The organism is Streptomyces sp. NPDC048825 (genome assembly GCF_043198355.1).
Classification (GTDB): Bacteria; Actinomycetota; Actinomycetes; order Streptomycetales; family Streptomycetaceae; genus Streptomyces; species Streptomyces xiangluensis.
Map to the genome: position 1 here is coordinate 398151 of NZ_JBICUR010000004.1, position 56595 is coordinate 454745.

General features: G+C 68.9%; 54 protein-coding genes and 1 pseudogene (1 of these 55 cut by a window edge). 32 read left to right on the forward strand and 23 right to left on the reverse strand.

Annotated elements, in window-relative coordinates; all coding sequences use genetic code 11:
• A protein-coding gene (locus ACGFNK_RS13250; protein ID WP_393415566.1) for a hypothetical protein crosses the window boundary here: on the forward strand, positions 1 to 126 show its 3' end. 1041 nt of this gene lie to the left of the window's left edge; only the last 126 of its 1167 coding nucleotides appear in the window; the start codon falls outside the window, past its left edge; the stop codon is at positions 124 to 126.
• On the opposite strand, the gene ACGFNK_RS13255 is transcribed toward ACGFNK_RS13250, so the two are convergent.
• From ACGFNK_RS13255 to ACGFNK_RS13270, 4 genes are all read right to left on the reverse strand, one after another.
• Positions 60 to 1319, reverse strand: coding sequence for an MFS transporter (locus ACGFNK_RS13255; protein WP_393415275.1), 1260 nt, complete (start codon positions 1317 to 1319; stop codon positions 60 to 62). The genes ACGFNK_RS13250 and ACGFNK_RS13255 overlap by 67 nt on opposite strands.
• Positions 1320 to 1373: 54 nt before the next feature.
• Positions 1374 to 1970, reverse strand: a complete 597-nt coding sequence (locus ACGFNK_RS13260) for a GNAT family N-acetyltransferase (RefSeq protein WP_393415278.1) — start codon at positions 1968 to 1970, stop codon at positions 1374 to 1376.
• Between the two features lie 12 nt (positions 1971 to 1982).
• Positions 1983 to 2600 (reverse strand): dihydrofolate reductase family protein, encoded by a 618-nt coding sequence (locus tag ACGFNK_RS13265; protein ID WP_393415281.1) that lies wholly within the window; start codon positions 2598 to 2600, stop codon positions 1983 to 1985.
• A 103-nt stretch (positions 2601 to 2703) separates the two neighbouring features.
• The gene (locus ACGFNK_RS13270) at positions 2704 to 3213 is read right to left on the reverse strand and encodes a DinB family protein (protein ID WP_393415284.1); all 510 of its coding nucleotides are present in this window, start codon (positions 3211 to 3213) and stop codon (positions 2704 to 2706) included.
• Between the two features lie 16 nt (positions 3214 to 3229).
• Between ACGFNK_RS13270 and ACGFNK_RS13275 the strand changes: the two are divergent.
• Positions 3230 to 3406 (forward strand): annotated as a pseudogene (locus ACGFNK_RS13275) (NUDIX hydrolase); the annotation flags it as partial.
• A gap of 118 nt (positions 3407 to 3524) precedes the next feature.
• On the opposite strand, the gene ACGFNK_RS13280 reads toward ACGFNK_RS13275, so the two are convergent.
• Positions 3525 to 4166, reverse strand: coding sequence for a TetR/AcrR family transcriptional regulator (locus ACGFNK_RS13280; protein ID WP_393415287.1), 642 nt, complete (start codon positions 4164 to 4166; stop codon positions 3525 to 3527).
• Positions 4167 to 4318: 152 nt separating this feature from the next.
• Between ACGFNK_RS13280 and ACGFNK_RS13285 the strand changes: the two genes are divergently transcribed.
• From ACGFNK_RS13285 to ACGFNK_RS13305, 5 genes are all read left to right on the forward strand, one after another.
• Positions 4319 to 5230: an SDR family oxidoreductase gene (locus ACGFNK_RS13285; protein WP_393415290.1), complete on the forward strand. Its 912-nt coding sequence runs from the start codon at positions 4319 to 4321 to the stop codon at positions 5228 to 5230.
• A gap of 4 nt (positions 5231 to 5234) precedes the next feature.
• Positions 5235 to 6371 carry a hypothetical protein gene (locus ACGFNK_RS13290; RefSeq protein ID WP_393415293.1) on the forward strand — a complete coding sequence of 379 codons (1137 nt, stop codon included), beginning with the start codon at positions 5235 to 5237 and terminating at the stop codon, positions 6369 to 6371.
• On the forward strand, positions 6368 to 7291 hold the full coding sequence (locus ACGFNK_RS13295; RefSeq protein ID WP_393415296.1) for an alpha/beta fold hydrolase: 924 nt from the start codon (positions 6368 to 6370) through the stop codon (positions 7289 to 7291). The genes ACGFNK_RS13290 and ACGFNK_RS13295 overlap by 4 nt, the downstream gene beginning before the upstream one ends.
• Before the next feature lie 82 nt (positions 7292 to 7373).
• On the forward strand, positions 7374 to 8285 hold the full coding sequence (locus ACGFNK_RS13300; protein ID WP_393415299.1) for a metal-dependent hydrolase: 912 nt from the start codon (positions 7374 to 7376) through the stop codon (positions 8283 to 8285).
• Between the two features lie 23 nt (positions 8286 to 8308).
• A complete protein-coding gene (locus ACGFNK_RS13305; RefSeq protein WP_393415302.1) occupies positions 8309 to 9412 on the forward strand; it encodes a PDR/VanB family oxidoreductase in 1104 nt (367 codons plus the stop codon).
• A gap of 136 nt (positions 9413 to 9548) precedes the next feature.
• On the opposite strand, the gene ACGFNK_RS13310 is transcribed toward ACGFNK_RS13305, so the two are convergent.
• Positions 9549 to 10517, reverse strand: coding sequence for an NAD(P)-dependent alcohol dehydrogenase (locus ACGFNK_RS13310; protein ID WP_393415305.1), 969 nt, complete (start codon positions 10515 to 10517; stop codon positions 9549 to 9551).
• A 206-nt stretch (positions 10518 to 10723) separates the two neighbouring features.
• Between ACGFNK_RS13310 and ACGFNK_RS13315 the strand changes: the two genes are divergently transcribed.
• The 16 genes from ACGFNK_RS13315 to ACGFNK_RS13390 all read left to right on the forward strand — a co-directional run bounded on the left by ACGFNK_RS13315 (position 10724) and on the right by ACGFNK_RS13390 (position 29192).
• Complete coding sequence (locus tag ACGFNK_RS13315; protein WP_393415308.1) at positions 10724 to 11323, forward strand: TIGR03086 family metal-binding protein; 600 nt, start codon at positions 10724 to 10726, stop codon at positions 11321 to 11323.
• Between the two features lie 260 nt (positions 11324 to 11583).
• The gene (locus tag ACGFNK_RS13320) at positions 11584 to 12240 is read left to right on the forward strand and encodes a GntR family transcriptional regulator (RefSeq protein ID WP_393415311.1); all 657 of its coding nucleotides are present in this window, start codon (positions 11584 to 11586) and stop codon (positions 12238 to 12240) included.
• Entirely contained in the window at positions 12237 to 13148 is a 912-nt protein-coding gene (locus ACGFNK_RS13325) for a dihydrodipicolinate synthase family protein (protein ID WP_393415314.1), read from the forward strand. Before ACGFNK_RS13320 ends, ACGFNK_RS13325 begins: the two co-directional genes overlap by 4 nt.
• Entirely contained in the window at positions 13145 to 14905 is a 1761-nt protein-coding gene (araD, locus tag ACGFNK_RS13330) for an L-arabinonate dehydratase (protein ID WP_393415317.1), read from the forward strand. The genes ACGFNK_RS13325 and araD overlap by 4 nt, the downstream gene beginning before the upstream one ends.
• 132 nt (positions 14906 to 15037) lie before the next feature.
• Positions 15038 to 15973 (forward strand): carbohydrate ABC transporter permease, encoded by a 936-nt coding sequence (locus ACGFNK_RS13335; RefSeq protein ID WP_393415320.1) that lies wholly within the window; start codon positions 15038 to 15040, stop codon positions 15971 to 15973.
• 17 nt (positions 15974 to 15990) lie between these two features.
• Positions 15991 to 16866 (forward strand): carbohydrate ABC transporter permease, encoded by an 876-nt coding sequence (locus tag ACGFNK_RS13340; protein ID WP_386346411.1) that lies wholly within the window; start codon positions 15991 to 15993, stop codon positions 16864 to 16866.
• Positions 16863 to 18158 (forward strand): polysaccharide lyase family 1 protein, encoded by a 1296-nt coding sequence (locus tag ACGFNK_RS13345; RefSeq protein ID WP_393415323.1) that lies wholly within the window; start codon positions 16863 to 16865, stop codon positions 18156 to 18158. The genes ACGFNK_RS13340 and ACGFNK_RS13345 overlap by 4 nt, the downstream gene beginning before the upstream one ends.
• Positions 18155 to 19330 carry a Gfo/Idh/MocA family protein gene (locus ACGFNK_RS13350; protein WP_393415326.1) on the forward strand — a complete coding sequence of 392 codons (1176 nt, stop codon included), beginning with the start codon at positions 18155 to 18157 and terminating at the stop codon, positions 19328 to 19330. Before ACGFNK_RS13345 ends, ACGFNK_RS13350 begins: the two co-directional genes overlap by 4 nt.
• Entirely contained in the window at positions 19327 to 20169 is an 843-nt protein-coding gene (locus ACGFNK_RS13355) for a PmoA family protein (protein WP_393415329.1), read from the forward strand. Before ACGFNK_RS13350 ends, ACGFNK_RS13355 begins: the two co-directional genes overlap by 4 nt.
• Positions 20166 to 21752: a family 43 glycosylhydrolase gene (locus ACGFNK_RS13360; RefSeq protein WP_393415332.1), complete on the forward strand. Its 1587-nt coding sequence runs from the start codon at positions 20166 to 20168 to the stop codon at positions 21750 to 21752. Before ACGFNK_RS13355 ends, ACGFNK_RS13360 begins: the two co-directional genes overlap by 4 nt.
• A 34-nt stretch (positions 21753 to 21786) precedes the next feature.
• Entirely contained in the window at positions 21787 to 22866 is a 1080-nt protein-coding gene (locus tag ACGFNK_RS13365; RefSeq protein WP_393415335.1) for a polysaccharide lyase family 1 protein, read from the forward strand.
• Between the two features lie 134 nt (positions 22867 to 23000).
• On the forward strand, positions 23001 to 24362 hold the full coding sequence (locus ACGFNK_RS13370) for an ABC transporter substrate-binding protein (protein WP_393415338.1): 1362 nt from the start codon (positions 23001 to 23003) through the stop codon (positions 24360 to 24362).
• A 119-nt stretch (positions 24363 to 24481) separates the two neighbouring features.
• Complete coding sequence (locus ACGFNK_RS13375) at positions 24482 to 25282, forward strand: rhamnogalacturonan acetylesterase (RefSeq protein ID WP_393415341.1); 801 nt, start codon at positions 24482 to 24484, stop codon at positions 25280 to 25282.
• Positions 25283 to 25437: 155 nt separating this feature from the next.
• The gene (locus tag ACGFNK_RS13380; RefSeq protein WP_393415344.1) at positions 25438 to 26742 is read left to right on the forward strand and encodes a polysaccharide lyase family 1 protein; all 1305 of its coding nucleotides are present in this window, start codon (positions 25438 to 25440) and stop codon (positions 26740 to 26742) included.
• A gap of 103 nt (positions 26743 to 26845) precedes the next feature.
• Entirely contained in the window at positions 26846 to 27973 is a 1128-nt protein-coding gene (locus tag ACGFNK_RS13385; RefSeq protein ID WP_393415347.1) for a pectinesterase family protein, read from the forward strand.
• Positions 27957 to 29192 (forward strand): dienelactone hydrolase family protein, encoded by a 1236-nt coding sequence (locus tag ACGFNK_RS13390; RefSeq protein WP_393415350.1) that lies wholly within the window; start codon positions 27957 to 27959, stop codon positions 29190 to 29192. The genes ACGFNK_RS13385 and ACGFNK_RS13390 overlap by 17 nt, the downstream gene beginning before the upstream one ends.
• A 99-nt stretch (positions 29193 to 29291) precedes the next feature.
• Here ACGFNK_RS13390 and ACGFNK_RS13395 read toward each other — a convergent pair whose 3' ends face one another.
• On the reverse strand, positions 29292 to 31544 hold the full coding sequence (locus tag ACGFNK_RS13395; RefSeq protein ID WP_393415353.1) for a family 43 glycosylhydrolase: 2253 nt from the start codon (positions 31542 to 31544) through the stop codon (positions 29292 to 29294).
• A gap of 228 nt (positions 31545 to 31772) precedes the next feature.
• Between ACGFNK_RS13395 and ACGFNK_RS13400 the strand changes: the two genes are divergently transcribed.
• Positions 31773 to 32930, forward strand: coding sequence for a right-handed parallel beta-helix repeat-containing protein (locus ACGFNK_RS13400; RefSeq protein WP_393415356.1), 1158 nt, complete (start codon positions 31773 to 31775; stop codon positions 32928 to 32930).
• A gap of 106 nt (positions 32931 to 33036) precedes the next feature.
• On the opposite strand, the gene ACGFNK_RS13405 is transcribed toward ACGFNK_RS13400, so the two are convergent.
• The 4 genes from ACGFNK_RS13405 to ACGFNK_RS13420 form a co-directional block, all read right to left on the reverse strand.
• Positions 33037 to 34719, reverse strand: a complete 1683-nt coding sequence (locus tag ACGFNK_RS13405) for a rhamnogalacturonan lyase B N-terminal domain-containing protein (protein ID WP_393415359.1) — start codon at positions 34717 to 34719, stop codon at positions 33037 to 33039.
• 30 nt (positions 34720 to 34749) lie between these two features.
• Positions 34750 to 35577 carry a pectate lyase gene (locus ACGFNK_RS13410; RefSeq protein WP_393415362.1) on the reverse strand — a complete coding sequence of 276 codons (828 nt, stop codon included), beginning with the start codon at positions 35575 to 35577 and terminating at the stop codon, positions 34750 to 34752.
• A 170-nt stretch (positions 35578 to 35747) separates the two neighbouring features.
• Entirely contained in the window at positions 35748 to 36605 is an 858-nt protein-coding gene (locus ACGFNK_RS13415) for a hypothetical protein (RefSeq protein WP_393415366.1), read from the reverse strand.
• Positions 36602 to 37168: a SigE family RNA polymerase sigma factor gene (locus ACGFNK_RS13420; RefSeq protein ID WP_393415369.1), complete on the reverse strand. Its 567-nt coding sequence runs from the start codon at positions 37166 to 37168 to the stop codon at positions 36602 to 36604. Before ACGFNK_RS13420 ends, ACGFNK_RS13415 begins: the two co-directional genes overlap by 4 nt.
• Before the next feature lie 287 nt (positions 37169 to 37455).
• Here ACGFNK_RS13420 and ACGFNK_RS13425 point away from each other — a divergent pair, with 287 nt between their 5' ends.
• On the forward strand, positions 37456 to 38904 hold the full coding sequence (locus ACGFNK_RS13425; protein WP_393415372.1) for an NCS2 family permease: 1449 nt from the start codon (positions 37456 to 37458) through the stop codon (positions 38902 to 38904).
• Between the two features lie 67 nt (positions 38905 to 38971).
• Here the strand turns inward: ACGFNK_RS13425 and ACGFNK_RS13430 are convergent, their stop codons facing one another.
• The 3 genes from ACGFNK_RS13430 to ACGFNK_RS13440 all read right to left on the reverse strand — a co-directional run bounded on the left by ACGFNK_RS13430 (position 38972) and on the right by ACGFNK_RS13440 (position 41766).
• A complete protein-coding gene (locus ACGFNK_RS13430) occupies positions 38972 to 40426 on the reverse strand; it encodes a peptidoglycan D,D-transpeptidase FtsI family protein (RefSeq protein WP_393415375.1) in 1455 nt (484 codons plus the stop codon).
• A gap of 91 nt (positions 40427 to 40517) precedes the next feature.
• Positions 40518 to 40991: a GNAT family N-acetyltransferase gene (locus tag ACGFNK_RS13435; RefSeq protein ID WP_393415378.1), complete on the reverse strand. Its 474-nt coding sequence runs from the start codon at positions 40989 to 40991 to the stop codon at positions 40518 to 40520.
• Between the two features lies 1 nt (position 40992).
• The gene (locus ACGFNK_RS13440; protein ID WP_344386892.1) at positions 40993 to 41766 is read right to left on the reverse strand and encodes an IclR family transcriptional regulator; all 774 of its coding nucleotides are present in this window, start codon (positions 41764 to 41766) and stop codon (positions 40993 to 40995) included.
• 149 nt (positions 41767 to 41915) lie between these two features.
• Here ACGFNK_RS13440 and ACGFNK_RS13445 point away from each other — a divergent pair, with 149 nt between their 5' ends.
• The 7 genes from ACGFNK_RS13445 to thpD all read left to right on the forward strand — a co-directional run bounded on the left by ACGFNK_RS13445 (position 41916) and on the right by thpD (position 48483).
• Positions 41916 to 43445, forward strand: coding sequence for an aldehyde dehydrogenase (NADP(+)) (locus ACGFNK_RS13445; protein WP_393415382.1), 1530 nt, complete (start codon positions 41916 to 41918; stop codon positions 43443 to 43445).
• A gap of 181 nt (positions 43446 to 43626) precedes the next feature.
• Positions 43627 to 44235, forward strand: coding sequence for a DUF1349 domain-containing protein (locus ACGFNK_RS13450; protein WP_393415385.1), 609 nt, complete (start codon positions 43627 to 43629; stop codon positions 44233 to 44235).
• A 61-nt stretch (positions 44236 to 44296) separates the two neighbouring features.
• A complete protein-coding gene (locus tag ACGFNK_RS13455; RefSeq protein ID WP_393415388.1) occupies positions 44297 to 44845 on the forward strand; it encodes a DinB family protein in 549 nt (182 codons plus the stop codon).
• Positions 44846 to 45171: 326 nt separating this feature from the next.
• Positions 45172 to 45753, forward strand: a complete 582-nt coding sequence (ectA, locus tag ACGFNK_RS13460) for a diaminobutyrate acetyltransferase (protein WP_393415391.1) — start codon at positions 45172 to 45174, stop codon at positions 45751 to 45753.
• 124 nt (positions 45754 to 45877) lie between these two features.
• On the forward strand, positions 45878 to 47149 hold the full coding sequence (gene ectB / locus ACGFNK_RS13465) for a diaminobutyrate--2-oxoglutarate transaminase (RefSeq protein ID WP_393415394.1): 1272 nt from the start codon (positions 45878 to 45880) through the stop codon (positions 47147 to 47149).
• 39 nt (positions 47150 to 47188) lie between these two features.
• Entirely contained in the window at positions 47189 to 47587 is a 399-nt protein-coding gene (locus ACGFNK_RS13470; RefSeq protein WP_033317823.1) for an ectoine synthase, read from the forward strand.
• Between the two features lie 5 nt (positions 47588 to 47592).
• Positions 47593 to 48483: an ectoine hydroxylase gene (gene thpD, locus ACGFNK_RS13475; RefSeq protein ID WP_386345509.1), complete on the forward strand. Its 891-nt coding sequence runs from the start codon at positions 47593 to 47595 to the stop codon at positions 48481 to 48483.
• A gap of 78 nt (positions 48484 to 48561) precedes the next feature.
• Here thpD and ACGFNK_RS13480 read toward each other — a convergent pair whose 3' ends face one another.
• The 9 genes from ACGFNK_RS13480 to ACGFNK_RS13520 form a co-directional block, all read right to left on the reverse strand.
• Entirely contained in the window at positions 48562 to 49584 is a 1023-nt protein-coding gene (locus ACGFNK_RS13480; protein ID WP_393415399.1) for a maleylpyruvate isomerase family mycothiol-dependent enzyme, read from the reverse strand.
• A gap of 40 nt (positions 49585 to 49624) precedes the next feature.
• Positions 49625 to 50227, reverse strand: a complete 603-nt coding sequence (locus ACGFNK_RS13485; RefSeq protein WP_393415402.1) for an RNA polymerase sigma factor — start codon at positions 50225 to 50227, stop codon at positions 49625 to 49627.
• A 54-nt stretch (positions 50228 to 50281) separates the two neighbouring features.
• A complete protein-coding gene (locus tag ACGFNK_RS13490; protein ID WP_393415405.1) occupies positions 50282 to 51334 on the reverse strand; it encodes an aminotransferase class V-fold PLP-dependent enzyme in 1053 nt (350 codons plus the stop codon).
• Positions 51335 to 51452: 118 nt separating this feature from the next.
• Positions 51453 to 52169 carry a DsbA family oxidoreductase gene (locus ACGFNK_RS13495; protein WP_393415408.1) on the reverse strand — a complete coding sequence of 239 codons (717 nt, stop codon included), beginning with the start codon at positions 52167 to 52169 and terminating at the stop codon, positions 51453 to 51455.
• 75 nt (positions 52170 to 52244) lie between these two features.
• The gene (locus ACGFNK_RS13500) at positions 52245 to 52751 is read right to left on the reverse strand and encodes a GNAT family N-acetyltransferase (RefSeq protein ID WP_393415411.1); all 507 of its coding nucleotides are present in this window, start codon (positions 52749 to 52751) and stop codon (positions 52245 to 52247) included.
• Between the two features lie 120 nt (positions 52752 to 52871).
• Complete coding sequence (locus ACGFNK_RS13505; protein ID WP_393415414.1) at positions 52872 to 53963, reverse strand: amidohydrolase family protein; 1092 nt, start codon at positions 53961 to 53963, stop codon at positions 52872 to 52874.
• Between the two features lie 25 nt (positions 53964 to 53988).
• Complete coding sequence (locus tag ACGFNK_RS13510; RefSeq protein WP_393415568.1) at positions 53989 to 54774, reverse strand: amino acid ABC transporter ATP-binding protein; 786 nt, start codon at positions 54772 to 54774, stop codon at positions 53989 to 53991.
• Between the two features lie 23 nt (positions 54775 to 54797).
• Positions 54798 to 55640: an amino acid ABC transporter permease gene (locus tag ACGFNK_RS13515; RefSeq protein ID WP_393415417.1), complete on the reverse strand. Its 843-nt coding sequence runs from the start codon at positions 55638 to 55640 to the stop codon at positions 54798 to 54800.
• A complete protein-coding gene (locus ACGFNK_RS13520; protein ID WP_393415420.1) occupies positions 55637 to 56464 on the reverse strand; it encodes a transporter substrate-binding domain-containing protein in 828 nt (275 codons plus the stop codon). Before ACGFNK_RS13520 ends, ACGFNK_RS13515 begins: the two co-directional genes overlap by 4 nt.
• Positions 56465 to 56595 lie beyond the last annotated feature (131 nt).

The following is a 56595-nucleotide window of genomic DNA, read 5'->3' on the forward strand; positions in this document are numbered from 1 at the left end:
ACGCTCGCGGAGGACGTGGCACGGGCAGCCGACCACGGGGCGACCGAGGTACGGCTGTATCACGCGGGGTTGGCGTCCGAGGAGGACCTGTCACTCGTGGCGGATGCGCTTGCGCGGCTCGGCTGACGCCGCTTGAGCAACGGTACGACCGTCACCAGCCGGATCAGCCCGAGCGCCACCAACAGCACCTGGTAATCGACCAGTTCGACCAGGCCCGCGCCCAGCGCGAGTCCCACCGCGCTCGGGGCGAACATCAGCGTGTTGGCGGTCGCGGTCGTACGGCCCAGGAGGCCGGCCGGGGTTTCGCGCTGGACGGCGGTGAGGGCCGCGATCAGCACGCAGGGGAGGCCTGCGCCGACCGCCGCGCACGAGACGAGGGCTGCCGCCTCGTACGGGAGCGCGCGAGCCGTCACGGCCAGGGCGGTGAGCGCGATGCCGTACCCCGCGAACCGGTGTGTGCCCAGGCGGCGGAGGAGGGGGCCCGAGGCCAGGCCGACAGCCACCGAACCGGCGCCCTGGGCGGCGTACAGAAGACCTACATACGCGGGGGCGTGGCCCAGGCCTTCGGCCACCGCGTAGATCGTCGCGCCGTTGAGGCCCGAGAAGAGCATGGTCGTGCCACCGGCGAGGACGAGGGGGCGCAGTGTCTCGTGGCGCCAGAGGCAGCGGGCGCCGTCGGCTGTCTGCGTGCGCCAGCCGGCCGGGTCCGGGAGCGGCTTCGGTTCGCGTACCCGCAGGAGGGTGTAGAGACCCGCGGCCAGGACGAAGGTGAGCGCGTCCAGAAGTGCGACGGGAGCGCCCCCGTAGGCGGCGTACAGGCCCGCTCCGGCGAGCGGGGCGACCAGCTTCATGCCCTCGTTGGCCGACATCCGCAGACCGTTGAAGTCGCCGAGGAGCCGCTCGTCGACCGCCGTGGCGACCAGGGCCGACTCCGCCGCGTCGTGGACGACGCCGGTCGCGCCGTACACGAGCAGCACCGAGAAGAGGATCCAGAGGGTGCCCGGGGAGTCGACGGCGAGGAGGGACAGGAGCAGCGCGGCCAGCCCCAGGTTCGTCCACACCAGCAGGGGTTTGCGGCGGGTGCGGTCGGCGAGCGTGCCCAGGAGGGGGCCGATCAGCGTGGGCGCCCAGAGGGCGAAGACACAGAGGGCGGCCAGGCCGTCCGAGCCGGTCAGGTCCTTCACCCAGATCCCGGCCACCAGCCACATCGCCGACGAGCCGAACCCGGAGACCACGACGCCGCCCAGGTACAGGCCCGCGTTGCGCTCCCTCAGGACACGGGCCACTGCCCAGGGCGAATGCGATGCCGATGTCGTCATGGCTCGTCATCTTGGAGCTAAGGACCTGTGCAAGGGATCGGGCGACTGCCTTAATCAGGACGTGAACATCATGTCGAGCGAGGGCGCGCCGTCTGCTCCGGCGAAGGATCCGACCGGTCGGAAGCCGTTCTTCTCGTAGTAGCGAATGGCCCGGGCGTTGTCGGCGAGGACGCCGCCCCACAGGATGATCCTCGTCCTGCCGAGCCGCCGTGCGACGTCCGCGATCAGCGGGAAGGTCAGCGTCCCCACCCCCCGTCCCTGGTAGTCATCGGCCAGGGTGGGACCGAAACGGCAGTCGGTCGTCTCGGTGAGGCGGATGCCCGCTTCCTGATAGCGCGCGATATCCGCAGGGGTGAGAGCGAGACTGAGTTCGAGGAGGCCGATGATCCTGCCGGACGGCACTTCCTCCAGCACCAGCCTGAGCTTGTCGTAACGCGCTATCGCGTCACACAACTCCCGGGCAGTCGCGAGGTCATACCCGTCGAAGGTACTCAGCCGCCTCGATTCGGGTGACAGGCCCTCGAGGAAACCAGCCAGGCGCTCGGCATCGGTGTGGGTGAGGGTACGGAAGACGACTTCCGTACCGTCACGCAGGTCCAGGCGGCGCTCCAGGACAAGCGGGTCCTCGGCGATCTCCGTCAGCGTGAGCACCCCGGCAACCCCTCACCGCTCAACGAAGCGGTACTTCAGGTGGGTGGCGAGGGGCGTGTCGACCACCCTGACCGGCTCGAGGCTCCGCCGCCCGGCACCCAGTCCCTCGAAGAGCCGCAGTCCCGCTCCGAGGAGCGCCGGCACGACGTGCAGTTGCAGCTCGTCGATGAGCCCCGCCCTGAGGTACTGCTGCACCGTGCTCGCCCCGCCCGCGATGTCGACGTTCCTGTCACCGGCGGCGGCCTTCGCCTGGTCGAGGGCGCTGTGGATGCCGTCGGTGACGAACGTGAAGGTGGTGCCGCCCTCCTTGACCAGGGCCGGCCGCGGGCGGTGGGTGAGCACGAAGACCGGGGTACGGAACGGCGGGTTGTCGCCCCAGAACTCCTCGCCCGTGTCGTACATCATCCGGCCCATGACGACCGCTCCGGTGGCATCGAACCACTCGCGCATCAGCTCGGAGTCCCGGTTCTCCTCCCCGCCGGTCATGCCCTGGCGCTCCCGCCAGCTGGCCAGGTTGTGGATCCAGTCGAAGAGCGGCTCGGCGCCGTCGCCTCCCGGGTTGTCAAGGGCGACGTTGGGACCGGCGACGTAGCCGTCGAGGGAGATGGCCATATCCGCGGTTACGGTCACGATGGGATGCTCCTGAGGTCCTGGGGTGTACTGCCTTAACTCTCACGTCGATCGAGAACCGACGCATTCGACATCACCAGCGAGCTTGGTGGCTCATGCGGGCTCAGGCGCCCACCGTCCCGTCGACACCCTCACGCAGAAAGTCCGCGTGCCCGTTGTGGCGGCCGTACTCCAGGAGCACGTGCACCATCACCATCCGCAGCGACACCTCCTCGCCCCATCGTGGCTGATACCCGGCCTGGTCCAGGGACTCAGCCTCCCGCTCGATACGGCGCGAGTTCTCCACCTCGGCCTCCCAGGCCCCGAACGCCTCGCCCCTCGTCGATGTGCTCGCGTCGTACGCCGCCTGGAAGTCGATCTTGTCGGACCACACCATGGGTGCGTCGTTGTCCTGGAACACCCGGCGGAACCAGGCACGCTCCACCTCCGCCATGTGCCGCACCAGACCGAGCAGCGAAAGCGTGGACGGCGGCATCGACTGCTGCCGCAGCTCCTTGTCGGTCAGCACTTCGCACTTCATGGCGAGGGTCGCGCGGTGGTAGTCCAGGAAAGCCCGCAACATGTCGCGTTCGCTTCCAAATTTGGGCGGTCCTATGCGATTGTCGCTGGTCACTGGTCGTTTTCTCCTCATCCGAGACCGATCGAGAGGTGCCGCAGGCACGCAGTGGAAAACCCACGGTGAGCGACAGACCTACACCAGCTCTTGGGTGAATCTCTGTCTGGTGGACGTCCAGCAGCCGGATGGGCGTCGCTGGGAGCACCACGTCTTTCGCCTCCGGCACCTGGCCGTGGCCGCCGGGGTCAATGGTTCTCGCCGGGCTGCCTGATCGAAACAGGGGCCGCCGAGTGCGCCGGGCCGTCGGACAGGGGCCGTGGGCTGCCGTCCCGTGCAGAAAGCTCCTGAAGGAATCCGGGCCTGCGTGATCAGGGCTGATCGCTGATGGTTCGGTAGGCCGCGGTGAACAGGGTGTGGCACAGGTCGATCAGTTCTTCGACGGTGGCGTTCTGGTGGCCGAGCGTCCAGTCCACGAGGAGTTCGTTGACTCCGCCGACCAGGCTCATCGCGGTCATGGCGAGTCTGCTGGAGGAGGCTTCCGGGCCAGGGAGCGGTGCGACGACGGCGGCGATCAGTGCGGCGAATTCGTGCAGGACCTCACGGCGGCGCACTTCGAGGCGGGGGCTGGCGCCCACGACCTCGATGAGCACCAGGCGGGCCATGCGGGCGTCGCCGGCCAGTGTGCGGATGAACACCTCGAGGCCGGCGCGCAGTTGGGCGTCCACATCGGGTGCGGCAGCGGCTGCGGCCTGCGCGGTTTCGGCTGTGATCGTAGCGATCAGCTCGTTGTAGACCCCGGCGAGAAGGTCTTCGCGGTCGCGGAACGACTCGTAGAAGTAGCGCTCGGTCAGTCCGGCATGCGAGCACACCTGCTTGACGGAGACCGAGGCGTATCCGGCCGTGCCGAACAGGTCGAGGCCCGCCTGGATGAGGCGGGTCCGGCGCTCCTGCTGTCGTTGCGCCGCGTCACGTCCGCCGTAGCGCCGCCCGGCGGTCTGTGTGCCGGTCATGTCTCCCCTTCGCAGAGGTGTTGACACCGGTGTGCTCTGAACTGACACTCTAGCTTGTCAGTTCATCTGACATGGCATCGTGTCAGACGCGTATGAGGGCCGCTTGCCACTCGGCGTTCCGCTCATGCTCAGGGCAAGGAAGGGGCTCGACCTTGGCAGCACCGCCCAGGTACCCGTACACGTTCAGCCGGAGAGACCGCGACAGGCTCCCCGGCACAGAACCGCTGACCGGCCGAGTGATCGCGGTCACCGGGGCGGGCCGCGGAATCGGGCGTGCCGTCGCAGCCCGGCTCGCCGCGGCCGGAGCCGCCGTGGCGATCGGCGATCTCGACGCGGAGCTTGCCAGGGAGACGGCTGGTGCCATCGGCGCGCATCCCGGTGGCCGACTGCTCGGGCTGTCTCTCGACGTCACCGACACACATTCCTTCGAGGACTTCCTGCGCACCGTCGAGACCCAGCTGGGGCCGATCGACGTACTGATCAACAACGCCGGGATCATGTGGGTGGGCCCCTTCGAGGAGGAACCGGAGGAAGCCGCCCTGCGCCAGTTCGACGTCAACGTCCACGGCGTACTGCGTGGGATGAAACTCGTGATCCCGGGGATGCGGAAACGCGGTCGCGGCCACGTGGTGAACATCGCCTCCGCCGCCAGCAAGGTCGCCCCGGCCGGCGAGGCGACCTACGCGGCGACGAAGCACGCCATCCACGGCTACAGCACAGCCGTCCGCGCCGAACTGCGCGGCACCGGCGTGCACGTGTCCTTGGTGATGCCCGGCGTCGTGGACACCGAGCTGGCCGTGGGCACCGCGACCGGCCCCACCCGACGCCTGACGACAGATCAGGTGGCCGACGCGGTGCTCGACGTCGTGCTGCGCCCGCGGTTCGAGGTCTTCGTTCCACGCCAGATAGCCGCCCTGACCCGGTTGGCCGCGCTGCTGCCGGGCCGTGCCCGCGACGCCCTGCATCACCTCCTTGTCCCCGACCAGCTCGCCGCCCTGTCCGACCGGTCGGTCCGCGCGGCCTACGAGCAGCGCACCCGGACCGCCCGCCGTCCCGAAGGATGAGCCCGTGACCACCACGCCCAAGCCGGCGCCCAGCGCGAAGAAGGCCCAGGACGCGGCCGCTCCGCGTCCCATCCCCGAATTCGAAGGTGTCCACGACGTATGGCCCCGCGGTGACCGGCTGCGCGCCGTGCGCCGCGCCGCGGCCACCTACCGTGAGCGGTTCGTCCAGCAGGGCCGCATCCACGCCGTCCGCAGTTTCGACATCGCCGCCGCCCCGTACCCGACCCGGTTCGGCTTCCACGGCGCCGCCCTCGCCGTCAACCCGTTCGTGAGCATTGTCAACCGGATGCTCGTCGTGCAGTTCGACGGCTTCGACGGTGAGCCGAAAACACTGGTGTGGGAGCCGACCGTCGCCGCCGGAACCGCTCAAGCGCCGTTCTACGCCCAGCTCAAGCGCCTGGCGGGGGACTTTCTCACCGAGCACGTCTTCGCCCGCTACTACCAGGATCCGAACACCGTCCTGCCCTCCTGCGGTCTGCGACCCGAGGACGTGGACTTCGTCAGCTTCGACCACCTGCACGTCCAGGACGTGCGCATGATCATGGGAAGTACCAGCACCGTTCCCGGCGAACGGGCGCCCCGAGAAGCGCTGTTCCCGCGCGCCCGGTTGTTGGTGCACCGCAAGGAGCTGGGCACCTTCGAATCGATGCATCCGATGCAGTGGGCCTGGTACGTCGACGGAGGCATGGACGGAGTACCGGACGGGCGCATCACCGCCTTCGACGGCGATGTCGAACTCGGTGTCGGCGTCAGCCTGCTGTGGACCCCCGGCCATACGGACGGCAACCACTCCCTGGTGCTGAACACCCCCGACGGAGTGTGGGTCTCCTCCGAGAACGGCATCTCGGCCGACAACTGGCAGCCCGAGCTCTCCCGCATCCCCGGGGTGCGCCGCCACGCCGCGTTCTACGGCCGTGAGGTGGTGCCCAACGCCAACACTCTGGAGGACTCCCTCGACCAGTACGACTCCATGGTCAAGGAGAAGACCCTCGCCGACCCCAGCCGGCGCGATCCGCGCTGGCTCCAGATCCTGCCCTCCTCGGAGCTGGCCCCCTTCAAGCGGCAGTGGCCGGTGCTGCCCAGCTTCCTCCACGGCGGTCTGAACTACGGCTACCTGACCCCTGCCGGTGTTGGCCGATGACCGGCCCGGCCGCCCGCCGGATCGCGGCGGACGGCGTGGAGTTGGCCGCCTACCAATGGGGAGCGTCCACGGCTCCTCCGGTGGTGCTGGTCCACGGCTATCCGGACACCAGCGCCGTGTGGCGCCCGGTCGCCGAGCGCCTGGCCGACCGCTTTCACGTCACCGCCTTCGACGTGCGGGGAGCCGGTGCCTCCCACCGGCCCAGGGGTCTGCGCGCCTACCGGATGTCCCGCCTGGAAGCCGACCTGGAGGCGGTTCTCGACGCCGTGAGCCCCGACCGCCCGGTGCACCTGGTCGGACACGACTGGGGATCGATCCACTCCTGGGAGTCGGTCACCGGTACCCGCCTGGCCGGGCGGATCGCCTCGTTCACCTCCATCTCCGGACCCTGCCTGGACCACGTCGGCCACTTGATCCGGGCCCGCCTTCGACCGCGGCATCCGGATCTGCCGAAGATGCTGCGGCAGGCCGCACGGTCCTGGTACATCGCCTACTTCCATCTTCCGCTCCTGCCCGCCCTGACCTGGAGAGCACTGGGACACCGCTGGCGCACCTTCCTCACCGGCTCCCAAGGCGTGCCCGGGAACACCCCCTACCCCGCGCCGACACTGGCCCGCGACGCAGTGTCCGGCACCGCGCTGTACCGCGCCAACATGCTGCCCCGCCTGCTGCGTCCCCGGGACCGGTCGACCACCGTCCCGGTTCAACTCATCATCCCCACGCGCGACTTCTGCGTCACTCCGGTGCTGTCGTACGGAGTGGAGCACTGGACGCGCCGGATACAGCGGCGCCCGATCGACGCCGGGCACTGGGTACAGCTCAGCCACCCCGAGGAGATCGCGTCCCGGATCGCGGAATTCGCCCACCGCGTCGAAGACGGCTCCCGCCGCGATCCAGACCACACCGCGCACCCGATCTGACAGCCCAACAGACCAGCAGTACTGGACGACTGCCTGACCGCCCCTTCGCACACACCGATCGCTGACGGAGGAGGAACCTGCCATGTTCCGAGCCGCACGTGCCCACCTGGAACGTCCGTCCGAGCCCATCGACCACCACGACCTGGTGCTGCAACCCCGGGACGTCACCTTCGACTGGGGCACCACCCCGCTGCACTGGCTGCCGGGGGAGCCCTTCGCGACCCACACCTTCGATGTGCTCCACCTCATGCTCCCCGAGCTCGAACGCTGGTTCGTGCGCACCTTCGAGCAGGCACTGCCACTGATCACCGATGACCGGCTGCGCGAGGACGTACGCGGCTTCATCGGCCAGGAAGCGATGCACGCCGAGGCGCACCAGGAGGTCCTGGAGCACCTGCTCACCAAGGGGCTGGACCCGGCTCCGTACACCCTGCAGTCCGAATGGATCTTCCGAAGGGTGCTCGGAGACCGGCCGGGGCTGACGTCGGCCGCCACACACGCGCACCTCCTCCAACGGCTCGCCCTCATAGCGGCCTTCGAGCACTTCACCGCGTACATGGGTCACTGGATTCTCAGCAACGGGCACCTGGACCAGGCCGGCGCGGACCCCGCGATGCTCGATCTGTTCCGCTGGCACGGCGCGGAGGAGGTCGAACACCGTTCGGTCGCGTTCGACCTGCTGGTGCACCTCGATCCCCGGTACCGGCGCCGAGTGGTCGGCATGCTGGTCACCGCTCCGGTGCTGACCCGGCTGTGGATCCGCGGAGTCCGCTTCCTGATGAGCGCCGACCCCGAACTCGACGACCGGGTCAAGGTCCGCTTCCGCGACTACCTGGCCGCGGCCCGCAAGGACCTGTTGCCCCGGCCGGGCGCGTTCGCCCGCTCGGTGCTGCGCTACTTCCGCCCCGGCTACCACCCGACCCAGGAGGGCTCGACTCAGCAGGCGGTCGCCTACCTGGCGGCGTCCCCCGCTGCCCGAGCGGCTGCCCGATGACCCGGCAACCAGTGAGGCACCCCATGGACATCAGCACACCCGTCACTCGGCCGCCGGACCTGTACGGCAGGCCGCGCGGCGACTCCTTCATGCAGAAGCTGGCGGCTTTCAGCGACAAGGCGGTCACGGGCCTCGCGCGGCGCGGCACTCCTCCCAGGCGCCCGCCGACCACCGAGACGCCCGTGATCCGGGAACTGGTGGTCGCCGCCAAGTACCAGGAGGCCGAGGACGTCGTCTCCCTGCAGCTGGCAGCACCCGACGGGGGAACACTCCCGCCCTGGCAGCCCGGCGCCCACATCGAACTGCACCTGCCCTCCGGCCGCAAGCGGCAGTACTCACTGTGCGGCGACCCCGCCGACCGGTACCGGTACCGCATCGCGGTGCGCCGCATCGCCAACGGCGGAGGCGGTTCGGCCGAGGTACACGACGCCCTCACGGACGGTATGCGGGTCGCCATCACCGGGCGGCCCCGGAACGCCTTCCCCTTCGCCGCCGAAGCATCCATCCTGCTCATTGCGGGCGGCATCGGAATCACCCCGATCCTGCCGATGGCTCGGGAAGCCGCCCGACGCGGGCTGGACTGGAGGCTCGTGCACACCGGCCGCAACCGCGGCTCGATGCCCTTCGCGGCAGAGCTGGCCGAACTCGCGGCCGCAGCCCCTGGCCGGGTCTCCATCCGTCCTGACGACGAATCCGGCGTGCCCGAAGCAGCCGATCTGTTGAGCTTGAGCCCGGCGGCGGGTGCGGTGTATTGCTGCGGGCCCGCGCCCATGATCGACGGCGTTCGGCGCGCGTTCGGCGGTAGCCGCGCGTCAGCCCTGCACTTCGAGCGTTTCGCCCCGGCCCCGATCACGGACGGCCGTCCCTTCGAACTTCAGCTGGGCGACACCGGACGGATTCTGCCAGTGCCGTACGACCGCTCCGCCCTGGATGTTCTCCACGCGGCCCTGCCGGACCTGCCGTTCTCCTGCCGCCAGGGGTTTTGCGGCACCTGCCGGGTACGGGTGGCCCATGGCCAGGTCGATCATCGTGACCGCCGGCTCACCGCCACCGAACGTGCGGCCGGCGCCATGCTGCCCTGCGTCTCGCGTGCACCGGAAGGAGAGCGGTTGGTGCTGGAGGTGTGAGCGATGGCCGAGAGCCCGTAGAGCGCGGCCGTCACCGCGAGGAACCTCAGCGGCAGGGTTGATACCCGACCCATGAGAGCCGGAGCGGGTGAGCTGGGCCTGAGCTGAGGGCACCCGCAACCTTCTGATCGGGCCGTCAGACGGTGACCACCAGCTTCCCCCGAGGATGCCCCGTCTCCAGGTGCCGGATGGCAGCAGCCGCCTCGGCAAGCGGATACGTACGGTCGATCGCCGGAGTGATCTTGCCCTTCTCGACGAGGTCCTTGAGGGTCAGCAGGTCCTCGCGGCGGGCGATGGAGATGAGGTTGCGGAGGTTCTGGGTGATGAAGGGGGAGAGCAGGACGGCGCGGAGGCCGCGGCTCATGCCGCCGAAGAAGCCGGTGCCGCCCTCGCCTCCGACGATGACCAGGGTGCCGCGGGGGGTGAGGGCGCGGCGGAGGACGGGCAGGGGGCGGAGGCCCGCGTTGTCGATGATGACGTCGTAGCGGTGGGGGGCGTCGGTGATGTCCTCGTGGGTGTAGTCGATGACGTGGGTGGCGCCCTGGGAGCGGACGAAGTCCGCGGCTGTGGGGCCGCAGACGCCGGTGACCTCGGCGCCGTACATCGTGGCGAGCTGGACGGCGTACGTTCCGACGCCGCCGGAGGCGCCGATGACGAGGACTCGTTGGCCGGGTTTCGGGCGGGACTTGCCGCTCAGGGCCTGGAGGGCGGTCATGCCCGAGACGGGGAGGGCGGCGGCCTGTTCGAAGGTGAGGTTGACGGGCTTGTGGGCGAGCTTTTCGGCCTTGGCGCACGCGTACTCGGCGAATGAGCCCTCGCAGTTGCCGAAGACCTCGTCGCCCGGCTTGAAGTCGGTCACCTTCGCGCCGACCGCCTCGACCCGTCCGGCGCCGTCCCAGCCCCGTACGGGATTCTTGGGCTTACGGAGTCCCAGGGCCGCCCGGGCCACATAGGGCCGGCCCGTCATGAGGTGCCACACCTCGGGGCCGACGCCGGCCGCGCGTACCTCGACGAGCACTTCGTCGTCCTCGGGGACGGGGCGGTCGATGTCGCGCAGTTGCAGAAGATCCGCTGATCCGTAGACATCCTGAACGATCGCCTTCATGGCGTGGCTCCCCTTCGCGGTCCCGGACACCGAGCGTCCCGGATACCCCGAGCATCGCGGCAGCTCGAAGGCCTGACCAGCTGCCTGAGCATGATCTCCGGAGCGGGTTCGATGACTTTTCGTACGGCCGACGGTCTACAGGACGGGGCTACAAGTCGGACCACAACCCGGCGACCGTGAGCCCGTGATCAGGAGAGGAGCCGAGCATGGCTGGTACGACATCGACAACGCTTGACCTGGGGCCGCAGGCCCTGGTCGTGGCGCGTCTCGCGGAGGCGGTGCGCGAGGAGCAGCTGGGCGCTCCGACGCCCTGTCCGGAGTACGCCGTACGCAATCTTCTCGGCCACCTGGTCGGTCTGACACGGGCCTTCCGGGACGCCGGCCGAAAGGACCTGGGACCGACGACAGACACGGACCCCGGCTCCTCACTGCCGGACGTCACGCCCGACTGGCGCACCGAACTCCCCAGGCTCCTCGCCGAACTGGCCGAGGCCTGGCGCGACCCGTCCGCCTGGGCCGGCGAGACCCGGGCGGGCGGCGTCGACCTCCCCGGCGAGGTCGCGGGTCTCGTCGCCACCAACGAACTCGTCATCCACGGCTGGGACTTGGCTCGAGCCACAGGTCAGCACTACGCACCCGACGCCGCTGCCCTCCAGGTGTCCCACGACTTCCTTGCCCCCGCAGCCGACGAACCGGACAGTTCCGGCATCTTCGGCCCGGCCGTGCCCGTACCGGACGAGGCCCCTCTCCTGGACCGCCTGATCGGCCTGAGCGGCCGCGATCCGAGCTGGACGGCAAGGGGCTGAGCGTCTGAGCTGGACGGCAAGGGGCTGAACGAAAGGTTCCGTATCCCCGGGGCGAGCCCGGCTCCGATATCTGTTGAGCGTCAGCGCGAACAACTTCTGTCAGAAGCGTTGACGAAACATCAGCGCGCTCCTACCTTCAACGCGTCGTACTTCGTACGTCATATATGAGACGCGATACGCGAGATCAGATGCACGAGATATGTGCGTTCCGATCCCGTGATCCGACACGTGAAGTGATCGATGAGATCCGAGAGGCGCGCATGACCTCTGTGCCCACCCCGATTCCGTCCCGCACGCAGTACGTGCTGGAGGGGATCAAACACCGCATCCTCACCGGGCAGTTGACGCCGGGTCAGGCCCTGGTCGAGACGGAGCTGGCCGCGCAGTTCGGGGTGTCCAAGACCCCGGTGCGGGAGGCCCTGAAGACCCTGGCCGGTACGGGGCTCGTCGTGATGAACCAGTACAAGGGCGTCACGGTGCGCATGGTGGACGCGGACATGGCGCGCGAGGTGTACGACGTGCGGCTGCTCCTTGAGCCGGAGGCACTGCGCCGCTCCGTGCAGCGCGGGGCCTCCCTCGACACGGCGCGCGAGGCGCTGGAACGCGCGGACGCCGCCACGGACACCGCCCAACGCTCCCTGGCAAACCGGGAGTTCCACCGCGCCCTGTACGTCCCCTGCGGCAACCCGCTGCTCGGCCGGATGCTCGACGAAGTGCGTGACCAGGCCGCCCTGGTCTCCGCGGTCGCCTGGGCCGCCAACCCCTCCTGGGAGCGGGAGGCGGGCGAGCACCGGGAGATCCTGCGGCTCGCGCTCGAGGGCGACTCGGACGGCGCGGCCCGCGCCCTGCACTCGCACATCGCGTCGTTCGTGCACCGGGCCTTCCCCGAGGCCCAGGGAGAGGGTGAGCAGAAGTGAGCAGCCCGACGTTCGAGACGGAGCGGGCGGCGCTGGCCGATGTGGTGGCGATCCCGGTGACCCCGTTCGCCGAGGACGGCACCGTCGACCAGGACAGCCACCGCGCCCTGCTTGGCCGCCTGCTCGAGGGCGGCGTACGCACGCTCACGCCGAACGGCAACACCGGCGAGTTCTACGCACTGAGCCCTGAAGAACGCCGCTTAGTCACGGAGTTGACCATCGACGTGGCGGGCGAGCGGGCCGTCATCCTGGTCGGGGTCGGGCACGACGTGCCGACCGCCGTCGCCTCCGCGCGGCACGCCCGCGACTGCGGGGCACAGATGGTGATGGTCCATCAGCCGGTGCATCCGTACGTGGCGCAGGCCGGCTGGGCCGACTACCACCGGGCGATCGCCGAAGCCGTCCCCGAGCTGGGTGTCGTCCCGTACATCCGCAACGCGCAGCTCCTCGGCACCCGGCTCGCCGAACTGGCCGACGACTGCCCGAACGTCATCGGCGTGAAGTACGCCGTGCCGGACGCGGCCCGCTTCGCCGCCTTCGCGCGGGACGCGGGGCTGGAGCGTTTCGTCTGGGTGGCGGGGCTCGCCGAGCCGTACGCGCCCTCGTACTTCTCGGCGGGTGCGACCGGCTTCACCTCGGGCCTTGTGAACGTCGCCCCGTCCGTTTCGCTGAACATGATCGAAGCGCTTCGATCCGGTGACTACGCGGGCGCCATGAAGGTGTGGGAGCAGATCCGCCGCTTCGAGGAGCTGCGCGCGGCCAACGGCTCCGCCAACAACGTGACCGTGGTCAAGGAGGCCCTGGCCTCGCTGGGCCTGTGCCGTCGCGAGGTCCGGCCGCCGAGCCACCTGCTGCCCGAGGCCGAGCGCGCCGAAGTCGCCGCCATCGCCGCGGGGTGGTCCATATGACCGACAGAGGACAAAAGGGCGGCCCAGACGAAACAGCCGACGGCGCAAGGGAGTTGCGCAGCCACCAGTGGTACGGGACCGAAGGCCTGCGGTCCTTCAGCCACCGGGCCCGCACCCGCCAGCTCGGCTACCTGCCCGAGGAGCACCTGGGCAAGCCGGTCATCGCGATCCTCAACACGTGGAGTGACATCAACCCCTGTCACGTACACCTGCGGGACCGCGCCCAGGCGGTCAAGCGCGGCGTGTGGCAGGCCGGCGGCTTCCCCCTCGAATTCCCGGTCTCCACTCTCTCCGAGACCTTCCAGAAGCCGACCCCGATGCTCTACCGCAACATGCTCGCGATGGAGACCGAGGAGCTGCTGCGGTCGTATCCGGTGGACGGGGCCGTGCTGATGGGCGGCTGCGACAAGTCCACGCCCGCGCTGCTGATGGGCGCGGCGTCCGTCGATCTGCCGGCCGTCTTCGTGCCCGCCGGGCCCATGCTGCCGGGACACTGGCGCAACGAAGTCCTGGGCTCCGGCACCGACATGTGGAAGTACTGGGACGACAAGCGCGCCGGGCTCATCGGCGACTGCGAGATGACCGAGCTCGAGAGCGGACTCGCCCGCTCGCCCGGCCACTGCATGACCATGGGCACGGCATCGACGCTGACGGCCGCCGCCGAAGCTCTCGGCGTCACCGTGCCGGGCGCGTCCAGCATCCCCGCCGTCGACTCCGGGCACGACCGGATGGCTGCGGCCTCCGGCCTCAGGATCGTCGAACTCGTCCGCAAGAACCGGAAGTTGTCCGACCTCCTCACTCAGGAGGCCTTCGACGACGCCGTGACGACCGTCCTGGGGCTCGGCGGTTCCACGAACGCCGTCATCCATCTGATCGCCATGGCCGGGCGGGCAGACGTACGGCTCACGCTGGACGACTTCGACCGGATCGCCCGTACGGTGCCGGTGCTGGCGAACGTACGGCCCGGCGGCCGGACGTACCTGATGGAGGACTTCCACTTCGCGGGCGGGCTGCCCGGCTTCCTGTCGCGGATCACCGATCTGCTGCATCTGGACCGGCCGACCGTCTCGTACGACACGATGCGCGAGCAGCTCGACGGGGCGCTCGTCCACAACGACGACGTGATCCGCCCCCGTTCCAACCCGGTCGCCGACGAGGGCGGGGTCGCCGTGCTGCGCGGCAACCTGTGCCCCGACGGCGCCGTCATCAAGCACATCGCCGCCGAGCCGCATCTGCTCAAGCACACCGGTCCCGCGGTCGTCTTCGACGACTACAAGACCATGCAACGCACCATCAACGACCCGGAGTTGGGCATCACCGCCGACACCGTGCTGGTACTGCGCAACTCCGGTCCCAAGGGCGGTCCCGGCATGCCCGAGTACGGCATGCTGCCCATCCCCGACCACCTGCTGAAGCAGGGCGTACGGGACATGGTGCGGATCTCCGACGCCCGGATGAGCGGCACCAGTTACGGCGCGTGTGTGCTGCACGTGGCGCCGGAGTCGTACATCGGCGGACCGCTCGCCCTCGTACGGACCGGGGACACCATCACCCTCGACGTCGAGGCGCGAACCCTTCAACTCAACGTCGCCGACGAGGAGTTGGAGCAACGCAGGGCAGCCTGGTCGCCGCCGCCCGAGCGGTACGAGCGCGGCTACGGAGCGCTCTACAACGAACAGATCACCCAGGCCGACACCGGCTGCGACTTCGCCTTCCTGGCCAAGCCGGGCAAGGTGCCGGACCCGTACGCGGGCTGAGCGAACCACAGAACCACCAAGCGCAAAGCGCGAAGCACAGCGCACCCAAAGCGCACCAGCACAGGGCACCAAGCGCACAGCACGAGCGAGCGCGCACAGCACCACCCGCACCCCCGAGAACGGAGAACAGTCATGGCCCAAGCCGCAGCCGTGGCGAAAAAGCCCGCGCCACCCCGGCGGCGCCGCGGCTCAGCCACGCCACGCAGTCTCCCGTATCTGCTGATCGCCCCGGCGGGACTGCTGATGCTCGGCTTCATCGCCTACCCGGTGCTGAGCGTCTTCTACTACAGCCTGCAGGACTACAACCCCACCAAGCCGTGGCGGAACGGTTACGCGGGTTTCGAGAACTTCGTGCACGCCTTCACCGAAGACCCGATCTTCTGGGACACGCTGATCTTCAGCGCCAAGTGGGTCGTCGTCGAGGTCGGCCTCCAGCTGATGTTCGGCCTGGCGCTCGCGCTGATCGTCAACCAGACCTTCGTGGGACGGTCGATCGGCCGGGCCATGGTCTTCTCGCCGTGGGCCGTCTCCGGTGTGCTCACCTCCGCGATCTGGGTGCTGCTCTACAACTCCCAGACAGGTATTACGCGTTACCTCGCGGACATGGGTATCGGTGACTACGGCACGAGCTGGCTGTCCGACACCTCAACCGTGTTCCCCGCGGCGGTCATCGCCGATCTCTGGCGTGGCGTGCCCTTCTTCGCGATCCTCATCCTCGCCGACCTCCAGTCCGTCTCGAAGGACCTGTACGAGGCCGCCGAGGTCGACGGGGCGAGTCGCCTGCAGCAGTTCTGGCACATCACGCTGCCGCACCTGAAGGACGCCATCATCCTGTCCACGCTGCTGCGCGCGGTGTGGGAGTTCAACAACGTCGACCTGCTCTACACCCTCACCGGCGGCGGACCCGCGGGAGCCACGACGACACTCCCGCTCTACATCGCCAACACCAGCGTCGATGCCCACAACTTCGGCTACGCGTCGGCCCTGACCACCGTCGCGTTCGTGATTCTGCTCTTCTGCTCGATCGTCTATCTGCGGCTGAGCAAGTTCGGAGGTGACGACAAGTGAGCACCACACAGGCCACCATGACGGCGCCCGCTCCCAAGGACGAGGCTCCCGCACCGCAGCGCCCGGCCAAGCGGCGCCGTGCCTGGGACGAAGTCCCGCGCTGGCAGATCTACTTCCCCCTCGGCGCCTATCTGCTCTTCACGCTCATCCCCTTCTACTGGATCCTCCTGTTCGCCCTGCGCGAGCCCGGCTCCACCTCGCTCGTGCCCTGGCCCATGACCTTCCAGCACTTCGAGAAGGTGTGGACCGAGCGCAGCTTCGGGACCTACTTCGAGAACAGCGTCTACGTCGGCATCGCCACCCTCGTGATGACCACCCTCGTCGCGCTCGCCGGCGGCTACGCTCTCGCCCGCTTCAACTTCAAGATCAAGCGCGCCTTCATGCTGGCGCTGCTCTGCTCCCAGTTCGTGCCCGGCGCACTGCTCCTGGTTCCGCTGTTCCAGATCTTCGCCGAGCTCCAGATGATCAACTCGCTGGGCAGCGTCATCATCGCCGAGACCGTCTTCCAGCTCCCGCTGTCGATGATCCTGATCAGCGGCTTCATCCGGAACGTCCCGTACTCCCTCGAAGAGGCCGCCTGGGTCGACGGCTGCAGCCGCCTCACCGGCTTCAGGGTCATCGTCCTGCCGCTGCTGCGGCCCGGACTGATCGCCGTCGGCTCCTTCGCCTTCGTGCACTCCTGGAACCACTTCCTGTTCGCCCTGATGTTCCTCAGCAACCAGGACAAGCAGACGATCCCCGTCGGCCTCAACAGCCTGATGAGCGCAGACAGCGTCGACCTGGGCGCACTCGCCGCGGGCGGCATCATCGCGGCCGTACCCGTCGTGATCGTCTTCGCCTTCATCCAGAAGTGGCTGATCACGGGCTTCAGCGCCGGGGCGGTGAAGGGATGAGAAAGCTCCAGCTCATCGCCTTGGCAGGGGTGTTGGGGTTGGCTCTCAGCACTCCGGCCGGGGCCGGGACCCGCGACATCAGCCGGGACACCCTGGCTCCGGACGACGGCTGGGCAGCGGCCGACGGTGGTACCCCGGGGGGTTCCACCGCCGACGACGCCCACGTCTTCACCGTACGGAACCGGAGTGAGCTGGTCCGCGCCCTCGACGGCGGCAGCGCGACCCCGAAGATCATCAAGATCGCGGGGACGATCGACGCCAACACCGACGACGCGGGGAAGCGGCTGGACTGCGAGGACTACGCGACCGGCGGTTACGACCTGAAGAAGTACCTCGCCGCCTACGACCCGCGCACCTGGGGCTCCGCCAAGCCGAGCGGCCCGCAGGAGGAGGCGCGGCAGGCGTCGGCCGCGCGCCAGGCCGAGCGGGTCGAACTGGCCGTCGGCTCCAACACCACCATCGTCGGCCTCGGCGACAAGGCTGTGCTCAAGGGCGCCGGCCTCCAGCTCATGGGCGCGGACAACGTCATCGTCCGCAATCTCGAACTCCGCGACGCCTACGACTGCTTCCCCGCCTGGCAGCCCAACTCCGGTGGCCTCGGCGACTGGAAAACCGCCTACGACAACCTGTGGCTGCGCGGCGCCACGCATGTGTGGATCGACCACGTCACGCTCTCCGACAAGGGGCACCTCGACGAGGACGAGCCGACCTACTTCGGCCGCAACTACCTGCGCCACGACGGCCTGCTGGACATCACCAACGCCTCGGACCTGGTGACCGTCTCCTGGAGCCGGTTCGCCGACCACGACAAGGCGATGCTCATCGGCAACGGCGACACGGCCACCGGGGACCGCGGCAAGCTCCGCGTCACCCTGCACCACAACGAGTTCGAGTCCGTCGTCCAGCGCGCCCCGCGCGTCCGCTTCGGACAGGTGCACGTCTACAACAACCGGTACGTCGTCCCCGAGGACGCCCACGACTACCGCTACTCCTGGGGCGTCGGCACAGAGTCGGCCATCCACGCCCAGAACAACGCCTTCACCACACCCGGCCACATCGAGGCCGCCGACGTGCTGAAGAGCTGGAACGGCACCGCGCTGCACGCCACCGGAAGCCTCTTCAACGGCTACCCGGTCGACCTGCCGGCCATCAACAACGCGTACAACTCCGGCAGCGAACGCGACCTGACCGCCGACGTCGGCTGGACGCCCGCCCTGCACGGGAAGATCGACACCGCCCAGCGGGCCGACCGTGACGTGGCGCGCGGCGCGGGAGCGGGGAGGATTTCATGACCACACCTGTGCCGATGACCTCACCCGTGCCGATCGTCCTCGCGGGAGCGCGCGGCCACGGCCGCTGGCATCTGAAGAACATCCGCCGCCTCCAGGACAAGGGCCTCGTACGCCTCGCCGGGATCTGCGAGCTGACGCCGCTCACCGAGGAGGAGCTGGACGCCTTCGCCGCCCCCGGTCAACTGCCGGAGCAGTCCGCCGACTTCGGGGCGCTGCTGGACTCCACCGGTGCCGCGATCGCCGTGATCTGCACGCCGATCCACACCCACACCGACCTGGCACTGATCGCCGCCGGCAAGGGCGTACACCTGCTGCTGGAGAAGCCGCCCGCGCCGTCGTACGCCGAGTTCCGCCGGATGGCCGACGGGGTCGCGGCGGCCGGGGTGGTGTGCCAGATCGGGTTCCAGTCGCTGGGCTCACACGCCGTGCCGGCGATCCGGGAGCTGGTCGCGAAGGGCGCGATCGGCGAGGTGACCGGGGTCGGGGCGGCCGGTGCCTGGGCGCGCAACGAGGAGTACTACCGTCGCGCCCCCTGGGCCGGGCGGCGCACGCTGAACGGCGCCGACGTCGTCGACGGTGCGCTGACCAACCCCCTCGCGCACGCTGTCGCCACCGCCCTCGCGCTCGACGGCTCCACCCGCGCCGAGGACATCACCGCCATCGAGGCCGAGCTGCTGCGGGCCAACGCCATCGAGTCCGACGACACGTCCTGCGTACGCGTCACCACCGAGGCCGGTGGCCGGGTCACCGTCGCCGCGACCCTGTGCGCCGAGCGGCCCGACGAGCCGTACGTCCTCGTGCACGGCACCAGCGGCCGGATCACCTTCTGGTACAAGCAGGACCGGGTGCTCCTCCAGCGGTCCGGGCGCGGCCCCGAGGAGATCGAGTACGGCAGGACCGACCTGCTGGAGAACCTGGTCGAGCATCTCGAAGGCCGGGCCGAGCTGCTGGTGCCGCCCGAATCGACGGGCGCGTTCATGTGGGTCGTTGAAGCGATTCGACAGGCGCCGGATCCGGTCGCCCTCCCCGAGGATGACTGGTACCTGCTGCCGGAAGAGAACCGCCGGGTCGTCCGCGGTATCGACGCGCTCGTCAGGGCCGCCGCCGACACCCTCTCCCTCTACTCCGAGCTGGGCGCCCCCTGGGCGCTCCCGAACGAGGTGAGCACATGAGAGACGACTCCCTGGTCCTGCGGATCGCGGGCCGTCCCGTCGGCCGTTACATCACCCGGCCGGAACTGTCCGCCCGGCTCTCCCCACGTCCGTATCTGCACCCGGTCACCACCCTGGCGGGCACGGCGGTCACCGAGCTGAGCCCGGCCGACCATGCACACCACCTCGGCGTCGGTGTCGCCGTTCCCGACGTCGAGGGGCACAACTTCTGGGGCGGTCGCACCTACGTCCGCGACCAGGGCCCCACCGAGCTCGACAACCACGGCGCCCAGCGGCACGCGGGCTTCCAGCTGAGCGACCCGGACGGCTTCGTGGAGGAACTGCGCTGGATGGCCACGGGCGGAGAGCTGCTGCGTGAGCGGCGTACGGTCGCGGCCACCGAACTGACCGACGCCGCCTGGGCGTTGGACTTCACCTTCTCCCTCACCAACACCACGGACGGCCCCCTGTCGATCGGCAGCCCGGCCACGAACGGACGCCCCGGCGCCGCGTACGGCGGCTTCTTCTGGCGCGCCCGCAAGGAGGCCGAGGCGCCCGCCGTGTTCACCCACGGCACCGAGGGCGAGGACGCGGTGCACGGCGAGCGCGCCGACTGGCTCGCCCTCGCGGGCGCCAACTGGACCCTGGTGTTCGCCGGCGCCACCGAACAGACCCGCCGCGACCCGTGGTTCGTGCGCACCGCCGAGTACCCGGGCGTCGGCTCCTCCCTCGCCCACGAGGCGCGGCTGCCGATCCCGGCAGGCGAAACGGTCGTACGCCGAGTCGTCACCGTCATCGCCGACGGCCGCCTCGACCGGGGCGAAGCCGCGGCTCTCGTCCGCAAGGCGGTGAGCCCATGAGCAGCCAGAGCGCACCCGCCTTCACCGCCGACCTCGGCGATGGGACCTACCGCAACCCGGTCCTGAACGCCGACTGGTCCGACCCCGACCTGATCCGCGTCGGCGACGACTACTACATGACCGCCTCCAGCTTCGGCCGCGTCCCCGGCCTGCCGCTGCTGCACTCCCGCGACCTGGTCAACTGGACGCTCGTCGGACACGCCCTCCAACTCCTCGAACCCGCAAAGGAGTTCAGGACACCCCGGCACGACTGCGGAGTGTGGGCGCCGGCCTTGAGGCATCACGACGACCGGTTCTGGATCTTCTGGGGCGACCCCGACCACGGCATCTACCAGGTCAACGCCCCGGAGATACGCGGCCCTTGGACCCGCCCCCACCTGCTCAAGGAGGGCAGGGGACTCATCGACGCCTGCCCCCTGTGGGACGACGAGACCGGCGAGGCGTATCTCGTGCACGCCTGGGCCAAGTCCCGCTCCGGCATCAAGAACCGGCTCACCGGCCACCGTATGCGGCCCGACGCCACCGGCCTGCTCGACGAGGGCAAGGTGATCGTCGACGGCGACCGCATCCCCGGCTGGTTCACCCTCGAAGGGCCGAAGCTGTACCGGCACGACGGCTGGTTCTGGATCTTCGCCCCCGCCGGGGGAGTGGCGACCGGCTGGCAGGGCGCCTTCCGCTCACGCGGCTTCTTCGGGCCGTACGAGGAGCGGATCGTGCTGGAGCAGGGCGGCACCGACGTCAACGGCCCCCACCAGGGCGGCTGGGTGCGCACCCCGTCCGGCGAGGACTGGTTCGCGCACTTCCAGGAGAAGGGCGCGTACGGGAGGGTCGTCCACCTCCAGCCGATGCGCTGGGACACGGACGGCTGGCCCGTACTGGGCGACGAGGGCACCCCCGTCGACGTATACAAGAAGCCCGACCTGCCGCCTCAGCCGCCGTCCGCACCCGCCACCGACGACGACTTCCCCGGTGGACGCTTCGGGCGCCAGTGGCAGTGGACGGCCAACCCGCAGCACGGCTGGGCGACTCGGCACGCGGGCGACGGGCTGCGGCTGACCTGCGTACGGACGGCCGACTTGGACGATCTGCGCAAGCTGCCGAACGTGCTCACGCAGCGGCTGCCGGGGACCCCCGCCACCGTCGAGGTCGAACTCGCCCTGTCCGGCGAGGCGCCGGGCGCCCGGGCCGGACTCGCCGTGCTCGGCGACGCGTTCAGCTGGATCGGGCTCCAGCGGGGCACCGACGGGCAGGTGCATCTCGTGCACCGGTTCGCCGAGACCGTCGCGATGGGGGCACCTCCCACGCCTTTGGGGCAGTGGGGGAGGGAGCGGGATGCCGCCCATCCGCGGGTCGCTCCCGAGGGGCGGGCGCGGCTGAGGGTCGAGGTCGGCGAAGGGGCGCGCTGCCGCTTCTCGTACGACGTGGGGGAGGGGTGGCAGCCCTCCGGGCCGGTCTTCGCCGCCACGCCCTGGCGCTGGGTCGGCGCGCTGCTCGGCCTGTTCGCACTTGCGCCGCCCGGTGGGGGACACGCCGGGGCGGCCACGTTCACGCAGTTCCGCATCACCGCACGACCGACTTCCTGAACTCACTTCACGTGTACGCCTGTTGGGAGCCGCAATGACGCAACTCCGAAGCAAGCGCTTGCCGGGGCCGGGACCGGGGTCGAGACCGGGCCTCGGTAAGGCCCTGATCACGGTCACCGCCCTGGTGGCCTCACTGGGGCTGGGAGCCATCGCCCCGGCCAAGGCCGCGACCGACGCGGTGACCGGTGGCACGGCAGCGCCTCGCTGGACCGGCAAGGCCCACGGCTTCGCCTCCCTCGACGGCGGTACGAAGGGAGGCGCCGGCGGCAAGGTCGTCACCGTGACCACCCAGGCCGATCTGGAGCGGTATGCGGCGGCCGAGGAGCCGTACATCATCCGGGTCGCCGGGACGATCAAGGCCGAGCCGTTCGGCGCGAACGTCGTCGTCGCCTCGAACAAGACCATCATCGGCGTGGGCACCGCGGGGGAGCTCGTCCAGGGCGAGTTCAACCTCAAGCCAGGTACCCACAACGTGATCATCCGCAACCTGACGATCCGTGACTCGTACGTCGAGGGCAACTGGGACTGCAAGGACACCGACTTCGACGGCATACAGATGGACACCGTCCACCACGTCTGGGTCGACCACAACCGCTTCTCGCGGATCTGCGACGGGCAGCTCGACGTCCGCAAGGACAGCGAGTACGTCACCGTCTCCTACAACCGCTTCGAGAACAACAACAAGACCTTCGGCATCGGCTGGACGGAGAACGTCAAGACGCAGATCACCATCGACCACAACTGGTTCAGCGGTACGAAGCAGCGCAATCCCTCCGCCGACAACTGCGCGTACGCGCACCTCTACAACAACTACCTGACCGCGCAGGCCGACCCCGGTGATCCGGTGTGGACGTACGGCAACTGGTCGCGCGGCAAGACCAAGATGGTCATCGAGAACAGCTACTACAAGGACGTCCAGCACGCCTACCAGGCCGACACCACCGCCGAGTTGGTGCAGCGCGGATCGATCCTGAAGAACACCAGCGGGCGGCACGACGCGTGGGGCGCGGCCTTCGACCCGCGGGGCTTCTACAAGTACGAGCTGCATCCGGCCGCCGCCGTGCCCGCGCTCGTGAAGAAGTTCTCCGGACCGCAGGCGCCGATCGGCAGATGAAAGACCGCAGATGAAAGACCGGCAGGTGAAAGGCCGGCAGATGAACTCGATGCCCACGGTTCACCGAAGCCGTGTGCCCACAGACCCCCACAACTTCACAGCTCGACGGATCCAGAAGCAGAAGAGAGCCGACCATGAAGATCAGTATTCGCAACAGCAGCAGGGGCGGACGGCGTATTGCCACGGCCGCCGCCGTGAGCGTCGTGCTCGCGCTGACCGCCACGGCCTGTGGCGACGACGGCAGCGGAGCGGCAGGTGACAAGGGCGCCGAGGGCAGCGGCAAGGGAGAGATCGTCTTCTGGGACAACAACGGCGGTGTCCGCACCGACATCTGGAAGGAGATCATCGCCGACTTCGAGAAGGCCAACCCGGACATCGACGTCAAGTACGTCGGGATCGCTGCCACCGAGTACCAGTCCAAGGTCGACACGTCCATCCAGGGCGGCAGCCTGCCGGACGTCGGCGGCGCCGGCGCGGCCATGCTCGCCGGTTTCGCCGCCCAGAACGCGCTGGAGCCGCTGGACGACCGCCTCAGCAAGTCCTCCCTCAACGGCAAGCTCAACGAGGACATGGTCAAGTCGCTGAAGTCCGCCGGCGGCGACGACGACAAGCTGTACTCGATCCCGACCTCCGCCAACAACGGTGTCCTCTACTACCGCACCGACCTGTTCAAGGCGGCGGGCCTGGAAGCGCCGACCACCTGGGACGCGTTCTACAAGGCCGCCGAGGAACTCACCGACACCAAGAACAACAAGTTCGGCTACACCATCCGCGGCGGCCCCGGCTCCATCGCGCAGGCCCTGGACGCGATGTACGGGCAGTCCGGCATCACGTCCTTCTGGGACGCGAGCGGTGAGAAGACCACCGTCAACGACCCGAAGAACGTGGAGGCGCTGGAGAAGTACGTCGGCCTCTACAAGAAGGTCACTCCGGCCGCCGACCTCAACAACGACTTCACCAAGATGGTCGCCCAGTGGGACTCCGGCGAGATCGGAATGCTGAACCACAATCTGGGCTCCTACCAGGATCACGTGAAGGCGTTGGGCGTCGAGAAGTTCCGGGGCATCCCGCAGCCGATCGGGCCCGGCGGCAAGCGGGTCCAGGTCTCCAACCCGGTCGACGGGCTCGGCCTGTTCAAGAGCTCCAAGAACAAGGAAGCCGCCTGGAAGTTCATCGAGTTCGCCACCACGCACGCGGAGAACTCCAAGTTCAACAAGTCGGCGGGGCAGGTCCCGGCGAACACCGACGCCGCGAAGGACCCGTGGGTCTCCGAGGCCGAGCCGACCAAGCTCGCGGCCGAGGCGCTCAGTGACGGTTCCACGACGATCGTTCAGCTGCCGTACTACCTGCCGGACTGGAACACGATCTCCAAGACCGACAACGAGCCGGCCTTCCAGAAGGTCATGAACGGGTCGATGAAGGCGAAGGAGTTCCTGGACACGTTGGCTGAGCAGCTGAACACGGCTCAGGCGGAGTGGAACGAGCAGAAGAGCTAGCGCCGCTTTCGTGACGCAGCAGCCCCGCGCCCGTGAAGGGCGCGGGGTGCACCACCCCCCACTGAAAGGCACCGCTGAACGCACTTATCCCGCACGCCTGTTGAGAAAGGCACTTCGTCGTGTCGCTCACCCGTAGACAGGTCAGTACGGCGGCTGTTGTCGCCGTTCCGCTCGCCGTTGCCGCGAACGGGCCCGCCGCTGCCGCCGCGTCGTCCCGTGGTGCGAGGCGGACCCTCTTCATCGCCGGTGATTCCACCGCCGCTCAGAAGTACGCCGACGCCGCGCCCGAGACCGGGTGGGGTATGGCCCTCCCGTTCTTCCTGCGCCGTGACCTACAGGTCGCCAACCATGCCGTGAACGGGCGCAGTTCGAAGAGCTTCGTCGACGAGGGGCGTCTCGACGCCGTCCTCGGGGCGATCCGGCCCGGCGACCTCCTCCTCGTGCAGTTCGGTCACAACGACTCCAAGACCGCCGATCCCGCGCGGTACACCGAGCCCTGGACCACGTACCAGGACTATCTGCGCCTGTACGTCGACGGGGCGCGGGCCCGTGGTGCCCGGCCCGTGCTCGCCACGCCCGTCGAGCGTCGGAGGTTCGACGCGAGCGGCAATGCCGTGACGAGTCACGGCGACTATCCGGCGGCCATGCGTGCGCTCGCCGAACGGGAGCGCGTGGCGCTGCTCGACCTCCATGCCCTGTCGCTGGCGTTGTGGCAGCGGCTCGGGGTCGAGGAGACGAAGAAGTACTTCAACTGGACCGAGACCGAGCAGGACAACACGCACTTCAATCCTCCGGGAGCCATTGCGGTGGCGCGGCTGGTCGCGGGGGAGTTGCTGCACCGCCGGGTGCTTGCACCGCGGGACGTGCGTCGCTTGGACGACGAGATTCCGGAGGCCTGGATCACTTGGCCGAAGGCGTAGGCCCTCCGCTGTAAGGCAGGCCCACTCCGGCCGGTTCGTAGCCGCGGGCCCGTTGTGGCTTGTCGCGCCCGCGCGGCGGAGCCGCAAATCGACACAGCCCCGCGCCCCTGAAGGGGCGCCCCCCGTACCCGCACTTTTGGAAGGAACCCGCACCCATGCGCACCCGTAACTGGCATGCCCATGCCATAACCGCCGTTGTCGGTTGTACCGCCCTCGTCCTCACGGTCACCGGACCCACCGCCCAGGCCAAGCCCCGCGACCTCGGTCGCGAGACCCTCGCAGCCGGCGACGGCTGGGGCTCGGAGGGCGCGGGCACCACCGGTGGATCCGCCGCCGACGCCGCGCACGTCTACACCGTCACCACCTGGGCGGAGTTCAAGCGGGCGCTCGCCGATGGGGGCGACGCACCCAAGGTCATCAAGGTCAAGGGGATGATCGACGCCGTGTCCGAGGGCTGCGAGGCCTTCGTCGCCGGGGGGTACGACCTTCAGCAGTACCTCAAGGACTACGACCCGGCCGTCTGGGGCAACGACAGACCCGCCAGCGGTCCGCAGGAGGACGCGCGGGTCGCGTCCGCCGCCAACCAGGACACGGCCATCAAGGCCAACGTTCCCAGCAACACCACCATCGTCGGCGTCGGCAAGAACTCCGGGATCCTCGGCGGCAGCCTCCAGATCAAGGGCGTCTCGAACGTCATCATGCGCAACCTCACCATCGAGGCCCCGCTCGACTGCTTCCCGAAGTGGGACCCGACCGACGACAACAACACCGGCAACTGGAACTCCGAGTACGACGCCGTGGTCGTCTACGGCACCGACCACGTGTGGATCGACCACAACACGTTCACCGACGGGCGCTACCCCGACAGTGAGCGGCCGGTCTACTTCGGCAAGGTCTTCCAGCAGCACGACGGGCTGACGGACATCGTGCGCGGCTCCAACTACGTGACCGTGTCCTGGAACCGCTACCAGGACCACGACAAGAACATGCTGATCGGGAACAGCGACGGCACCGCCGCCCTCGATTCCGGCAAGCTCAAGGTCACCATGCACCACAACCGCTTCGACGGGATCCTCCAGCGCTCTCCCCGTGTGCGGTTCGGACAGGTCGACGTCTACAACAACCACTACGTGGTGACCGAGGACCAGAAGGACGACTACTACATCTTCGGTGTCGGCATCTCCTCGCAGCTGCACGCCACCCACAACGCCATCTCGCTGCCGCCCGGCACCAGCGTCGGCAAGGCGCTGAAGAAGTGGAACGAAGCACCGCTGACCGCCGAGGAGAACTACGTCAACGGGAAGCTGACGGACTTGATCGCCGTGCACAACGCGGAGATCCCCGAGGAGACGTTGCAGCGGGGCGCCGGCTGGACGCCGACGCTGCGTAAGAAGGTCGACTCGCCGCGGGCCGTGCCGGGGATCGTCGGCCACGGCGCGGGTGCGGGACGCATCCGCTGACGTTCCCGGAAAACCGGCCGGGGCCACCCGCACCGCACCCTCACCGCGGGGCGCGCCGCCCCGGCCCGCCCACCGCACGAGCCGCACAGAGAAGGAGCACCGCATGCCCGCGCCTCACCTCCGATTCCCACTGTCCAGAAGGGGCTTCCTCCTTGCGGCCACCGGAACGGGCGCCGCCCTCGCCCTGACGACGGCTCCCGCTGGGGCCGACGGCAGAAAGCGCCCGTTCGGCCGGTACGGGTCACCGGCCGCCCGCCGCACCCCGAAGACCCTGTACGTCGACCCGCGCGGCCAGGGCGACTTCACCTCCGTACAGGCCGCCGTGACCGCCGCGACCGGCAGCGGCTGGACGCTGGTCCTGGCACCCGGCACCTACCGGGAGACGGTCGCCGTCGACCGCACCCGGACGGAGGCGACCTGGATCGGCGCCTCGGAGGATCCCCGCGATGTCGTGATCGTGTACGACAACGCGGCCGGCACGCCCAAGCCCGGCGGCGGCACCTATGGCACCAGCGGGTCCGCCACCACCACCGTGCAGGCCGACGGGTTCACCGCGCGGGACATCACCTTCGCCAACGACTGGCTCCGCGCCGACCATCCCGAGATCACCGGCACCCAGGCCGTCGCCATCAAGGTGCAGGGCGACCGCTCGGCGTTCCTGCGGTGCCGGTTCCTCGGGCACCAGGACACGCTGTACGCCGACTCGATGGCGCTCGGCACCTTCGCCCGGCAGTACTTCGCGCACTGTTACGCCGAGGGTGACGTCGACTTCGTCTTCGGGCGGGCGACCGCCGTGTACGAGCACTGCCGCTTCCACACGCTGGCCCGAGACGTGGACTTCACGCCCAAGGGCATGGTGTTCGCGCCGTCCACGGCCGGTGCCAACCCCTATGGCTACCTGGCCGTGAAGTGCCGTATCGCCAGCGGCGCGGAGGACGGGGCGTACAAGCTGGCCCGGCCCTGGGTGCCGAGTTCCGACACCACGGCGCGGCCTGCCCTTGTGGTCCGCGACACCTGGATGGGGCCGGGCATCGACGCGGCCGCACCGTACACCAACATGTCCTCCGGCTTTCCCTGGCAGGACCAGCGGTTCGCCGAGTACCGCAACACGGGGCCCGGCGCCGAGATCCTCGTTCCGGAGAACCGGCCTCAACTGACGGAAGAAGAGGCCAAGTTGCACACCCGTCAGACGTACCTCGGGGACTGGAGGCCCTATGAGCGGCGACGGTGACCGGGCTCCGGTCGGGAGGCGGGCCTTCGTCGCGGGAGCGGGCGCCGCCGCGCTATGGGCCGCACAGACTGGTGTGTCCGGGCCCGCGATCGCCGCCGAGCCACCGGCCGGTGCGGCGGCGATCGCGGGCTCAGCGGGGACGGGCGGAGCAGGAGGCATCGTCGAAGGCAACCTCCCGGACTTCTACCCTGCCCTCAAGGACGAGCTCCGCTTCCCCCTCGCCTGGGGCAACTCCCCGATCCGCGACTTCCGCGCCTGGCGTCGTGCCGCCCGCGCCAAGGTGGAGGAACTGCTCGTCGCCGGTCGCGACGACACCGCGTACGCGCCCGAGTTCGGCGATCGCGCCGAGGCCGACGGGTATACGCGGGAGCTCGTCACCTTCGGGCTCACCCGTTACGGCCGGGTCCGCGGCGCCCTGCTCACCCCGCACGGCACCGGCCCCTTCCCCGCCGTGCTGCTCCTCCACGACCACGGCTCGAAGTTCGACATCGGGAAGGAGAAGCTGGTCAGGCCCTGGTACGACGGTGAGGCCCGGTTACCGTCCGCGCTGGAGTGGGCAGAGCGGTGCTTCAGCGGGCGGTTCGTCGGTGACGAGCTGGCCCGGCGCGGGTACGTCGTCCTCGCCGTGGACGCCCTCGGCTGGGGCGACCGCGGCCCCCTCGTCTACGAGCAACAACAGGCGCTGGCAAGCAACTTGTACAACCTCGGCTCGTCCCCCGCCGGGCTCATGGCCCGCGAGGATGTACGTGCCGCCCGTTTCCTGGCCGGCCTCGACCGCGTGGACCGGCGGCGCGTCGCGGCCCTCGGCTTCTCCATGGGGGCCTACCGGGCGTGGCAGACCGCCGCGCTCAGCGACGACATCGCGGCCGGGGTGAGCGTGTGCTGGATGACCGGGCTCAAGGAGATGATGGTGCCCGGCAACAACACGCTGCGCGGGCAGTCCGCGTTTCACATGCTCCACCCCGGGCTTGCCCGGCATCTCGACATCCCGGATGTGGCCGGCATCGCCGCGCCCAAGCCGTTGTTGTTCTTCAACGGCGGACTGGACACGCTGTTTCCTCCGGAAGGGGTGCGGGTGGCTTACGGCAAGCTGCGCCTCGTTTGGCGCGCTTGCCGGGCCGAGTCGCGGTTGCGGTTGAAGACGTGGCCCGAGGTGGGCCACGTCTTCAACTCGCGTATGCAGGACGACGTTTACGCGTGGCTGGACGAGGTCCTGTGAGGCATGTTCGAAGCTGCGGGTCCGTTGTGGCTTGTCGCGCAGTTCCCCGCGCCCCTCAAGGAAGGCCTGCGGCCTCCTTGAGGGGCGCGGCTACTGCCGTTACCTGCGTACCGGCCTGATCGACTCCAGTGTCGGTACCACCGGCTTGATCGTTCCGTCTGCCGCGAACTCCATGCGGTCGATCGTGGTCTCGCGGTGGGTGCCGTCGCCGCCCGACTTGCCGGGGCCGTTCAGGGCGAAGCGGTGGTAGACCATGTACCAGTCGTCCGTGCCGGGGGTGTTCACCACCGAGTGGTGGCCGGTGGCCTTGATGCCGTACTCCGGGCGCTTGGAGAGGATCGTGCCCTTCTTGGTCCAGGGGCCGAGCGGGGACGAGCCGGTGGCGTAGGCGACGTGGTAGTTCTCGCTGCGCGTGTCGTCCTCGGACCACATGTAGTAGTAGGTGCCCTTGCGCTTGATCACAAAGGCGCCCTCACGGAAGTTGTCCGGGGTGATGTCCTGCACCTTCGTCGCGTCGAAGGACACCATGTCGTCGTTCAGCGGGACGACATAGCCGCGCCCGTTGCCCCAGTAGAGGTACGACTTCCCGTCGTCGTCCGTGAAGACCGAGGGGTCGATCATCTGGCCCTGGAACTGCCCGCCCTTGGCGACCAGCGGCTTGCCCAGCGCGTCCTTGAACGGGCCCGCGGGGGAGTCCGCGACCGCGACGCCGATCTGCTGCTCGGCACAGAAGTAGAAGTAGTACTTGCCGTTGCGCTCCGCGATCGCCGGTGCCCAGGCGTTCTTGTCGGCCCAGGACACGTCAGGTCCCAGGTCGAGGATCTCGCCGTGGTCCTTCCAGTGCACCAGGTCCTTCGACGAGAAGGCCTTGAACTTGGTCCCGCTCCAGCCGGGGAAGCCGTCCGTGGTCGGGTAGATCCAGTAGCGGCCGTTCATGTACTTGACGTCGGGGTCCGCGTAAAGGCCGGGCAGGACAGGACTGCGCGTAGGCACCGCCTCCACCGTCCACTTGCGGCTCGTCCCGTCCGCCGCCGTCACGGTGTACGTCTGAGGCTTGCGGAAGTCGCGGCGCGTACCCGAGGCCGGGGTGACCTTGGCGCCCGCGCCGGTCGCCAGCTTCGGCGCAAGGCGCCTGAGGGCTGCTTCATCGATGTCCGGCTCCATCGGCAGGACGACCTTGTTCGCGGCCTCCGTGACGATCGCGTAGCCCTCCTGGTCCTTCGCCGTCACGTCCACGATCGAGGTGGGGCTCGCGGGATACGCGGCCAGCAGGCGGTCGTACTCCTTCTGCGTCACCGGCATGACCGTGCCGTGGCGCGGGCTGGTGGGCAGCTGGTAGTTCTGCGACGGGGTCCACTTGCCGGAGTCGAGGTCGGTGGTCTCGAAGGGGAGGTAGCCCCGGCCGCCGTACTCGTCGATGAACAGGTACCACTTCTCCTCGGTGTTGGACTTGAACACCGTCGGGCCCTCGCCACGGTCCATCGCCCCGTTGCCGATGCAGTCCGCGACGAAGTCGTACTTCGTGGAGGTCAGCGTCCTCGACTTCTCCCCGGTGATGTACTTCGCGCAGGGGCTGCACGAGTTCGGGTCGCGCTCGTCCTTGGTGTAGCGGTAGTAGGTGCCCTTGTGCTGCACGACCGTTGAGTCGATGACCGAGTAGCCCGGGTCGTTCCAGACCTTGGGCTCGCTGAAGGTGCGGAAGTCCTTCGTGGTCGCGTACATCATTTTGTTGTACGTCGAGCCCGTGTGGTCCGGGTCGTCGTCGGCGTACAGCTTCGAGGCCCAGAAGACGACGAACTCGCCGAGTGTCTCGTCCCAATACGCCTCGGGGGCCCAGGTGTTGCCCGCGTTGTCGGGGGAGACCTTCACCAGGCGCTGGTCGGTCCAGTTCACCAGGTCCGTGGACTCCCAGACCATGATGGACTTGCTGCCGTGACGCTGGACGTCGTCCCAACTGCCGCTGCTGTTCTGGTACATGCGCAGATCGGTCGCGATCATGTAGAACTTGTCGCCCTCCGGGGCGCGGATCACGAACGGGTCCCGCAGGCCCTTCTCGCCGATGGTGGAGGTGAGTACCGGCTTCCCGGAGTTCAACTCCCGCCAGTGCAGCGGATCGTTGCCTCGGCTGAGGGCATAGCGGATCTGCTCGCCGTCGGCCGTGCCCTCACCGGTGAAGTACGCGAAGAGATAGCCCGCGTACTTCGGCTTGGCCTTCTGCGAGGCTCTGTCAGCTCTGTCCACTGGTTGTGCTCCGGATTGTGCGGGACTGGGCGGGGCTGTCAGGAGGCTCAGGAACAGGGCGAGCAGCGCTGACAGAGACGTCAGGAGCGTGCGGGCGGTGCGGGGGCGCATGACACATCCTGTGGGGGTCTGGTGGTTTCTGTTGGGCTGAACTGACGTGGAGTTTCACCAGTGGGAGACGGTGCGTCAATCGGTGCGACCGGGACCGGGATGATCGAAAGTTTCGATTCCTTTTCGGGTGGGCGCGGCAACCTTTTCCGGCCATGGCGGCGACCTGGTGTACAGAGACGGGCCCCCGGGCCTGCCTCCCGTCCCCGACTCCTAGGAAAGGAACGCGCCGTGCTCCAGAGCACTGGACGCCACCGCAGGACGCGCACCCTCTCCATTGCCGCCGCGGTGTCCGTCACCTCGGGGGCGGGTGGCGTCTACCTCGGACTCTCGAACGACGGAGCCGACGCCGCCGCCGTCCGGACGGTCACCGTGTCCAGCACCGCTCAGCTGGAAGCCGCCGTCAAGGGCGCCACGGCCGGCACCGACATCCAGGTGCGCGACGGCACGTACTACCCGACGAAGAGCCTCAGGTCCTCGGCGAGCGGCACCGGTTCGGCCCGAATCACATTGCGGGCCGCTCCTGGGGCGAAGGTGAAGATCGACGGATCGAAGCTTCCCGACGGCTCCTGGCTGGCCGGGATCTACGGCGACTACTGGACCGTCGAGAACATCACCTGGCAGAACGCGCCGGCCCATGGCTTCGTCGCCACCTCCTCCGTCGGCGGAGTGTTCAGGAACCTCGTCACCGCGAACAACGGCGACTCCGGCTTCACGCTGCGCGGTGACGGCACCACGGACAACCTCGTGCAGAACCTGGATAGTTACGGCAACTACGACCCGTCAGGCCACGGCCGGAACGCCGACGGGATCGCCGTCAAGTTCGGCTCCGGCACCGGCAACAAGATCACCGGTGCCCGCCTCTACAACAACTCGGATGACGGGCTCGACTTCTGGCAGTTCTCCAGCCCCGTCACCGTCGAGCACTCCTGGGCTGTCGGAAACGGCGAGAACCGCTGGAAGGACCCGGCTTTCGACGGCAACGGCAACGGCTTCAAGCTCGGCGGCGGAGGCGCCTCGGTCGCCCACCTCGTGAACAACAACGCGGCCTGGGACAACAGAAAGCACGGCTTCACCGAGAACTCCAACACCGGTGCCATGAGCCTGAACCGCAACACCGCGTACGCCAACGCCGGCTCGGGCTACTACTTCGCCACCGGCAAGGCCCGGCTCGGCAAGAACCTCGCCGTGCGGAACAAGGGCGGTCTGAGCAAGCTCGGTCCGTCCACCGTCTCCGCGGGCAACAACTGGGACAAGGGCATCGCCGCACCCGCCTTCAAGTCCACGAACGCGTCCACCGCGTACGGCGCCCGCAAGGCGAACGGCTCACTGCCCGAGACGACGTTTTTGACGACCGGCTCCACCACCATCGGCTCCACGATGAACTGATCCTCCCGCTCCCCCCACGGGCCCATCCCCCCACGGCCCACGGGAACGCCCCCACCGGCTGCATCCGGCGGGGGCGTTCCCCTTGCTACTGGCCCTCGTGGGGGGCTCAGGCCAGCAGGTCCATGCAGTCGAACGACGTGCCGGGGCTGAGGAAAGCGGACCCGGAGGAGCCGCTGACGATGTTCAGCTTCAGCACGTTGTACTGACCGGTGTCCGACTTCCACGCGCTCGCCGGCACGTTGTAGGTGAACGTGTGGTTGTTGCCCCGGTACGAGCCTGTGGTCAGGGACCGCGTCGAGGGCTGCGACGGCGCCGAAGGGAGCGTCGACACCCAGTCGTTGACCATCACCCGTGGCCGCCCGTTGATGTAGGCGGTCGTCACGCCGACGCGCAGGGTGTGCGCGGCGGCGGCCTGGGCGGCGGTCAGCTTGAAGTACACGAGGATGCCGTCGTTGACGTCCTTCCACATGTACGCCGGGAACGACGCGGCCTCGCCACCGTTGCCGATGACGACGTTGCCGGTCCACTTCGACGCGCGCACGTCGGACGGATGCGCGTACGTCATCAGCTTGGCGTTCTTGAACTCGCCGGGCGTACCGTCCCAGTCGCCGAGCCGCCAGATCGTCTTCGCGGTGCTCGGATCGCCGCTGATGGTGAGGGAGTTGAGAGCGGTGGTGCCGCCCGCCGTCACCTTCACCTCCTGGGTGTGCACGGCCAGTTCGCCCTTGAAGACGGTCAGCGTGTACGTCCCCGGCAGCATGCCCGGGCACGAGAAGGCACCGGTGCCGGAGGCGGCCTTCGCCCAGTACTGCGCGTCCTTGTTGGCGAAGCCCACGGTGTACGCGTAGTCGGCGTTCATGCCCTTGAGCCCGACGCCCGACACCTTGCCGCGGCCGGACTTGCCGACCCAGCCGGAGATGCCGAGGCCGTCCACCCACGAGGTGTCGAGGTTCTTCGCGAACAGCGACGCCGAGGGCGTACCACCGTCCGTGAAGGCCAGCACGTACGGACCCTGCAGACCGAAGCGCATGGCCTCGGTCTGCGACTGGTTGTAGTGCAGGATCTCGTACAGGCCCACTCCGCCGTCGTTCGAGTGGCGCAGCAGCGAGCGGTAGAACGGGCCGCCCGAGGCCTTCTCGTGGTTGGAGCGCACCATCCAGAGCCCCACCGAGCCGGTGGTGTAGCCGACGTGGTCGTAGTCCATGACCCGTGTGCCCGAGTAGTGCTTGGAGCGGGTCTGGCCGTTCGGCTTCTTCCACACGTCACCGGCCTCGATGACCGTGTCGGCCGCCTCCACCCAGGAGTCGGGACCCTCGTTGGGGAAGATCCCGGCCTTGATCCGGGCGATGTAGCGGGTCGCCGTGAACGACGTGTCGGCCTTGTTCGTCCACATGTAGACGTTGTTCTGGCCCTTGCGCGCCGCGTAGTAGTGCCGGAGCGTGCCGTGCGCCACCGAGACCAGGATGGTGTTCCCGGCCTGCTTGATGCCCACGGTGGACGCGCCGAGCCCCGACTCCACATGCGAGTGCTTGCCGCCGTAGCCCTCGTACTCCTTGCCCTTGTGGACCAGCGAGGTCAGATCGCCGGTCGACTTGGAGACCTTGAAGACGAGGGAGGCGCCCGTGTCGATGACATGGTTCTTGCCGTCATCGGAGTGACCGAAGGTCGCGGCCGACGCCGAGGAGAGCAAGCCGGTGCCGGCCGCGACCGCCGCGCCGGAGCCGGCCACGCCCACAGTGGACGCGGCAAGCAGCCGGCGACGGGTGAGGTGCTTTCTGTGCGTGCTCAAGAGTGGTGCTCCTGGTGCGGAGTTACGTACCTACTTGTACGTGATGTCGGATGGCTTGTAGTTGCAGTGGGTGCCGTCGGCGTCCGAGCCCGCCTCCTCCGGCTCGTCGCCGCTGTTGTTGCCCTTGTACTTCTGGCACGGCACGATCTTCTTGCCGCTGTCGCCGGTGATCGTCACCTTGCGCAGGGCCGCGGAGTCGCCGTAGTTGCTGTTGATGCCGGTCAGACGCCCGCCGGGAGCGGTCACATCCAGGCCGTTGAAGATCACGCTGCGCTTGTACTGCGTCGAGCAGTTGCCGCAGGAGCGGTAGAGGGTCTTGAAGTCCTCCGCCACGAAGTTCGACACGACGAGCTTGCCGCCGCCGTTGTGCTGGAGGACCTTGTCCTCGGCGTGCTTCGCGCCGCCGCCCTTGATGGTGAAGACGGCCGATTCGCCGCCGCGGAACGTGGCGGCGTCCTCGCCGACGTCCTCCCACCAGACGTTCTGCAGCGTGCAGGTGCCTTTGCAGTGGACGCCGTCGGCGCCGGGCTTGCCGATGACGACGTTCTTCAGCGTCGCACCGTCCGCGAGCTCGAAGATCGGGTCTCCGCCCTCTTCCTGACCGTCACCGGCCAGGTCTCCGCTGCCGTAGAAGCGCTTCATGCCGCCGTCCCGGACGCCCTCCACCGGGATCGTCCTGGAGACCGCCTCGCTGCCGTTGGGGGTCGGCCATCCGGCCGCGGCATTGGCTGACGACATCATGGTGCCGGCGAAGACGGCGGCTCCGGTCATTCCTAACGCGGACAGGCTGCCGGCGATGGCGTGTGTCCGGTTGAGCTTGCGGCGGTGGCGGGCGCGCTGCTGTGTTTCTGAACTCATGTCCCGTTTCCTTGAGTGGGGGGAGAGACCTTGCGTCTCCCTGGTTGCCACCCGGAGGGAGCGGGTTGCCGCCCCTCGGAACTTTTTTGCAGCCGCCGCTCGTTATGAGCTTTCCGAACCGCGGGTCATGAGTCGCCGCCGGTCACAAGCTCGTCGGTCATGAGCCTCGGTCAGGAGTCTTCGTCGTCGGAGTCCTGGCCCGCGAAGTCGCCCTGCACGCCCACCTGTTCGCCGTCGGCCGTCGCGGTCGCCGCGTAACGGTCGTCGCCGGCGTCACGGCCGCCGCGGTCGTGGTCGTACTGCCCGGCGAACACGAACTCACCGGCCGGGACCGTACGGCCCTCCTTGAGCTCCCAGGTGTAGACGACGAAGCCGTCCCGCTCGCCGACCGTCTGCTCGAAGTCGCCCTCGGGCAGCGAGCGCCAGGCACCCGTCGAAGTGACCCCGCCGGTCTGCTTGACGCGCAACTCGACGGTCAGTGAGGTGAGTTGCTTGTCCGCCTTCACGGTCACATTGCTCTGCGCCCAGAAGTCGTTGCTGTGCGGATCGACCGAGCCGTCCGACCACAGCGGGCCCTCCTCGGTGGCGGCGTCCGCGGGCGGAGTGACGGCCGGGGGCGGCTCGGGCGGCTTGACCGGCGGCGACTCGGCCGCCGTCGGCTTCTCGGGGCGCGGGGAACTCGTCGGGTCCGGCGGGATCTCGCCGCGGCGGGACTCCTCCGGCGACGGTTCGGGAGTCGGCGTGACCGCGACGGTCTGCTGGGACTTGTCGTCGTCCTTCAGCGCGGACGCCGCCGCATAGCCGCCCACCGCGAGGACGCCCGCGACCGCGGCCGTGGCACCGACCACCCGCGCCCAGCCGAGCAGCGGGGGCCGCTGCGCGGGGCGCCGGGAGATCTCGGAGTCGGCCATGCCGCGCTCGATGCGGGCCAGGATGCGGGCACGGTCGGGCTCATGAGCGCCGGCCGCCTCATGCAGCCGGGCGCGCACGTTGTCGTCCGTGGCACGTGCGTCGCGCTGCCCCGTCACGGGTTCCTCCCTCCGGCCCCACCGGTGCGCAGCACCGCCGCGTGCACGCGGCTCGGGCCGTCCGCACTGCCCAGCAACCGCTGCAACTCGGCCATTCCCTTCGACGTCTGGCTCTTCACCGTACCGACCGAGATGCCCAGGGCGAGCGCGGTGTCCTTCTCCGAGAGGTCGAAAGCATGCCGAAGCACCACACATGCCCGCTTGCGGAACGGCAGACTGCGCAGCGCCCCCTGGACATCGACCACGGCCGGCACATCCGGGTTCTCGCTGTTCTCGTCGCGCTGCGACCAGAACAGCGTGATGCGTCTGCGCTCACGCACCGCGCTGCGGATCCGGCTGCGCGCCAGATTGGCAACCACTCCGCGCGCGTACGCCACCGGATGGTCCGCCGCCCGCACCCGGTCCCAGCGGTGCCACATGGCAAGCAGTGCGTCCGCCGCCAGATCGTCGGCGGCGTCCGACTCACCGGTCAACAGGTGGGCCAGCCGCGCCAGTTCGGCATAGTGCCGCTCGAAGAAGTCGTGGAACTCCACGGAGGCTGCGTCGTCGACGACCGTGCCCACGGGCGACCTCTCCCCTGCTGAATCCGGACAGTGCGGTTGACCTGCGTGCGCCGTGCCTGCGTAGTGCGTATACGGACCCCGTGTGTCACCCGTGAAGGAATGGTGCGCCTGTGGGTGAGATTCGAGAGAGTAGCAGGCGCCCGTACGGGACTTCGAAGGTCGTGCGGTAGTCCGAACTCGGCTCCGTACGTGATTCCGTAACACGGAGAAAACCCGAAAGCGGAGCACGGCGGGAACAATCCAGCCAGCATCCGCACAACCAGCACGCAGGAACGAGGAGCATCCGCATGTCCGGAGCACAGAAGGTGGCCGACCGGCCGAGTGCCGCACCACCCCCGGCGAACAGCGTCGACCGGTTCTTCAAGATCTCCGCCAGGGGATCCACCTTCGCCCGGGAGATCCGCGGCGGTTTCGCCACGTTTTTCACGATGGCGTACATCCTTGTGCTGAACCCCATCATCCTGGGCAGCGCCGAGGACAAGTTCGGGCAGCGGCTCGACAGCGTCCAACTGGTCACCGCCACCGCCCTGGTGGCCGCCGTGATGACCGTCATCATGGGCATCGGCGGCAATCTGCCGCTCGCGCTCGCCGCCGGGCTCGGCCTCAATGCCGTGGTCGCCTTCCAGATAGCCCCGCTCATGAGCTGGGCCGACGCGATGGGTCTGATCGTCCTCGAGGGCCTGCTGATCTGTGTGCTGGTGGTGACGGGCCTGCGCGAGGCCGTCATGCACGCGATACCTCAGCCTCTGAAGCAGGCGATCAGCGTCGGCATCGGCCTGTTCATCGCGTTCATCGGCTTCGTCGACGCCGGGTTCGTCAGCCGCATCCCGGACGCGGCGAACACCACGGTGCCCGTGCAACTGGGCGCCACCGGCGCGCTGACCGGCTGGCCCATGCTCGTCTTCTGCCTCGGGGTGCTGCTGACCATCGGGCTGCTCGCCCGCAAGGTCAAGGGCGCCATCCTGATCAGCATCGTCGCCATGACGCTCCTCGCGATCGTCATCAACTCGGCGGCCGACATCAAGACTTGGGGACTGACCACGCCCGACTGGCCGGACAAGGTGGTCGACACCCCCGACTTCGGGCTGATCGGCGACTTCAGCCTGTTCGGCGCCTTCGGCGAGGCCGGCGCGATCACCGTAGTCCTGCTGGTCTTCACCCTCATCCTCTCGGACTTCTTCGACACCATGGGCACGGTCGTCGGCATCAGCGCCGAGGCGGGGCTGCTGGACGAAGAGGGCAAGGTGCCGCGCCTGGGTCGCGTGCTGCTGATCGACGGCGCCGCCGCGGTCGCGGGCGGCGCGTCCTCCGCCTCCTCCTCGACCTCGTACATCGAGTCGGCGGCGGGCGTCGGCGAAGGCGCCCGCACGGGCTTCGCCAACCTGGTCACCGGCGGACTGTTCGCCCTGGCCCTCTTCATGACCCCGCTGCTGACCATCGTCCCGCTCCAGGCCGCGGCCCCCGCCCTGGTCGCGGTCGGCTTCCTGATGATGACTCAGGTCAAGCACATCGACTGGGACAAGTACGAGATAGCCATCCCCGCGTTCCTGACGATCGCCGTGATGCCGTTCACGTACTCGATCACCAACGGCATCGGGGCGGGCTTCGTCGCATACGTCCTCATCAAGTCGGTACTCGGCAAGGCCCGCGAGGTCCACTGGCTGCTGTGGGGCGCGTCGGCACTGTTCCTGGTGTACTTCGCGATCGACCCGATCGAGCAGTTGTTGGGCGTATGAGGCCCCTGGGGCTGTGACGTGCGAAGGCCCCGGCGCACGCCGGGGCCTTCGGTTGGTTCTGGGGGGCCTAGTCCTGAAGTGCCGCCTCCATCATGGCCTTCGCGACCGGCGCGGCCAGCCCGTTGCCGCTGACTTCCGACCGGGCCGCGTTCGACTGCTCGATGATCACAGCGACAGCGACCTCCTTGCCTGTGGAGTCGTCCTTCGCGTACGACGTGAACCAGGCATACGGCGTCTGGCTGTTGTTCTCGCCGTGCTGGGCCGTACCCGTCTTGCCGCCCACGGTCGCGCCGTCGATCTGCGCGTTCGTACCCGTGCCCTCGTCGACGACCGTCTGCATCGCCGACTGCAACTGCTCGGCCGTGGACGGGCTGACGATCTCCTTGGTGTCCGTGTTGTCGTCGTAGTTCTCCAGCACGTTCCCGCCCGCGTCGCTGATCTGCGACACCATGTGCGGCGAGACCAGCTCACCGCCGTTGGCGATGGCCGCCGACACCATGGCCATCTGCAACGGCGTCGCCGTGACGTCGAACTGTCCGATGCCCGACAGCGCGGTCTGCGCCTTGTCCATGCCGGACGGATAGACGCTCTCGTACGCCCGCACCGGGACGTCCTGCTCCGCGTCGTCGAAGCCGAACTTGTCCGCCATCTCCTTGACCTTGTCCTGGCCCAGGTCGACGGCCATCTTCCCGAAGACGTTGTTGCACGAGTACTGCAGAGCCACCCGGATCGTGGCGTCCTCACACGGCGCCGACGGGTTCTCGTTGTCCAGGACGCGGGTCGTGCCCGGCAGCGGGTACGGATTCGGACTGTCCGTCTTCTCGTCCACCGACGAGTACAGCCCGTCCTCCAGCGCGGCAGCCGCCACGACCAGCTTGAACGTCGAGCCCGGCGGCAGCGGCTGGCGCAGCGCCCGGTTCGTCATCGGCTTGTCGGGATCCTTCGTCAGCTTCTCCCAGGCGGCGGAGTCGTCGGAGCCGCTGATCTCGGACGGGTCGTACGAAGGGGTCGACACGACACCGAGGATCTTGCCGTTCGTCGGGTCGATGGCGACGGCAGCGCCCTTCGTGTCACCCAGCGCCTCATACGCGGCCCGCTGCACATCCGGGTCGATCGTCGTGACCACGTCGCCCGGGTCGGCACGCTTGCCGGTGACCGTGTCCACCGGGTTCTTCAGCCGGTTGTCCGTGCCGTCGAGCAGGTCCTGGTAGATGCCCTCCAGCTGCGTCGCCCCGTACACCTGCGAGCTGTAGCCCGTGACCGCCGAATACAGCGCGCCGTCCTTGTACGTCCGCTGGTACTTGAGGTCGCCGCCGTCCGTCTCCTTGGACCCGGTGATCGCCTCGCCGGCCACGATGATACTCCCGAGCGGGTACGCGTACTGCTCGATCACGTTCCGCCGGTTTTCCTTGTTCTCCGCGAGCGCCGTGCCGTCGTAGAACTGCACCCAGGTCGCCCTGACCAGCAGGGCGAGCACGAGCAGCAGCGTGAAGACGGAGGCCCGCCTGATCGTCGTGTTCATCGCGCTCTGGAAGACGAGCGGAAGGCGGGGGCGAGTTCCCGCCGGACCGGCTTTCTCATCCGGGCTTCATGAAGCCGCCCGTCCACGGACCTCAGCCGTCCAGGGTCAGGACCACCTCGTCGATCTCCGCCCCGCGTGCGTTCGCGTACCCCCTGGCGTGCGCGGTCACGTGGAAACCGCACTTCTCCAGGACACGGCGCGAACCCGCGTTGTCCGCGGCGGCGCGGGCGTACAGCGGGCGTTCGGGGACCTCGGCGAGCAGGGCCCGCAGGGCGCGCGTGGCGATGCCGCGGCCCCAGTACGCGCGGTCTATCCAGTACGTCACTTCGCGCTCGCCCGGCTCGCCGTACACCGCCGCGCTGCCCACGACGTCACCGTCGGCGAGGACCGTGCGATTGACCACGTCGGACGAGGCGCGGATCCGCTTCCAGTGGGCGTCGAAGGCATCCCAGTCGGCCGGATCCTTGGCCGTGAACGCGGCCATCCGGGCGGCCTCGGGATCGTTCATCTGCCGGAAGAACACCGGCAGATCGCTGTCGTGGACCTCGCGGAGCACGATCTCCATGTCAGAGCCTCCTGGTGGCGAGCGTCAGCCGGTCACGGGCGTCGAACAGGGCGTCCTTCACCATCTGCTCGTGCGCGGGTGTCAGCCGCGCCACCGGTACGGAGCAGCTGATGGCGTCGCGCGCCGGCGTACGGTACGGAATCGCGACGCCGAAGCAGCGCAGCCCCAGCGTGTTCTCCTCGCGGTCCACGGCGAAGCCCTGCTCCCGCACCTGGTGCAGCTCCTCGATCAGCTTCTCCCGGTCGGTGATCGTGTGCTCGGTCAGCGCGGGGAGGGTCTCCGGCAGCAGCTTGCGTACCTGCTCGTCGGTGTGCGTGGCCAGCAGCGCCTTGCCGAGCGAGGTGGAGTGGGCGGGCAGCCGGCGGCCCACGCGCGTGAAGGGGCGGAGGTAGTGCTGGGACTGGCGGGTGGCGAGATACACCACATTCGTGCCGTCGAGCCGCGCCAGGTGGATCGTCTCCGTAGTGTCGTCGGAGAGCCGGTCGAGGGTCGGTCTGGCCACGGCCACCACCTCGTCGCCGTCGATGTACGACGTACCGACGAGGAGGGCGCGCACCCCGATGCCGTACCGCGTGCCCGTCGCGTCCGTCTCGACCCAGCCGAGCTCGACGAGCGTACGGAGCAACATATACAAACTGGACTTGGGGTAACCTACGGCCTCCTGCACGGAGGCCAAGGAATGCATTCCTGGTCGGCCGGCGAAGAACTCGAGCAGTTCCACGGTCCGCACCGCGGACTTGACCTGCGCCCCGCCGCCTGTCTCGCCAGCCGACATCGCCCTTGACCCCTTCGTTCGACGGGAAATAGTCTCCGAAACATATTCACCATCAGAGACAGTGTTCAGCATATCGAACGCCCTGGTGAGTGACACAAGAACTGCGGCATCACATAAGAACTGCGGCATCACATCTGGAGGGACCCGCGGTGGCAGCAGCACCAGTCTGGAGTGTCGACCCCCGAACCGGGAAGCAGCGTGAACAGGTTGCGGTGGAGGCAACAGCCCAGGAGGTGGACACGGCTGTCCGCGCGGCCCACGCCGCCCGGGGAGCCCTGGCCGACCGCACGGTCCGCTCGGCTTTCCTGCGCACCGCTGCGGACCTGCTCGAAGGCGCCAAGGACCACCTCGTGGAGGCCGCCGACGCGGAGACCGCGCTCGGCCCGGTCCGGCTCACCGGTGAACTCGCCCGTACCTGCTACCAGTTGCGGGCCTTCGCGGACATCGTCGACGAGGGCGCGTTCCTCGACGTCGTGATCAACCACCCCGACGACACCGCGACGCCGCCGATCCCGGACCTGCGCCGCTACAAGGTGCCGCTCGGTGTCGTCGCCGTCTACTCGGCCTCGAACTTCCCCTTCGCCTTCTCGGTCGCGGGCGGTGACACCGCGAGTGCGCTCGCCGCGGGCTGCCCGGTCGTCGTCAAGGCGCACCCCGACCACCCGGGGCTGTCCGAGCTGGTCGCGGCGACGCTGCGGCGGGCCGCGGACCAGCACGACATCCCCAAGGGGGTCGTCGGGCTCGTGCACGGTTTCGAGGCGGGCGTCGAGCTGGTCAAGCATCCGCTGGTGTCGGCGGCCGGTTTCACCGGTTCCGTACGGGGCGGCCGTGCCCTCTTCGACGCGGCTGCCGCCCGGCCCGTGCCGATCCCGTTCCACGGCGAGCTGGGCTCGCTGAACCCCGTCGTGATCACCGAGGCCGCCGCCGCCGAGCGCGCCGAGGCGATCGGTACGGGGCTCGGGGGTTCCATGACGCTGGGTGTCGGCCAGTTCTGTGTGAAGCCGGGGCTCGTTCTCGCGCCGGCGGGTGCGGCAGGGGACCGGCTGGTGAAGTCCCTCACCGACGCGGTCAGCGACACCGACGCCGGGGTGCTGCTGGACCACCGGATGCGAGACAACTTCGTCGCGGGCGTTGCCGAGCGGGCCGAACTCCCGGACGTGGACGCTCCGGTGACGCCGGGCGCGGGGAGTGAGCACACGGTGAGCCCCGGGTTCCTGACCGTGCCGGCGAGCAAGCTTGTCGCCGAGGGTGAGCATGATCTGCTCCTGGAGGAGTGCTTCGGGCCTATCACCGTTGTCGCTCGGTACGAGGACGACTCGGAGGCAGGCGCCGTCCTCTCCCGGCTGCCCGGCAACCTCACCGCGACCGTGCACCTCTCCAGCGAGGAGGCGGCGGGCGAGGGCCGCGGCGCCGAGATCCTCGCCGAGCTGACGCCGCTCGCGGGCCGCGTGCTCGTCAACGGCTGGCCCACCGGTGTTGCTGTGGCTCCGGCCCAGCATCACGGGGGCCCGTACCCGGCGACCACGTCGACGTCCACGTCTGTGGGCGGTACGGCGATTGAGCGGTGGCTGCGGCCGGTGGCGTACCAGAACGCGCCGGAGGCGCTTCTGCCCGCCGAGTTGCGCGACGACAACCCGCTGGGGCTGCCGCGGCGCTTCAACGGCCGCCTCGAGCGGTAGCGCTCCGCTGGGGGCGGGGGCTGCGGGTAGCGCCGTAGGGCGTGCCGGTTCGTCGCGGACTGCGGGTTGTTCGTGGCTGGTCGCGCCCCGCGGCGGAGCCGCAAATGTCACAGCCCCGCGCCCCTATCGGGGCCTGCGGCCCCTCAAGCGGGCGCGGTTGTGAACCTGGGAGACTCTGCGCATGGACCTCGAAATACCCGAACTTCCTTTCCCCCTCCGCTCCTACGGCCCTGATGGGCACTGGTCGTACGAGGACGGGGTGCTCACCGGATGGGCGGGGGCTCGGCAGGATCGGTTCGTGCCGCCCACTGGTGAGGCTCTGGACCCCGCGGCCGACGCGCCTCGGCTGCTGGGGGCGCCGGAGGGGGACTTTCAGCTGATCGCTCGTGTCACCGTGGGCTTTGCGGGAGCCTTTGACGCGGGGGTGCTGTACGTGCATGTGGCCGAGCGGGAGTGGGCCAAGCTCTGTCTGGAGAACTCGCCGGATGTGCCGACCGTGTGCACGGTGGTCACCCGTGGCCACTCCGACGACGCCAACTCCTGGTCCGTGGAGGGAAGTTCGGTCTGGCTGCGGATCAGCCGCACGGGCCGTGCCTTCGCCTTCCACGCCTCCAAGGACGGCAAGCGGTGGACCTTCGTGCGCCTGTTCACCCTGGCTGACGAGAAGGCCTCCGGAGCGGCCCTCGTCGGCTTTATGACGCAGTCGCCGCTGGGGGAGGGGTGCGTGGTCACGTACGACGGCATCGAGTTCCGCCCTGACTGGCCGGCGGACCTGCGGGACGGTAGCTGATTCCTGACGGCGGGATTTCGCCTCTCCCGCATCGTCGGGCCCCCGTGCCATGCTGCCCAGCATGGCCACCGACGCACACCAGACCCAGACCCTGCCCGACGGCCGCCCCCTCCCGCTCCTGACCGGGCCGGAGCGGCCCATGCTGGAGAGCTGGCTCGCCTTTCACCGCGCCACGCTGGAGCTGAAGTGCCGGGGGCTGGACGACAGCCAGCTGCGGCTGGCCTCCGCCGAGCCCTCGGAGCTGACCCTGCTCGGGCTGGTCCAGCATCTCGCCGAGGTCGAACGGAACTGGTTCCAGCGGGTGTTCGCCGGGCTCGATGTGCCGACCGTGTACGGGGGCAAGGTCGGGGACGTGTCCGGCGGCACCACCCTCGTACCGGAGCGTGGGCTCGACGAGGCGCTGGCGAACTGGCGCCGGGAGATCGCCCGGGGGCAGGAGCTGTGTGCGGGACGGTCGCTGGACGACACCGGACGGATCACCGACGGTCCCATGGCCGGGATTGAGGTCAGCCTGCGCTGGATCCTCATCCACATGATCGAGGAGTACGCCCGGCACAACGGTCACGCGGACATTGTGAGGGAGCGTATCGACGGGGTCACCGGCGCGTAATTGAAGAATTCATTCCGCCTTTGATTTCGCCGCCTCCCGGTGCTTGTTCGAGTGCAGCTTCCCGTATTCTTCTGCCCGCTTTTCCCGGCCCTAAACACTAAGATTCCGTGAACGTCAGGCTCGTAATTCGGACAGGTCTCGTGGTCGTTACGTATATGTGACGCAACACACAGGGTGTCTGCTTCCTCCCGTATTTCCCGGACAAACAGGGTGTTCTTGCCGCCCCAACGTGCGGCGTCCGCGCCCGCGCGATAACATATCAATGGCGCTCATGTAACCCCATCCGGCGATGCAATTTCAACTTTCTCTCGGTAAATTCAATCCGCATGACCGCCGCACAAGCAGACCTGCAAGCGGAATTCTTGGAAATGCCGGAGGGCCTGCGGATCGACCGTCCGGAGGTGGCGGACGGCGCCGCCCTCTGGCGCATTGCCAAGGACTCCAGAACCCTCGACGTGAACTCCTCGTACAGCTACCTCCTGTGGTGCCGTGACTTCGCCGGCACCTCGGTGGTGGCGCGCGACAAGGAGGCGATGCCGGTCGGTTTCATCACCGGGTACGCCCGGCCCGACCAGCCGGGCACCCTGCTCGTCTGGCAGGTGGCCGTCGACGCCGCGTACCGCGGACGCGGCCTCGCCGCCGCCCTGCTGGACGGACTCACGGCACGAGTAGCCCACGATCGCGGCCTCGAAACCGTCGAGACCACGATCACCCCCGGCAACACGGCCTCCGAGCGCCTGTTCACCTCGTACGCCGCACGCCACGGAGCGAGCGTCGAGCGTGAAGTGCTGTTCGATACAGCGCACTTCCCGGACGGCCCGCACGACCCCGAGGTGCTGTACCGCATAGGACCGCTGACCTTCCGGCCGGCTGACGGAGCGTCCAGATCGGGCCACCAGGCCGACTGAGCGGCCAAGCAGCCGGCTGGGCGAACCGACCGACCACGGCCGATCCGACCAGCAGATCCAGCCGACCGGGCCCGACCACCCGGTCCCAACCCCCAAGACTTCATCTCCCAGGAGGAGATTCGCTGTGACCATCACCCAGCCCGACCTGAGCGTCTTCCAAACCCTGGAGTCGGAGGTGCGCAGCTACTGCCGCGGCTGGCCCACGATCTTCGACCGCGCGCAGGGCAGCCGCATGTACGACGAGGACGGCCACGAGTACCTCGACTTCTTCGCCGGTGCCGGGTCACTCAACTACGGCCACAACAACGCCGTACTCAAACGCGCTCTCATCGACTACCTGGAGCGCGACGGCGTCACCCACGGTCTCGACATGTCGACGACCGCCAAGCGCGCCTTCCTCGAGTCGTTCCAGAACATCGTGCTGCGCCCGCGCGACCTGCCGTACAAGGTCATGTTCCCGGGCCCGACGGGCACCAACGCCGTCGAGTCGGCGCTGAAACTGGCGCGAAAAGTGAAGGGCCGGGAAGCGATCGTGTCGTTCACGAACGCCTTCCACGGGATGTCCCTCGGCTCGCTCGCCGTGACCGGCAACGCCTTCAAGCGCGCCGGAGCGGGCATCCCGCTCGTGCACGGCACGCCGATGCCGTTCGACAACTACTTCGACGGCCAAGTCCCGGACTTCCTGTGGTTCGAGCGGCTCCTCGAGGACCAGGGCTCCGGACTGAACCAGCCCGCCGCGGTGATCGTCGAGACCGTGCAGGGCGAGGGCGGCATCAACGTCGCGCGTCCCGAGTGGCTGCGTGCCCTGGCCGAGCTGTGCGAGCGTCAGGACATGCTGCTCATCGTCGACGACATCCAGATGGGCTGCGGCCGTACCGGCGCGTTCTTCTCCTTCGAGGAGGCGGGCATCACGCCGGACATCGTCACCGTCTCGAAGTCCATCAGCGGATACGGACTGCCCATGGCGCTGACCCTGTTCAAGCCCGAGCTGGACATCTGGGAGCCGGGCGAGCACAACGGCACGTTCCGCGGCAACAACCCGGCGTTCGTCACCGCCGCCGCGGCGCTGGAGACGTACTGGTCCGACGGGCCCGCCATGGAGAAGCAGACCAGGGCCCGCGGCGAGCAGATCGAGCAGGCACTGATCTCCGTCTGCGAGGAGAACCCCGACGACATCAAGGAGTACCGGGGCCGCGGCCTGGTCTGGGGCATCGAGTTCCACGACAAGGAGCGCGCGGGCCGCATCGCCCAGCGTGCCTTCGAACTCGGCCTGCTCATCGAGACGTCGGGCCCGGAGAGCGAGGTCGTCAAGCTGCTCCCGGCGCTCACCATCACGCCCGACGAGCTGGACGAGGGACTGCGCACCCTCGCCCGCGCCGTACGAGAGACGGCGTAACCGCAACCGCCCGCAGCCTGAAGGAGGCACTGCACCACCGTGATTGTCCGCTCGTTCAAGGACCTCGAAGGCACCGACCGGCACGTCAAGTCCGCGTCGGGCACCTGGGAGAGCAAACGCATCGTCCTCGCCAAGGAGAAGGTCGGCTTCTCCCTGCACGAGACGATCCTGTACGCCGGCACGGAGACGTCGATGTGGTACGCCAACCACATCGAGGCCGTCGTCTGCGTGGAGGGCGAGGCCGAGCTCACCAACGACGAGACCGGGGAGAAGTTCACCATCACCCCCGGCACCATGTACCTCCTCGACGGCCACGAGAAGCACACGATGAAGATCAAGGAGGACTTCCGCTGCCTCTGCGTCTTCAATCCGCCGGTGACCGGGCGGGAGGACCATGACGAGAACGGTGTCTACCCCCTGCTGACCGAGGAGGTCTGAGAATCATGACCATGACGCTCACCGATCTGTATCCGAGCCGCGGCGCCGCCGAGGTGTCCGTACCCCGCCAGGACCCGGTCGTGTGGAGCGCGCCGGGTGACCCGGGCCCGATCGAGGTGGCCGACCTCCAGTCGTTCGAGCGCGACGGCTTCCTCTCCATCGACCAGCTCATCGACGACGATGAAGTCGCCGTCTACCACTCCGAGCTGGAGCGGCTGGTGAGCGACCCGGCAATCCGGGCCGACGAACGCTCGATCGTGGAGCCGAAGTCGCAGGAGATCCGGTCGGTCTTCGAGGTCCACAAGATCAGCGAGATCTTCGCGCGGCTCGTGCGCGATGAGCGTGTCGTCGGGCGGGCCCGGCAGATCCTCGGCTCGGACGTGTACGTCCACCAGTCGCGGATCAACGTCAAGCCCGGCTTCGGGGCGAGCGGCTTCTACTGGCACTCGGACTTCGAGACCTGGCACGCCGAGGACGGCCTGCCGAACATGCGTACCGTGTCCGTCTCGATCGCGCTGACCGAGAACTACGACACCAACGGCGGCCTCATGATCATGCCGGGGTCCCACAAGACGTTCCTCGGCTGTTCGGGGGCCACGCCCAAGGACAACTACAAGAAGTCGCTGCAGATGCAGGACGCGGGCACGCCCTCCGACGAGGCGCTCACCAAGTTCGCGGAGGCCCACGGCATCAAGCTCTTCACCGGGCGGGCCGGCTCGGCGACCTGGTTCGACTGCAACTGCATGCACGGCTCCGGGGACAACATCACCCCGTTCCCGCGGTCGAACGTCTTCATCGTGTTCAACAGCGTGGAGAACACGGCGGTGGAGCCGTTCGCGGCACCGGTGCGCCGGCCCGAGTTCATCGGGGCGCGGGACTTCACGCCTGTCAAGTGACGTACTGGCAAGTGACGTACGGATGAAGTGACGTACGGATGATGGGCGGCACCCTCGTTGGGTGCCGCCCTCCTCCGTTTACAGCCAGGACAGCGCCGCCGCCCGCTCCAGTACGTTCCGTACGGCGCCCTCGTCGCCCGTCGCGCCTCTCGGGACCTCCTCGGGCGTGTACCGTCCGCCGACGAGCAGGCAGAAGTCGACGGGTTCCAGGACGAGTTCGGCCCGCACCGGCTCGTCCTCGGAGCCGAGCACCCACTGGGTGTCCTCGCGTCCGGTCACCGCGAAGAGCACCGGGGGAGCGGTGGTTCCCAGCGCCAAGTCGAGGATGCGGACGGCGAGCCGGACCAGCTGCCAGAGGTGCTCCTCGGGCGGCGGCGGTACGGCGAGGCCCAGGGCACGGCCGATGTCGTCCGTGTGGATCCACGCCTCGAAGCCCCGCACCAGGAAATGATCGGCGACGGGCAGCCGGATCCCCATCAACGTCGTGGCGTGCGCGGCGCGTTCGGGATCGTGGGCCTCGGGCGTGGCCAGCAGCGCGCCGGCCTGTGCGGACCAGTCGGCGACGGTCTCCTCGGGCGTGCGCGCGAGTTCGTGGGCGATCACCTCGGCGGTGCGCGTGTTCCAGGCCTCCTCCCAGCGTGTCCCCTCCGGGACCGTCGACGCGGGCACGCGCGCGTCGAGACCAAGGCGCAGGGCCAGCGGCTCGTCGGCGGCGAGGAGATGCGCGACCGTCGCGTGCGCGTCCCAGTCGTGCACGACCGGCGTGCTCCAGCGGCCGTCCAACTCCCGCACCAGCGCCTGGAGTCCGGCGACGGCGGCGGCGTACGGGGCGGCGTGCGCGGCGACCCGCGGCACGGCGGGCCGGGCGCGCAGCGCGAGGGCGAGTACGCCTCCCGACTCTCCCGAACCGTTGCCGTTGCTCATGGCCGTTCCCCGCGGCCCGTCCAGCAGCCGTACCGTCTCCCTCAGCCGCTCCGCCTCGGCCGCGCAGCTCTCGCATTCGGCGAGATGCCGCGGTACCGCCTTCTCCTCCTCCGGCCGCAACGCGCCGAAGGCCCAGGCCCCCAGCAGCTCACGTACACCGTCGTGATCAGTGGTCACCGCGCACCTCCCTTCTCTGCTTCCCGGCCGCATCCATCCATCATGCGCCCCTTTCCCAGGCCGGATCCGGTGGGTCAGCCATGGACTCGGCCAGCTTGCGTAAGGCGGAGCGCAGCCGGGTCTTGGCGGTGCCTTCCGGAATGCCGAGTTCGACAGCGGCCTGGCGGTAGGTGCGGCCCGCGAAATACGCGAGATGCACCACCTCCCGCTGGGACTGCGGGAGTTCGGCGAGCGCGGAGTGCAGCAGGAGCGAGCGCTCGCGGTCGACGACCGTCTCGTCCGGGCCGGGTCCCGTGTCGGGGATCGCCTGCAGCGCCGAGTCGTCGGCAGCGGCGGCCTTGCGGTGCCGGGCCTCGCTGCGCACCCAGTCCACGGCTCGCCGGTGCGCCAGCACGGACAGCCAGGTACGCAGCGAGCCACGGCGAGCGTCGAACCCGTACGGCCTGCTCCACAGCTGGGCGAAGACCTCCTGCGCCACATCCTCGGCGGCGGCCGGGCTGCGCGTCACCCGGACCGCCACCCCCCGGACGAGCCCGCTGTACGCGGCGTACGCCTCGGTCAGCGCGGACTCGTCGCCGTACACCAGCCGCCGCTGCAACTCCGCGTCGGCGGCCGGTTCGACGGACGTCCCCGTGGTCTCCAACGGTCCACCCCCTGGTGCCCTTCCTAGCGTCCCCGCCGGGCCCGCGCCAGTGGTTCAGGAAGACAGGACGTCCAGCAGGCGGTCGACGTCGGCGGGCGTGTTGTAGAGGTGGAAGGAGGCACGCAGGTTGCCCGCGCGGTTGGAGACCTGGATCCCGGCCTTGCCCAGCTCGGGCTGGAGGTGGCCGAGGCCGGGCACGGACACGATCGCCGAGCCCGGCGCCGGCAGGGCTTCGTGGCCGAGACCGGTGAGCCCCGCCCGGAAGCGGTCGGCGAGGGCGAGGTCGTGGGCGTGCACGGCGTCGACGCCGAGTTCCTCGATGAGTTCGAGGGAGCGGCGCAGCCCGGCGTAGCTGAAGAGAGCTGGGGGCAGATCGAACCGGCGGGCGGAGTGGGCGAGTTCGGCCACGGGCCCGTAGCAGCTGTCCCACGGGTTCTCCCCGGCGACCCAGCCGGCCAGGATGGGCGTGAGCCCGCCGAAGTCCTCCGGCACGACGAGGAAGCCCGCTCCGTGCGGACCGAGCAGCCACTTGTAGCAGACGGAGGCGGTGTAGTCGTACGCCTGGGCGTCCATCGGCAGCCAGCCGGCCGCCTGGGAGTAGTCGACGTACGTACGGGCACCGTGCTCCCTGGCCGCCTCGCGCAGCGCGGGCAGGTCGGCGATCCGGCCGTCGGCGGACTGCGCGGCGCTGACCGCGACGAGTGCCGTGCCGGGCCGGACGGACTCGGCGATCCGCTCCAGGGGCACGGCCCGGACCTTGAGGTCCGGGCGGACATGGAAGGGGTTCACGACGGAGGCGAAGTCGTCCTCGGCGGTGAGGACTTCGGCGCCCGCCGACAGCGAGGCGGCGACAAGCCCGGTGTAGGCGCTGACCGAGGACCCGGCCGCCACCCGGCCGACCGGCACTCCGGCCAGCCGGGCGAAGGAGGCCCGGGCGGCCTCCACATCGGCGAACAGCGGGTCCAGGGCACTGCCGTCGGCCCGGAGCGCCGCTGCCTCCTGTAGGGCGGCGACGGTGCGGGCCGGGAGCAGCCCGCTGCTTGCGGTGTTCAGAAAGGTGTTCTTCGGGGCGAACTCGGTACGGACGAGGCTCTCGAAGGTCTCCATGAGACCACTGTGAGCCCTCGCCATCTCCTGGTCCATTGCGATTTTTTACGTGATCCCGCTAAGGAACGCTTATACGTCGGCCCCGACCTGCGCGGTTTCTCAGCGCTGCCGCGGTCTCTCAGCGCTGCGGCACCGCGCATCCGTCGGGACCGCAGGCGTCCGCGTCGCCGTCCTGGATCAGTTTCAGCGGCGAGCGGTTGCCCCACGCCTGCTCCAGCGCCTGCCCGAAGGCCTCGACGGGCTGGGCGCCCGAGACGCCGTACTTGCGGTCGAGGACGAAGAAGGGCACGCCGTTCGCGCCGAGCTCGGCGGCCTCGCGTTCGTCGGCCCGGACCTCGTCGGCGTACGCGTCCGTGTCGGCGAGCACCTTGCGGGCGGCGTCCGCGTCGAGACCGGCCTCGACGGCCAGGTCCACCAGATACGCGTCGGCGTCCACGTAGAGGGACCGCTCCTCGACGAAGTTCGCCCGGTACAGGATCTGCAGCAGCTCGGCCTGCCGGCCCTGCTCCTTGGCGAAGTGCAGCAGCCGGTGCATGTCGAAGGTGCTGCCGTGATCGCGGCCCTCGGCGCGGTACCCCAGCCCCTCGGCGGCGGCCAGCCCACGCAGATTCTCCTCACCCGCCCGGACCTGCGCCTCGCTCATCCCGTACTTCTTGGTCAGCATGGCTACGACGGACTCCGTCTCGGCCTTGCCCCGCCCCGGATCGAGCTCGAAGGACCTGTGGACCACTTCGACCTCATCCCGGTGCGGAAAGGCGCCGAGCGCCTTCTCGAAGCGGGCCTTGCCCACATAGCACCAGGGGCAGGCGATGTCGCTCCAGATCTCGACGCGCATGTCTTCGTCTCTCCAGGTCGTACGGGTACGCGAAGGCTCCCTCCGCTCGGTGCGTGAACGTTCAAACGGCTGGGTTCATTCCCCGTGCACGTCGTAGGTCAGCGACAGGTGGTGGTCGTCTCCGCCGGGCGGCTGCTCCGGATCGGGGACCCAGCCCCGGCGGGCGTAGAAAGCCTGCGCGCGTTGGTTGTCGACGTGCACCTCGAGAGTCGCGGTCCGCTTGCCGTCGGCCAGCCACTGTTCGACACAGGCCGCGTGCAGCTCGGCGCCGATACCGGAGCGCCAATGCCCCGGGTCGACATGGAACTGGAACAGCTTGACCGAGTCGGCCGGGGCGCCTTCGGCGGGCCGGAAGGAGGCGATGCCCACGAGACGCGTGGCCCGCACCGCGCACAGCACACGGGTGTCGGGGCGCTCGATGGCACCGCGCCAGACGGCGGGCCAGTCGGTGGCGTCGTCCGGCAGGCCGTCGGGGTAGTACGTGGCGCGGGCGCGCCCGTGCAGCTCGGCCACGTCCGCGGCTTCGGCGGGCAGGGCGGTCCTGATCACCAGGGCCTCGACGGTTCGATGAGTTCTGATCATGCCGCGGACGACGCGTCCGCCTCCGCCACGGTTCCCGTCTGGCGGCGGAGCCCACGAACGGGACGGCAGGGCAGGGGCGGCGGGGCTGAATCACCCTCAACCGGGGCGCTGCCACCTGCCCTAGCCCACCACCTTCCCGTTCAGCATCACCCTCCGCGGAGCGGCCAGCACCCGTACGTCCTCCCGCGGATCCCCGTCGTACACCACGAGGTCCGCTGGCGCCCCCTCCTCCAGGCCAGGCCGCCCCAGCCACGCACGCGCACCCCACGTCGTGGCCGACAGCGCCTCGACCGGAGGAATCCCGGCGGTCACCAGCTCCGCCACTTCCCCCGCCACCAGCCCGTGCGCGAGCGAACCGCCCGCGTCGGTGCCGACGTACACCGGGATCCCGGCGTCGTACGCCGAGCGCACGGTGTCGTACCGCCCCTCGTGGAGCCGTCGCATATGGGCGGACCAGCGCGGGAACTTGGACTCGGCGCCGTCCGCGAGGCGCGGGAACGTGGCGATGTTGACGAGGGTGGGGACGATGGCGACGCCGTGTGAGGCGAAGAGGGGGATGAGGTCGTCGGTCAGGCCCGTGGCATGCTCGATGCAGTCGATGCCCGCCTCGACCAGGTCGCGCAGGGAGTCTTCGGCGAAGCAGTGTGCGGTGACGCGCGCGCCGAGGCGGTGAGCCTCAGCGATGGCCGCCTCGACCGCGTCTCGCGGCCAGCAGGCGCTCAGGTCTCCCGTCCCGCGGTCGATCCAGTCGCCCACCAGCTTGACCCAGCCGTCACCGCGCCGGGCCTCCTGGGCTACGTATGCGACGAGGTCGTCGGGTTCGATCTCCCACGCGAAGTTGCGGATGTAGCGGCGGGTGCGGGCGATGTGGCGGCCGGCTCGGATGATCTTCGGGAGGTCGTCGCGGTCGTCGATCCACCGGGTGTCGGAGGGCGAGCCGGCGTCCCGGATGAGGAGGGTGCCGGCGTCGCGGTCGGTCAGGGCCTGCTTCTCGGAGACGTCGTCGGGGACCGGGCCGTGGGTGTCGAGGCCGACGTGGCAGTGCGCGTCGACGAGGCCGGGCAGCGCCCAGCCCTCGACGGTACGGACATCACGGACGCCGACTGGACGCTCGTACGAGATTCTGCCGTCGATCACCCAGAGTTCGTCCCGGGCGTCGTCGGGGCCGACGAGCACCCGCCCCTTCACGTGCAGCACCGCGCGATCGCTCATGTCGTGCACTTTAGTGAGTCGGGTGTTACTCCCCCTTGCCCACCCGGTCCGAGATCTCCTCCTGCACGTCCGCCATCGCCGGGTCGAGGAGCCGGGACAGGAAATGGCGGGTGCGCTCATGGGCCGGATTGTCGATGACCTGCTCGGGGGTGCCGTCCTCGACGATCACGCCGTCGTCCATGAAGACGACCCGGTCGGCGACCTCGCGCGCGAAGGTCATCTCGTGCGTGACGACCATCATCGTCATGCCCTCGTTCGCGAGCATGCGCATCACGGCGAGCACGTCGCCGACGAGCTCGGGGTCGAGGGCGGAGGTGGGCTCGTCGAAGAGCATCACCTCGGGGCCCATGGCGAGCGCGCGGGCGATCGCCACGCGCTGCTGCTGGCCGCCGGAGAGCGAGGAGGGGTACGCGTCCGCCTTCTCGGAGAGGCCGACGCGCCGCAGGTTCTCGGCTGCCACCTTCGCCGCCTCCGCCTTGTCCCGGCCGAGTACACGGCGCTGCGGCAGGGCGAGGTTCTCGGTCACCGACAGATGCGGGAAGAGGTTGAACTGCTGGAACACCATGCCGATCCGGCGGCGTACGGCGTCGATGTCCACGTCGGGGTGGGTGACTTCGGTGCCGCCGACGAAGACCTGACCCTTGGTGGGCTCCTCCAGGAGGTTCACGCAGCGCAGCAGCGTGGACTTGCCGGAGCCGGACGGGCCGATGACGCACACGACCTCGCCGGAGTTGATCTCCAGGTCGATGCCTCGCAGCACCTCGTTGTCGCCGAACGACTTGTGTAGTTTGCGGACTTGGATCTCCGGCATACCGCTCGTATTGCTTGTGCTGCTCACTTGGTGGCCTCCCCGGCCTTCGCCTCAAGACGGCGTACGACAAAACCGAGCGGCACCGTGATCAGCAGATAGCACAGGCCCGCGACCAGGATCGGCGTGGAGTTGGCGTTCGTGCTCGCCAAATCCCTGCCGAACTTGGCGAGTTCGCGCTCCTCCAGCGTGACCCCGAGGAACAGCACCAGCGAGGAGTCCTTGAACAGGAGTACCAACTCGTTGGTGAGCGGCGGGATCACGATCCGGAACGCCTGCGGGATGATGATCGAGACCATGGCCCGGGCGTGCGAGAAGCCCAGCGAACGGGCCGCTTCCATCTGTCCCTTGGGCACGGCCTGGATGCCGGCGCGGATCGTCTCCGCCATGTAGGCGGCCGCCACCAGGCCCAGCGCCAGGGCAACCTTCCCGTACGTCCCGCCCGGGATCTCCGTGCCCGGGAAGGCCAGTGGTACGCCGACGCCCACGAAGATGAAGATCAGCAGGGCGGGGAGGCCGCGGAAGATCTCGATGTAGACGCCGGCGAACCATCGGTACGGGCCCACGGACGAGAGCCGCATCAGGGCGATGACCATGCCGACCACGAGGCCGAAGACGAAGCCGGACACCGTGTAGAGCACGGTGTTGCGCAGGGCGAGCGTGATGATGTCCGGGAACAGCTCTTTGGCCAGATCGGCTTGGGCGAACTGGTTCCGAAGCCGCTCCCAGTCGGCGGTGACGCCTATCGCGACCAGACCGGCTATGAACACCACGTACTGGACACCGCGCGACACGGCCCGCCTTTGACGCCTGGTCAGACCGGACTTGCGGGTTTGTGGCTGGAGTCGGGTGTCTGCCTCGGTGCTCATGAAGCCGAGGTCTCGGTCTCGTCGTACGGGCCGATCCACTGCTCGTACAGGTTCTTGTACGTGCCGTCGGCCTTCGCGTCCTTGAGCGCCTTGTTGATGGCCTCGACGAGCTCGGTGTTGCCCTTCTTCACCGAGAAGCCGTACTGCTCACCGGTGTTGAGGTTGTCGACGACCTCGAAGGCGTTGGCGTTCGCCTTGTCCTTGAGCCAGCCCTGGACGACCGGGTAGTCGATGATGACGGCCTGGACCTGGCCGGTGCGCAGGCCGTTGAGGACGGCGTCGGAGCTCTCGAAGGAGACCGGGTCGAGGCCCTTGCCCTTCGCGTACTCCTCGCCCGTCGTCTGCGCCTGGGCGCCGAGCTTCTTGCCCTTGAGAGCGTCGAAGGAGCCGATGCCGCTCTTCTTGTCGACGAGGACGGCCTGGGTGGCGTCGAAGTACGGGTCGGAGAAGTCGACGTTCTTCTTGCGCTCGTCGGTGATCGTCATGCCGGCCGCGGCGAGGTCGCACTCCCCGGAGTTGAGGAACGCGCCGGTCTTGAAGTTCTCGAACGGCGTGTCCAGGATGTCCTGCTTCACACCCAGGTCCTTGGCGACCAGGTCGATGAGGGCCACGTCGAAGCCCTGCACCTTGCCGTCGATCTCCGACTGGAAGGGCGGATACGGAAGGTGCGTGCAGGTCGTGAGCTGCCCCGCCTTCACGATCGAGACCCCCTTGACGGTCTCACCACCCCCGTCGCCCGAGGAACAGCCGGCCACGAGCACCAGCCCTGCCGTCGCGGTGGTGGCGGCCAGAATGCGGGCCCGGCGTCCGAGGACGGTGTTCACGGGGGTGACCTCCTGAAGGGGGCTGCGAGGGATTTTTACCTTCCGATTATAAGGAAAGCTTTGAGGCCCCCAAACCATTCCCATGGCAGGCGGGTGCTCCGACCTGAGAAGTTTCGGCCTCAGGAGCTCTG

What these genes read in the sequence shown, in the direction of transcription:
- ACGFNK_RS13255 (WP_393415275.1), bottom strand. Translation starts at nt 1,319, where the DNA reads ATGACGACATCGGCATCGCATTCGCCCTGGGCAGTGGCCCGTGTCCTG.
- ACGFNK_RS13280 (WP_393415287.1), bottom strand. Translation starts at nt 4,166, where the DNA reads ATGACCGGCACACAGACCGCCGGGCGGCGCTACGGCGGACGTGACGCG.
- ACGFNK_RS13295 (WP_393415296.1), top strand. Translation starts at nt 6,368, where the DNA reads ATGACCGGCCCGGCCGCCCGCCGGATCGCGGCGGACGGCGTGGAGTTG.
- ACGFNK_RS13300 (WP_393415299.1), top strand. Translation starts at nt 7,374, where the DNA reads ATGTTCCGAGCCGCACGTGCCCACCTGGAACGTCCGTCCGAGCCCATC.
- ACGFNK_RS13305 (WP_393415302.1), top strand. Translation starts at nt 8,309, where the DNA reads ATGGACATCAGCACACCCGTCACTCGGCCGCCGGACCTGTACGGCAGG.
- ACGFNK_RS13310 (WP_393415305.1), bottom strand. Translation starts at nt 10,517, where the DNA reads ATGAAGGCGATCGTTCAGGATGTCTACGGATCAGCGGATCTTCTGCAA.
- ACGFNK_RS13315 (WP_393415308.1), top strand. Translation starts at nt 10,724, where the DNA reads ATGGCTGGTACGACATCGACAACGCTTGACCTGGGGCCGCAGGCCCTG.
- ACGFNK_RS13320 (WP_393415311.1), top strand. Translation starts at nt 11,584, where the DNA reads ATGACCTCTGTGCCCACCCCGATTCCGTCCCGCACGCAGTACGTGCTG.
- araD (WP_393415317.1), top strand. Translation starts at nt 13,145, where the DNA reads ATGACCGACAGAGGACAAAAGGGCGGCCCAGACGAAACAGCCGACGGC.
- ACGFNK_RS13335 (WP_393415320.1), top strand. Translation starts at nt 15,038, where the DNA reads ATGGCCCAAGCCGCAGCCGTGGCGAAAAAGCCCGCGCCACCCCGGCGG.
- ACGFNK_RS13340 (WP_386346411.1), top strand. Translation starts at nt 15,991, where the DNA reads ATGACGGCGCCCGCTCCCAAGGACGAGGCTCCCGCACCGCAGCGCCCG.
- ACGFNK_RS13345 (WP_393415323.1), top strand. Translation starts at nt 16,863, where the DNA reads ATGAGAAAGCTCCAGCTCATCGCCTTGGCAGGGGTGTTGGGGTTGGCT.
- ACGFNK_RS13350 (WP_393415326.1), top strand. Translation starts at nt 18,155, where the DNA reads ATGACCACACCTGTGCCGATGACCTCACCCGTGCCGATCGTCCTCGCG.
- ACGFNK_RS13355 (WP_393415329.1), top strand. Translation starts at nt 19,327, where the DNA reads ATGAGAGACGACTCCCTGGTCCTGCGGATCGCGGGCCGTCCCGTCGGC.
- ACGFNK_RS13360 (WP_393415332.1), top strand. Translation starts at nt 20,166, where the DNA reads ATGAGCAGCCAGAGCGCACCCGCCTTCACCGCCGACCTCGGCGATGGG.
- ACGFNK_RS13365 (WP_393415335.1), top strand. Translation starts at nt 21,787, where the DNA reads ATGACGCAACTCCGAAGCAAGCGCTTGCCGGGGCCGGGACCGGGGTCG.
- ACGFNK_RS13370 (WP_393415338.1), top strand. Translation starts at nt 23,001, where the DNA reads ATGAAGATCAGTATTCGCAACAGCAGCAGGGGCGGACGGCGTATTGCC.
- ACGFNK_RS13380 (WP_393415344.1), top strand. Translation starts at nt 25,438, where the DNA reads ATGCGCACCCGTAACTGGCATGCCCATGCCATAACCGCCGTTGTCGGT.
- ACGFNK_RS13385 (WP_393415347.1), top strand. Translation starts at nt 26,846, where the DNA reads ATGCCCGCGCCTCACCTCCGATTCCCACTGTCCAGAAGGGGCTTCCTC.
- ACGFNK_RS13390 (WP_393415350.1), top strand. Translation starts at nt 27,957, where the DNA reads ATGAGCGGCGACGGTGACCGGGCTCCGGTCGGGAGGCGGGCCTTCGTC.
- ACGFNK_RS13395 (WP_393415353.1), bottom strand. Translation starts at nt 31,544, where the DNA reads ATGCGCCCCCGCACCGCCCGCACGCTCCTGACGTCTCTGTCAGCGCTG.
- ACGFNK_RS13410 (WP_393415362.1), bottom strand. Translation starts at nt 35,577, where the DNA reads ATGAGTTCAGAAACACAGCAGCGCGCCCGCCACCGCCGCAAGCTCAAC.
- ACGFNK_RS13425 (WP_393415372.1), top strand. Translation starts at nt 37,456, where the DNA reads ATGTCCGGAGCACAGAAGGTGGCCGACCGGCCGAGTGCCGCACCACCC.
- ACGFNK_RS13430 (WP_393415375.1), bottom strand. Translation starts at nt 40,426, where the DNA reads ATGAACACGACGATCAGGCGGGCCTCCGTCTTCACGCTGCTGCTCGTG.
- ACGFNK_RS13435 (WP_393415378.1), bottom strand. Translation starts at nt 40,991, where the DNA reads ATGGAGATCGTGCTCCGCGAGGTCCACGACAGCGATCTGCCGGTGTTC.
- ACGFNK_RS13440 (WP_344386892.1), bottom strand. Translation starts at nt 41,766, where the DNA reads ATGTCGGCTGGCGAGACAGGCGGCGGGGCGCAGGTCAAGTCCGCGGTG.
- ACGFNK_RS13450 (WP_393415385.1), top strand. Translation starts at nt 43,627, where the DNA reads ATGGACCTCGAAATACCCGAACTTCCTTTCCCCCTCCGCTCCTACGGC.
- ACGFNK_RS13455 (WP_393415388.1), top strand. Translation starts at nt 44,297, where the DNA reads ATGGCCACCGACGCACACCAGACCCAGACCCTGCCCGACGGCCGCCCC.
- ectA (WP_393415391.1), top strand. Translation starts at nt 45,172, where the DNA reads ATGACCGCCGCACAAGCAGACCTGCAAGCGGAATTCTTGGAAATGCCG.
- thpD (WP_386345509.1), top strand. Translation starts at nt 47,593, where the DNA reads ATGACCATGACGCTCACCGATCTGTATCCGAGCCGCGGCGCCGCCGAG.
- ACGFNK_RS13490 (WP_393415405.1), bottom strand. Translation starts at nt 51,334, where the DNA reads ATGGAGACCTTCGAGAGCCTCGTCCGTACCGAGTTCGCCCCGAAGAAC.
- ACGFNK_RS13495 (WP_393415408.1), bottom strand. Translation starts at nt 52,169, where the DNA reads ATGCGCGTCGAGATCTGGAGCGACATCGCCTGCCCCTGGTGCTATGTG.
- ACGFNK_RS13500 (WP_393415411.1), bottom strand. Translation starts at nt 52,751, where the DNA reads ATGATCAGAACTCATCGAACCGTCGAGGCCCTGGTGATCAGGACCGCC.
- ACGFNK_RS13505 (WP_393415414.1), bottom strand. Translation starts at nt 53,963, where the DNA reads ATGAGCGATCGCGCGGTGCTGCACGTGAAGGGGCGGGTGCTCGTCGGC.
- ACGFNK_RS13510 (WP_393415568.1), bottom strand. Translation starts at nt 54,774, where the DNA reads ATGCCGGAGATCCAAGTCCGCAAACTACACAAGTCGTTCGGCGACAAC.
- ACGFNK_RS13515 (WP_393415417.1), bottom strand. Translation starts at nt 55,640, where the DNA reads ATGAGCACCGAGGCAGACACCCGACTCCAGCCACAAACCCGCAAGTCC.